The following is a 57,671-nucleotide window of genomic DNA, read 5'->3' as shown; positions in this document are numbered from 1 at the left end:
ATCCATTTCATAAACAAAGCTTTAATATCTATAAAGTGCCTGTTTTTTTGGTGGTAATGTGAATGACAGGTTAAATAAAAATAGAGATAACAAAAGTTATGACAAGTTTAAGTTCGGCCCATGGGCGGTCTCAGGCGGTTCCTTTATCTGTGTTTGAGCAGTCAAAAGATGCGCATATTATTCGTTCTGATGAAGAGGCAATTGAGCTTGCCAAACAACTTGCTCAAGAGTTTGCACAAGAAGCATCTGAGCGAGACAAAGAGCGCCGTTTACCTCTAAACGAAATTCAACAGTTCTCACAAAGTGGCTTATGGGCTATTACGGTTCCCAAGCAATTTGGTGGTGCCCAAGTTAAATATCGAACCTTGGCTGAGGTCATCAAAACAATTGCGAGTGTTGACCCATCTCTTGCACAGCTTCCTCAAAATCACTTGGCTTTTATTGAACATTTACGCCTTGATGCAGGCCCAGAACAACAACAATTTTTCTTTAACTTAGTGTTGAGAGGGATTCGTTTTGGCAATGCCTTTTCAGAAAAACATAGCAAAACGGTGGCTGACCTCACTACCACATTACGAAAGACCGAGCACGGTTATGAAATTAATGGCAAGAAGTTTTTTGCAACAGGTGCATTGCTTGCGCATTGGGTTCCTATTGTCGCTGTAAATGAAGAGGGGCAACCTTATGCGGCGCTAGTTCCTCGGGAAACTTCAGGGGTGAATATTATTAATGACTGGTCTGGTTTCGGGCAAAGAACCACGGCCAGTGGAACCGTTGAACTTAATCAAGTTCCAGTACGTGAAGAATATCTAATTCCGATTTATCAGGCTTTTGAGCGTCCTACCCCAGCAGGTGCAATTTCACAATTTATTCAAGCTGCTGTTGATGCTGGTATTGCACGTGGCGCAATTGAAGAAACAATTCACTATGTCAAAAATCATAGTCGTGCATGGGTCGATTCAGGTTTGGAAAAAGCGAGTGATGATCCCTATACGATTGCAAACATTGGTGATTTAAAAATAAAACTTCGTGCGGCAGAAGCGGTATTAGATTTAGCAGGAGATGCGATTGATCAAGCGATTGCCGACACGACAGAAGAGCATGTAAACCAAGCCACATTACTGGTTGCTGAAGCAAAAGTACTCACTACAGAAGTTGCGATTTTAGCAGCGAATAAGCTTTTTGAGTTGTCTGGAACACGGTCAACCTTGTCTGAGCTTAATCTGGACCGCCATTGGCGTAATGCGCGTACTCATACCTTGCATGATCCAGTGCGTTGGAAATATCACATTGTCGGTAATTACTACCTCAATGGCATCCATCCACCTCGTCATGCATGGAGCTAAAGTGAAGAAAAAATAAGATTAGGAGAATAAAGATGACGATTACCCAAATTGAATTAGAAGAACTATCTGTAGGCGCCGATTATGAAAAGGTCGCAAGTAGATTTCGCCCAGTTTTTGAAAAAATTGCCCAAGGTGCAATTCAGCGAGAAAAAGAACGAATCTTGCCTTTTGAACCGATTCAGTGGTTAAAAGAACTCAAGTTAGGTGCGGTACGTGTTCCGGTTAAATATGGTGGAGATGGGGTGTCATTACCGCAACTTTTCCAGCTTTTAGCAGAGTTAGCACAAGCAGACTCGAATATTGTGCAAGCTTTGCGTGGACACTTCGCTTTTGTTGAAGACCGCTTAGTTGCCCATAAAGAGCACTCACAAGAGGTTTGGTTTCAGCGTTTTGTACAAGGTGATTTAGTTGGGAATGCATGGACCGAAGTTGGAAATGTGCAAATCGGTGATGTCGTTACACGAGTAACCAAAGATGCTTCGGGCAACTTGGTAGTGAATGGTGAAAAGTACTATTCAACGGGAAGTATCTTTGCTGACTGGATCGATTTATTTGCTTACGATGAAGTAAATGACCGCCATGTGATTGCTGCTATTTATCGCCATGAAACAGGCGTGAGTGTGATTGATGATTGGGATGGCTTTGGTCAAAAGACGACGGGTAGCGGTACTTTAAAAGTACATCAGGTTCACTTGCCGGCTTCGCACCTTATTCCATTTGACCAGCGTTTTAAATATCAAACTGCTTTTTATCAAGTCGTCCATCTTGCAACTTTAACGGGTATTGCACATGCGGCAGTAGAAACTTTTAGTCAGGAGATTCGTGAGAGAAAACGTATTTTTAGTCATGGTAATGGAGACATTGTTCGTCATGACCCACAAGTTTTACAGGTGGTGGGTAAAGCCTCTGCTCAAGCTTACGGAAGTCTAGCAATTACGATTAAAACAGCTGAAGCATTGCAGAAGGCTTATGAAAGTCACTTTAGTGAGTTAGAGGTGAAAGAACATCAGTTTAATGTAGATGCAGAGCTTGAGTCGGCGCAAGGACAGGTGGTGATTTCTAATTTGGTACTCGACTTAACCAGCCAATTATTTAATGCTTTGGGCGCGTCAGCAAGTAGTCAGGTCAAACAACTCGACCGTTTCTGGCGTAATGCTCGAACGGTGTCTTCACATAATCCGCTCATCTATAAAGAAAAGGTGATTGGAGATTGGGAAGTAAACCGTACCGATTTGCCCTTTGTCTGGCAAATTGGAGCAAGCCCGCGAGCCAAGTCTGCATAAAATAAAAAAGCCGATGAATAATCGGCTTTTTTATTAGGTTTTGCTTAAACGTTTGGTATTTAAATAAAGCCTTGAAAGTAATAAAACACAAGCAATGCTTAAACCAATAATTAAGCCTAACCATACGCCAGCTACACCCCAATGGGTATAACGTGCTAAATAAAGTCCGATAGGAAAAGCAATCACCCAATATGCCATGAGTGTAATCCACATCGGTGCTTGCGTATCTTGCATCCCTCTTAAACAGCCTGCGGCACTCACTTGCAATGCATCCATCAGCTGATAACCCATTGCAAACCAGAGTAAATACATGGCAACAGGAACTACATCTATATCTTGAGTATAAACCGAGACAATTTGTTCACGACCTAGAGCAATAAAAGACATGGTCAATAAGGCAAAAAATATTGCCGTGCTTAGACCAATCTTTTGGACTTGGTACATCGAAGCCCAGTTCTTTTCACCATAATAGGTTCCCACACGAATGGTCAGGGCAATCGCAAGTGAAAGCGGGATCATAAACAGCACAGAGGTAACTGAAATTGCAACTTGATGCGCTGCAATAAAGACTTCACCTAGTGGGCTAAGTACCAATGCACCTGTACTAAAAATACTGACTTCAAAGAACACGGCTAAACCGATGGGTAGGCCAAGCTGTAAGATTCTTTTTACCCAAGTCAGGTTAATTTTATCGAATCTGCTAAAAATAGACGTGTTACGGTAAGCCGAAGCTTTATAAATATAGCCAGCTAAAGTAATTAGCATGAGCCACTGTAAAATGGAGGTTGCAAAACCACAGCCTGCGCTACCTAATGCAGGTATTGGCCCTAATCCATGCATAAAAATCATGTTTAAAGGGATTAAAACCACTAAGGCCAGTAAACTAATGACCGTTACAGGACGTGGATGGCCTAAAGCCTCAGAATAACCGCGTAGGGCTGCGTACATGGTCACAGCTGGCATGCCTAAACCAATCGCATGTAAAAATAAACTTGCTTTAGGCTGTAAGCTTTTTGGTACGCCAAACACATGTAAGAAAAACGGCATAAGCTGCAAAATGAGCATAGCCATTACGCCTAAAATGATGGCGACCCATAAGGATTGACGAACAATGACAGGAATTTGTTCTGTATTTCTTGCGCCCTTTGCTTCAGCGACCAAAGGTGTAGTTGCAATCATAATGCCACTGAACAGGAGCATGACTGGGATCCATAAGCCCACACCTACCGCAATTGCTGCTAAATCGGTTGCAGATAAATGCCCAGCCATAATAGTGTCAATTAACCCAAATCCCGCTTGAGCAAACTGGGTAATTAAAATCGGTAGCATTAAGTGGAAGAGTTGTTTTAATTCAGACCGAAAAGATGTGACATTCGACACAAAAGGTACTCTTTTTAAATATAAAAATGAAGCTAACGTTGCAAAGTGAGTAACACACCGACAAAGATGATCACGCCACCCAGAAACCGTTGCCATGTAACAGGTGTCTTTTCTGTACCTAACCAACCAAAATGGTCAAGCAACATTGAAATGAGCAATTGCCCAAAAACGACTAGCCCTGTAAAGGTTAAAAAACCAAGTTTAGGTGCAGTATAAATGCTCATGCTAATTGCATAAACCCCAAGGAATCCTCCTGTCCAAAGAAGCCATGGAATATTTGATATTTCACTTAAAGAGGGCTTTTCGGCACTTTGGAAAAAAACCATAACGGCTAAAACAATAGTACCTATGAAAAATGATAATAAAGCTGCTTGCAACGGTGAGTGTAGTTGCTCGCGCAGTTGAGCATTGATTGCAGTCTGAAAAGCCATGGCAACACCGATTCCCATAGCTAGAGGTAAGATCAGGAAAAGTTGACTAGAGAATTTCATCATTTTTATCAATATTTAAGTATGTTTAAAAACAGTCTAAAGCAATTAAGGTATGTTTTCATAAGCCCATTGATGCAGTCATGTTAAAATAGAAATATTGTGTAAATTGGACCTGCTCCTTGGCCGTATTAAATCCTGCTTCTGTTCCTTTATCTTTATATATCCATATGCCTTGGTGCGTGCGTAAATGTCCATATTGTGACTTTAACTCGCATGCCGTACCAGATGGAGCGCTTTCGGCAGAACTCGAGCAAACCTATTTAAAGGCGTTGGTGGCCGACTTTGAAACTCAAGTTGAGATGGCTCAGGGACGTTCAATTCATAGTGTATTTATTGGTGGTGGAACGCCTTCACTTATTTCTGCTAAAGGCTATGCGTGGCTGTTTGAACAGCTTAAGTCATTGCTCAAATTTGAAGATGGCTGTGAAATCACCCTAGAGGCAAATCCCGGAACACTAGAACATGATCCGTTTGCAGGCTATTTAGAAGCAGGTATTAACCGTTTATCGATTGGTGTGCAGACTTTTAATACAGAGCACTTGCAAAAGCTTGGGCGTATTCATTCAGTCAACAATGCTATGGATGCAATTGAGCAGGCACGACAAGCAGGCTTTAAGCGAGTTAATGTCGATTTAATGCATGGCCTACCTGAGCAAACGCTAGAGCAAGCACTTTATGATTTAAAGATGGCTGTAGAGCATGGCGCGACACATATCAGTTGGTATCAACTGACTATTGAGCCAAACACCATATTCTTCCGTACGCAGCCCGTTTTACCTCAAGATGAGGTGTTAGAAGATATTCAAGAGCAGGGTGAAGCTTATCTAAAAGCCAATGGTTTTATAAATTATGAAGTGTCGGCTTGGCGTAAAGAGCAGCCTTCAGCTCATAATTTAAATTATTGGGAATTTGGTGATTACCTTGCGATTGGTGCAGGGGCACATGGCAAAGTAATCCGACCAGATGGTGTATATCGTTTCCAAAAGACTCGTTTGCCAAAAGACTATTTGGCTAAGGTTCCAGCCGAACATTTGCAAATGAAAAAGATTGAGGCAGAAGAGCTACCTTTTGAGTTTATGATGAATGCTTTACGTCTAAATGATGGTGTAAAAGCTGAGTTATATGAGCAGCGTACAGGTTTAAGCCTGGGTCACTTAAATGAAGTACTCACTTCTCTACGAGCTAGAAAACTACTGGTAGATGATGTTTCCCGTTTAGCCTGTACGGAGCAAGGCCATATTTTCTTAAACTCAGTGCTTGAAGAGTTTTTATAATTAAACAAACTAAAAGCCGCGTCATCAGATGCGGCTTTTTTTATTTTAGCGAGTGGTATAGCCGCCGTTTGCAAAAATAGTCTGTCCTGTAATCCACCAACCATCAGTTACCAAAAAGCGAACTAGAGGTTCAATATCTTCAATTTTGGTGAGTCCACCTAAAGCTGAAGCTGATTTATGGTAAGCCACTGCTTCGGCAGATTCCTGACCATAAAAGAAAGGTGTATCCATAGGCCCAGGTGCAACAGCAGTCACAGAAATCTGACGATCACCAAATTCTTTTGATGCAGCACGTGTGTAATGCTCAACAGGTGCTTTTAAACCTTCATAGGTTGAATAGAGTCCAGTGTAGGCTGCAAGAAGAGAAGTCACGATTGAACAAATCTTGCCGCCGTCATTTAAATGACGACCTGCCGATTGAATAAAGAAATAGGCAATTTTTGAGTTGATATCGCTCATGCTATCAAACTCTTGTTCTGTGGTATCTAAAAAAGATTTCTTTAAAACCTTTCCAACTGTATTAATGGCAATATCAATTCCGCCAAAATGCTGCTTAGTGTCTAAGAATAGCTTTTCGATATTATCAATATCCGTTAGGTCTGCCTGAATTAAAACGGCATCTACACCGAATGCTGTTACATCTGCAAGTGTCTGTTCTGCATCTGCTTGAGTTTCAGCGCTATTGTAGTGAATTGCAATTTTTGCGCCTTGTTCTGCAAACCTGCGGCTAATCAGTCCACCTAAGTTTTTTGCACCGCCCGTAATCAGTACAACTTTATCTTTCAGAGTATGAGTTGTCATGATGGTTGTTCCTATGATGACTTGTTTTAATGTGTTTTTAGTCTAGATTGGCGGTAATTTTTGATCAATTATGCTAGTTTGGTTTAACTATTCAAAAAATACGAACAATTAAATGGATCGGTTGCAGCAATTTTTTATTTTTACAGAAGTCGCTAAACGACAAAGCTTTAGTGAAGTGGCAAATCAGCTTGATTTACCTCGCTCGACAGTAACGAGTGCTATTCAACAGTTAGAAACTCACTATGGAGTACGCTTATTTCATCGTACTACGCGTAAAGTAAGTCTCACTCAAGATGGACAACGAATATTACCTGAGTGTCAAAATCTATTATTTGATTATGAACAGCTCGAACAGCTTATACAGGCACAAAAGCAGCATTACCGTGGCACGCTAAAAATTTCAATGCCCAGCCGAATCGTACACCAAGTGATTATTCCTGAACTTCCCGATTTTTATAGTCGCTATCCAGATATCCATTTACAACTTCATAGCTCTGATGACATCACTGACTTAATCGAGAAAGGAATCGATTGTGTTGTTCGGGTGGGGCAGCTAGATAATAGTAGTTTAATTGCGAAGTTCGTTGGTAACTTGATTATGGTGAACTGTGCAAGTGCTGACTATTTAGAACAGTACGGTATTCCTGAACAATTAGAAGATCTATCTCAACACAAACTCATTAACTATGCGGGAGCCGTAGGAGAAAAACAGGGCGTATTTTCATATCAAGATGGAGCTGTGATGATGGATAGTGCTTTAAGCGTGAATAATACGGAAGCCTATATTGCAGCGGCTATTGCAGGTTTGGGAATTATTCAACTTCCATACTACGATGTTCAGGATAAAATCGAGCAGGGAACTTTAGTTGAAGTACTAAGCGCCTATACTGCTCAATCGCTTCCACTTAATATTTTATATCCGAACCGGAGTTATATTCCTAAACGTTTGGAAATCTTTATGGAATGGGCTAGGGATGTTCTATATAAGAAGTGCATCGTCATCTTTTAGTCATAAAACTAAAATACATTAACAATAAAAAAAGCCTCTCGAACTGAGAGGCTTTTTAGAATTTGGTGGGTCGTCCGCGACTCGAACGCGGGACCAACGGATTAAAAGTCCGCTGCTCTACCAACTGAGCTAACGACCCAAATAGGTTCAAAACAGATAAGTGGTGGGTCGTCCGCGACTCGAACGCGGGACCAACGGATTAAAAGTCCGCTGCTCTACCAACTGAGCTAACGACCCAAATAGGTTCAAAACAGATAAGTGGTGGGTCGTCCGCGACTCGAACGCGGGACCAACGGATTAAAAGTCCGCTGCTCTACCAACTGAGCTAACGACCCAAATAGGTTCAAAACAGATAAGTGGTGGGTCGTCCGCGACTCGAACGCGGGACCAACGGATTAAAAGTCCGCTGCTCTACCAACTGAGCTAACGACCCGTATCGTTTTGATGTCGCGTATTTTAGCAAGTTATTCAACTAACACAAGAGGAAATTTAAAAACATTTGCATGATTGCCTATAAAAAGCACGATTTCCTCTTGTTTAGCTAAAAAATGAACTAAAAACGGTATTTATATGCCTGAATGTTGTCAAAAATTTCAGTTGTGATGTCACAGTAACTGCTTTCACCAGGCAATAAAGCGAGTAAACGTTCAGAAGTTTTGCTTGGATTAAATGCATCTTCCTTCAATTTATTCTTTTGGTACTTAAAAGTACCTGTGGTTTCAACTTTAGCCTGTATACGTAAAAACACTGGTACCGCATAAGCAGGTAAGCATTTTTTAAATACAGTCACCATTTCTGTTAAGTCAGTGTCATTTAATTCAGCACCATCAGCAAGTGTGATTGCTGCCATACCTGCACGACCATTGGTATTTGGAATTTCTACGCCATAAACCACAGCTTCAGCGATCTTGTCATATTCACACACCATGTTTTCAACTTCTGTGGTAGATACATTTTCGCCTTTCCAGCGGAAGGTATCACCTAAGCGGTCAACAAACTGAGCGTGACGGAAACCAATATTACGAACAAGATCACCTGTGTTGAAATATGAGTCACCTTTTTTAAAGACATCTTGCAGAATCACAGATTTGTTCTTTTCTGGGTCAGTATAGCCATCAAATGGAGAGCGACTGGTAATTTTACCTACCAATAAACCGACTTCACCTGCTTTAACTTTTTTGCACCAGCCATTTTTATCGCGTACAGGCTCATTCTTTTCTTTATCAAATTGAATGACTGCATACGGCATAGGGGAGAAGCCTACCGTATTATCAAAGTTGAAAATATTACTAAAGCCGACATTGCCTTCACTTGAAGCATAAAGTTCAAGAACTTCTTCAACACCAAAACGCTGTTTGAATTTATCCCAGATGTTCGGACGCATGCCGTTACCAATCATTTTGGTTACACGGTGAGCACGGTCAAGCTCTGTAGTTGGAGCATCCATTAAGTAACGGCAAAGTTCACCTACATAACCGATTGCAGACGCATTAAACTTCTGAACATCTTTCCAGAAAGCACTGGTTGAATATTTACGTCGAATGGCAAGCGTAGAGCTTCCTGCAATCACTCCACACCAGCACACCACCACACCTGTTGCATGGTACAGCGGTAAAGTGACATACATCACATCATTTGGGCCAAGGTTTAAAATGTGGCCATAAGTGCCATATGCGAGTGTCCAGCGACTATGTTTAAAAATAACTGCTTTTGGTAATCCTGTTGTTCCCGAAGTATAAATATAAAACAGACCATCATTACCATGAACAGAGTGTGTGGTCGATGGATTGAATTTCGGGAATTGATCAATTTCTATTGCAAGATTGGCATAACCTTGAGGTGCCGTTCCTGCATCTTGACGAGTAGTCTGATCTGCAAACCAGTGAAAACGGTCTTTAGGAACGTTTAAGTCTTGACGAATTTCATCAATTGCAGCACGAACTTCTTCACCCGCAATGACTGCAATTGGTTTTACAAGATTGATACTATGAGCGAGAACTTTACCGACTTGAGATGTATTTACAAGCGCAATCGTTACCCCAATTTTAGCTAAGCCCACAATAGTGGCAATAAGCTCAGAACGGTTCTCAACCATTACGGCAATCACATCACCTTTACGTGCGCCGAGAGATAAATAATAGTGAGAAATCTGGTTAGCCCATTCATTTAAAGCTTCATATGAGTAACTTTGATCTTCAAATAATAAAGCAATACCTTTCGGATTTCGCTTAACAGCTTTCTCAAAAGCTACACCTAATCCAGTTGGTGTATTTGCTGTTCTTAAATAAGCCTGTTTAAGACCATTCAGGATATGGGGTACTTTGGGAATGAAGCTAGGAAGTCTAGTGGCAACATCCCCAAGCGTAATGATATCGGTCTGTGTTGTCTGGCTCATATCAATCCTATTTATTTTTCGATCAATCCAAAAAAGGTTGCGTTGGCAAAAGTACAGTATTTTTCATGGTTCACCATGCTTTTAAAACTTTTCTTCTAGTGCAATCAACCTAATTGGTTAAAAATAACAAAAAAAACCTAGTCATCGAAATGACTAGGTTTGTTTAAATTAGCTGCAATTGAGCAAATGATTTACTCAGCTACAGGATTTGCTTTCTTTGGTGGACGGCCGCGAGGGCGACGAGGACGACTTGGTTTGTCCTTATCAGCTTTAGAATCTTCTGATTCACTCTCGGCAGGAGCTTCAGTTGGCTCTACAGCTTGTTCTGTAGCTGCTTTGGCTTTTGCAGCTGCTTTTGGCTGTTTTGCAACCGGAGCCTCTACTACAGGTTCAGCTGGTGTCTCTTCTACATTAGCTACTACTTCAACTTGCTGATCAAGCTCAAGCGGTTGTTGTTTTGATTCAACAGGTGCTTGTGTTTCAGCAGTAGGAGCAACAACGGCTTCTTGCACAGTCTCAGCTACAGGGGCAGCTTCTTCTGGTGCAGAATGTTGTTTAACTTGCTCAAAAGCTTGTTCAGCTGCAAGTTTCGCTAAACGACGGCGTTCACGCGGATCATTAGCAACTCGTGGTGTCGCTTCTTTTGGTGGCGTCAATGGAAGTACTGGCGCAGGTTCTGCTTCTTGTGAAGGCTTATTGCTTGGAAGCTCGGCATCACGAGTAACAGGCTTTTTGTCTTCAGCTTCAGTTGCGACTTCAGTCACTAGAGTACTTGCGTATTGCTCTGCAAATTTTTGCAATGCACGATTGAATGTTGGAACTAAACCAAACTGTTCAATCAGTACTGTGCAGTCTTCACCGTAAACATGACGGATCAAGCTACCAATTGTATATTGCGCCAACGTTGGAATTTGCGATGGGGCAATTGATGGTGCAGCAGCTTTAGCACGTTTTGCATTGCGTTGTTCACGGCGACGCATACGAGGATCATTACTTGCACGTTGAATTTGCGGTTGAGTTTTCTCAGCCTTTGGTTGAGGAACTTCTGCTTCAGCAGTTACCGTCTCTTCCACTGCCACAACTGGTGCTGGAGCTGGTTCTTGAGTAGCTTCAACAACAGGTGCTTTTTCAGGGCGTTCAATAGGTTGCTCAGGCGTTAAAGCAATAATTTCGCTTTGTGCTTGATCAACATTGATGACTAAGGCTGTATTCATGACTTCATGCTGTGGAGCATCAATCAAATCAACCTTAATTTGTTTTTCATCAACAACTGCTGGTGCCGGCGTATTTTGATTTTCATTTAATACGCTTGGATCGCGGTGGCGATTCGGACGGTTTGGACGTTGTTGGTTATTACGGTCACGACGTGGTACAGCATGTTCAGCTTGTTGCCCATCATTTTGATGTTGTGCATGCGGCTGGTCTTGCTGTTGACGCTTTTGTTGACGTTTTAATTCACGTTGCTCTTGGCGTGATAACTGTACAACCTCTTCATGAACCTGTTGTTGCTGTGGTTCTTGATTGTGGTGGTGCTGATGTTGTTCACGTTGCTCTTTGTGCTTACGTTTTTTGTTGTTTGGACGCTGCTGTTGTACTTTATCGTCTTTTTCAACATTCTCACGTGCTTCCTGCTTAACAGGAGATTGAGAAATATAAGCATTGTTAGATGGAGCCGAAGTAACTTCAGCAACAGCTGGTGCTACAACTTGTCCAAACTGCCCACGGCTAACAGCGCCTGTATTCACCATTTGTTCAATTGCAGCAGCAGCATTTTGTGCTGAGCGAGATTGATCAACTGTTTGAGCTTGTTTTTGAACAAAAAGGTTTTCTAACCATGCACATGGGCTTGCTGCTTTTTGAGCGCTTGCCTGAGCAGCAGGTTGAGCCGCTTGATTTACTTTCTTTTGATTAGCTGCGTTATTGGCAGCAGGGGCTGCATGAGTATGGCCATGATCAGCTTCTTCTAAATGCCATTCAGAAGATTCATAACCTAACTCTTTTTCACTTGAACGAGTTGCTTCAGTACGTTCGTAGCTAGATGGGGCAAATCCATCTGGATTGTACTGAATTTCGTAGTGAGGTGTTTCTAAGTGCGGGTGAGGCAAAACAGTCACACGAACACTAGAAGTTTGCTCTAAATACACCAAACTATGGCGTTTTTCATTAAGCAAGAAGGCTGCAATTTCAACTGGAACTTCAACCTGAACTTCACCATGACGTTCACGAAGCGCGATCTCTTCTACTTTACGCATAATAGAAAGCGAAAGTGAGCGTAAGTCACGAACCATGCCTGTACCATGACAGCGTGGGCACACATAACCTGTTGCTTCTTCAAGAGATGGACGTAAGCGTTGACGGCTCATTTCCATTAAGCCAAAACGAGAAAGTTGGCCAAACTGAATACGTGCGCGATCGCTTTGAGTTGCTTCACGAAGTTTTGCTTCAACCATACGTTGGTTGCGCTCTTTAGTCATATCAATGAAGTCGATTACAACTAAACCACCAATGTCACGAAGACGAAGTTGGCGAGCAATTTCTTCTGCTGCTTCTAAATTAGTATTAAGCGCAGTTTCTTCAACGTCATGTCCACGAGTCGATTTCGCAGAGTTAATGTCGATTGAAACTAAAGCTTCGGTCTGGTCAATCACGATTGAACCGCCAGAAGGAAGTTTTACTTCACGTTCATAAGCAGTTTGAATTTGACTTTCAATACCAAAATGAGCAAACAATGGCTCGTTTAAAGTATAAGTTTTAAGTTTGTCTAATTGACGAGGCATCACTGCTTTAACAAAGTTATAAGCTTCGTTATAAGCCTGTTCGCTATCAATTAAAATTTCTGCAACATCATCACGTAAATAATCGCGGATAGCGCGAGTAACAACACCAGCTTCTTGATGAACCAGCATTGGAGAAGGACCAGAGCTTGCTGTGCCTTGGATTTGTGCCCAAAGGTCAAGCAAATGCTGTAAGTCTAACTGTAATTCTTCTTGGGTACGGCCAATACCAGCGGTACGTACAATAACGCTCATACCACGTGGTAAATTTAAAGAAGCTAGAATCTCTTTTAGCTCTTCACGTACAGAACCTGAAATTTGACGACTAATACCGCCACCTTTCGGGTTGTTTGGCATAAGAACCAAATAACGTCCTGCAAGTGAAATAAAGGTAGAAAGAGCTGCACCTTTATTGCCACGTTCTTCTTTTTCGACTTGAACAAGTAATTCAGTACCTTCAGTGATAAGTTCACGAATGTTTGAAGTTTGTCGTGGGTCTGCTTGGAAATAACTGTTAGCAATTTCGCGCATAGACAAGAAGCCTTGACGGCCTGCGCCGTATTCAACAAAAACAGCTTCTAAAGATGGTTCTACGCGGGTTACATGGCCTTTATAGATATTGGATTTTTTCTGTTCTCGGGTACGATTCTCTAAATCAAAATCGTAAAGACGATTACCAGTGATAAGTGCAACGCGGACTTCTTCTGCGTGAGTTGCATTAATCAACATACGTTTCATGGGTGTGACACCTAATAGTGACCCACACAAACATATCGCACAAACTTAAAGGTTCTGAACGAACATCGAACATGACGGATCATTTCCCAGATCTCAAAATATTTGTGGTCTGAGTCATCTGTTACCGGCTACATTTAGCCTTAGCTTCGATTCTCGTCTGTGATGTAGGCAATACTGCTTCAACCTTTAAATCGGACTTCCTTAGTGCTTCACTGGCGGGGGAGCGGTGCATTGGTTAATGACTTTCACTGTCATTGGGCGCGAAGTGACTTCTTTTTGGAAGTTTGATACGGAATGCTCATCGTATCGGTGCTTTCGGCAGTTCCAATGCATCAACGCTTTAGCCTGAAGGCAACATTAAGGAGCGATTTGTCTGATGTGTATCAGTTTACGTTCCATAACCAACTAGAGTTGGTAACATATTTTTTTGAACAAACTGAATTAAACGCAACAGTTTGTCATTTTGCCGATATAATAAGCCTTCGGCGTCGGCATAATTCTTTAGGACCAATCCGAGCTGGTGATGAAAGCATCATTTTGATTGAGGTTTCAATCAGGGAAATTCCCTATTAGATGTTCACTTACGGCGGTATCCGTGCGCTGACTATATCAAACCTTGCAGCATCTGCCTATGGGCTAAGCTTAGATTTCTTGTGAAAAAACTAAGCTAATCGGTCATTTATTAATCAAATTTAGCAAAATTTCAGGTTTAAATATTAGTATGAATTCTACACAGCAATGGCAAAGTGTCACTTGGTTTGAGGTGGATGAACATCAAGCAGGACAGCGAATTGATAATTTCCTGTTTTCGCGTTTAAAGGGTGTACCTAAGAGTCGTATTTATCGTTTGATTCGTGAAGGTCAGGTTCGTGTAAACAAAAAACGTATTAAAGCTGAGACCAAATTAGAGATTGGAGATCAGATTCGTGTTGCACCTATTCGCTATGAACAAAAGGATGAAACAGCTGCTCCTGTGAGTGATGGTGTAGCACAGAGCCTACTTAGCCGTGTGGTCTATGAAGATGAAGGACTGTTAGTCATCAATAAACCATCAGGTATTGCTGTACATGGCGGTAGTGGTGTGGCGTATGGTTTGATTGAGGCTTTACGCGCAGCGACAGGTAAAAAATATTTAGAACTAATTCACCGCATTGACCGTGATACCTCTGGTCTGGTCATGATTAGCAAAAAACGTAGTACTTTAAAGCTGCTACAAGATATGTTGCGTGAGCACAAAATTCGTAAGACTTATGCGGCAATTGTAAAAGGTCAGGTGAGTCTCGATAAACAACTCATTGATGCCCCTTTATTTCGTTATGAGTTAGCCAATGGCGAGCGTCGTGTACGTGTGTCTAAAGAAGGTAAACCGAGTAAAACCGAATGGGTTGTTGCAGAGCGTTTTAAAAATGCCACTTTGGTTCATGCATCGCCGTTATCAGGTCGTACCCATCAAATTCGTGTACATGGTTTAAGTATTGGACATCCGTTGTTGGGTGATGATAAATATGGACATACCACTGAGTACACAGGTCCGCAGGCACGACGTTTATGTTTACACGCGATGCGTTTAGATATTCCGGGTTATCCACCGATTGAAGCGCCGTTACCGGAAGACATGACCCAGTTATTAAAGGCTTTGAGAGTAGCAAAATGAGTCTGAAAACCGAATTAGTAATTTTTGACTGGGACGGAACTTTATATAACTCTGTTGGCCAGATTGTTGCGAGCCTACAACATGCAGCAGAGCAACATGAATTGTCTCTAAGCGATGAAGCTGCAAAAAGTATTATTGGGTTAGGCTTGCCTGAGGTGATGCAGACCTTATTTCCAGAAGCGCCAGAATTGCATGACTCGATCTTAAAGGCATATGGCGATCACTATATTGCGAACTCGACTAGTGACGCATGGTTTGAAGGTATTTCTGAACTACTCCATGATTTAAAAGCCCAAGGTTTAAAGCTTGCAGTTGCAACGGGTAAAAACCGCCGTGGGTTAGACCGTGTAATCGCAAAAACACAAAGTACTCATCTTTTTGATGTGACTCGGGCAGCCAACGAAACACGTTCAAAACCAGATCCGCTCATGCTGCAGGAAATATTGACTGTAACTGGTGTGAATGTTGAGCAAGCGGTTATGATTGGTGACAGCAGCTATGATCTTGAGATGGCACAGCGTTTAGGGATGCCGCGTATTGGAGTAGGCTATGGCGTACATTCGGTTGAAGTTCTGCAAAAGTTTCAACCTTTAACGATTGCTAAAGATGTACAAGAGCTTCACAGCTTTTTGAGAGGGTATACTCAGTTACCTACTGTAGATGTCGCTTAAATTGAAATAGTATTAAAGAGGGAATACGTTCCCTCTTTTTTTAAGCTGAATAACAAAACAATAAGAAGAGAAAAATGAGCCGTTCAATTCGTCTATTAAATCTTTTACAACAGCTCCGTGAAGCCCGTTACCCAATCACAGCACAAGTCTTGGCTGAAAGCTTAAACATTAGTGTTCGAAGTGTCTATCGAGATATTGATAGCTTACGTGAGCAAGGTGTAAGAATTGATGCCTCAGCAGGCTTGGGTTTTCAGCTTAAAGAAGACATCTTATTACCACCGGTTACTTTTAATGAGAATGAAGCCGAAGCTCTATTTTTAGCTTTAGAGTGGTTGAAAGACGTTCCAGATCAGGCAATGAAATCGGCAGCCGTTTCAATCTACTCTAAACTTTATGCAGTTCTACCCGAGCACCGGAAATATTTGATCGATGACATGACGCTAGGCGTTACACATTACTGGCATCCGGTTGATGAAGCTTTAGTAGAACAAGTACGTTTAGCGATTCGTAAACAAGTAAAAATAAAAGTCGATTATTGCGATGAACAAAAACGGTTAAGTAAACGTTCACTTTGGCCTTTTGCTTTAGGGTATTTACATGACAAAGTTGTACTTGCTGCTTGGTGTGAATTACGGCAGGCATTTCGCCATTTTCGGATAGATCGTATCCATGACTTGCAAATGAGTGAGGAAATATATCCTGAATTTAAAAAACATCTGTTTCAAAGATGGTGGAAACAAGAAATGCAAAGGACTACTGACAAAAACTGACAAAAGTTATTTGTAAACTAGGAACTACGATAAACAAGGAGCAATAAGAATGAGCCTTAAACTTTATACTAACAAAGAGTCACGTGGTGTAGTTATTGACTGGCTTTTGGTCGAGTTGGGTGTTGAATGTGAACGAATTGAAGTCGCATATAAGACCGAGATGAAATCGCCTGAATATCTAAAACTTAATCCTTTTGGAAAAGTACCGGTATTGGTAGATGGCGATGTCGTGATTTATGAGTTGGGTGCAATCTGTGCTTATTTGGCTGATAAGTTTAGTGATAAAGGTTTGGCACCAGCCTTGAATGATCCGAAACGTGGTTTGTACTATCGTTGGTTATTTGTGATGGCGGGCCCTTGGGAAGCTGCAGGTGTTGATAAAGCTTTAGGCATAGAAGTATCACCTGAGCAAAAAATGTTTGTTGGCTATGGCGATTACAACGATGCTTATCAAGCTTTAGTTCAGGGATTGAGTGAAGCGAATCCGTATGTATGTGGTGAGCAATTTACCGCAGCAGATGTAAGTGTGGGAGCAATGCTTTTATGGCAGTTAAAAATGAATGCGATTGAATCACATCCTGCTATTACCCGTTATGTTGAAACGATCAAACAGCGTGAAGGCTTAAAACAAAGTACTATGGGGCAACTGCTGTAAACCTAATATTCTTAAAAGTCACCCAAAAGGGTGGCTTTTTTATTTTCAAATAAAGATTTTAATTGGTAAGAAAGCCAGCAGCAACGTTAATGCAGATCGCTAAAATGGTGGTATTAAATCCAAAAGACAACACAGCGTGAAATAAGTTTAAAAGACGCATGTGCTTGTTGGTAATCGACACATCCGCAGTTTGAGCAGAAGTACCAATAATATAACTAAAATATAGAAAATCAGGATAAGTTGGCTGTTTTGTACCAGGGAAATCTAACCCTCCATTTTCCTCATTTCTAGATAGAGCCATATAAAAATCATGGGCATAATGTAGAGCAAAAACGGTATGCATAAAAAGCCATGCAGACACAATGGTGAGTAAAGCTAAAGCCACATGACCTAACTTTGCAGAACTGTCGGAAGGGAGTTGTGACAGTTGAATTAAAATAGCAACCAAACACATGATTAATGCTAATAAAACAATCAGCATAATGACCCATTTGCTTTCATCTTGTTTTTTAGCTTGCTGTTGCATTTGTGAATGGTCGGCACTTTTCATGAGTTGCCAAACATGTAGTAAATATATGCTAACGGAAGCATTCCAGCTGACTAATAAAATAGTTGACCACTTCCATGATGTTAACCATGTCAAAATACCGGCTGTGACAATACCTATGAATAAAGCAATAAAGAAATGTGGGCGGTTTTGTACACTACGTCCTAGATGTTGAAATACGCCAACCATTTTCCTAGTCTCCTTTATTATACGGGAAATATATTATTTTTTATTAAATGGTGAAAATAATATATGGTTTTATATAGATTTTATTTCAATTCTTTTCATTTATATTCATGAGATATTTAATTTTACCTATTAGGTAAAATAGGACATTACCGTGGATTAAACTGTTTATAAAAAGTATAAAATAAATAAAAGGAATATTTATTTATACTTTTTTATAAAGATGATCTTATTAATCATGCGCTTAATAATAAAATTATTCGTAATAATTAAGCGTGGTTTAAGTTTTTATCTAAATGAAATACTTTCGTGAGCTGGTCAATGAATTTTTGAACGCCTAAAGACTGTGAGTTTTTACGATAGTTTACGAATAAATCAAGTGTTGGTAAGTCGACATCAAGTGGACGAACTATCGTATTTTTGATGCCTAAAGGCGCAACATAGGCAGGTAAAATTGTACAGCCTAATCCAGAACCAAGAGAGTTAATATTGAATAATATACTGTCTGCTTTTTGAACAATATTCAGTTCGATGTTATGAGTTTTAGCGAAATCTAAAATGGTGTTATGTAAGGTTTGTGATTGTTCGGCTGCCGGAATGATAAAGTCAATACCTTGTAAGGCATGGACTGGGATTCGATCATATTGAGCAAGTGGATGATTTTTAGGAAGTAAGAAAATCAGGGGTTCAGTTAAAACAAATTGGCTTTGTATTTCATCACTATCTGTATTTTCACGGGTAAACGTAATGTCCAGCTCTCCTTTTTTTAAGGCTTTAAGCTGTTCAGTATTGTTTAAATTAGATAGTTCAATAGTAAGGTCTGGGTATTGTAGTCGCAGATTAGGAAGCACATAAGGGAAAATTTTCATTTCTGCGATGGGAACGAAACCGATACGTAACAATTGCTGTTTAGCCTTAGAAACTTGTCGTGCCATAGCGACCGCTTTTTCAGCCTGAGCGAGGGTGAGTCGAGCATGTTCTAAAAATACTTCGCCTTCTTCTGTTAACTCAACTTTGCGTTTTGTGCGGTTTAAAAGTCGTACACCAACGTCTTCTTCTAAATCTTTAATTTGTTGGCTAAGAGAGGGCTGTGCGGTAAAAAGTTTAAGAGCGGCTTTACTAAAATTTAATTCTTCAGCAACGGTAATGAAATATCGGAGATGGCGTAGTTCCATAAGACTAATCCAAAAAATGTCTTACTATGATTTAAGTGAAGTATAAAGCATAAATAGATATAGCGTGAAGGTGATTTAGGTATTTATAAAATAAATGGAATTTTAATTTTCATTAAAGATTTAATATAGGAATATAAGCTCTAATAATTCATAAAATATATTAATAATTAAATAATAAATACATTATTTTTAATTAATCAAAGAATTTTCTAAAGGATTTAAATATTCATTTAAGAAATTCTCATATTATGCAAAAACTAGAATAATAAAATAAATTTATAACCTAGAGGTCGCTAAGATCTACCCAAATGTAATTGTTACCAAATATATTGTTTTTATTGCACAGAAGAATCTTAAGTTAAAAATTACGGGTGACAAAGATGAAATAGACAGGTTCTATGGCGGCTTTTCGTCATCTTCTAATTGTTATGTTATACAAGAAGTCTTAGTAAGAATGGTAATTACTGACGCATAAACTCAACACATCTAAGTGTTTTTTATGGCACTCTAATTTAACTTAGGTTGGCTATGACCACGATAAAATGGATATTTATATGATAAATAAGTGTAAGTGCCATAGCTTAATTTGTTTTAATCGTTAAGATAGAAACCTGATCACATCCATTCTGCTGATGCTAAAACATAGAAAAGCCCATGAAAGACAAGCCGACATTAACATATCAATTGCCGACTCAGTCCTGTTGGACGCATACATGGATAAAACCTCCTTTTTGTCATCCCGAGTCTGGGCATGAAACGGATACACGTTTTTATAATCAACAACCTAAATCACCTGCTCGTGGCTCAAAAGAGTTATTGCGTTGGTTGGTTACGCGTGAGTCTTTTACATGGAAAGTGGATATTCAAAATGAATATGAAACCCGTGTAAATACGGCTGTAGCTTTGCCGCAAAATCGACCTCATGCAGATCTGGATGATTGGCAAGTTTGGTTTGTTGGGCATGCAACGGTATTGGTTCAGATTGGTCCTTATAACTTTATTACCGACCCAGTGTGGTGTGATTATGCAAGTCCTTCACAAGGGCGTGGCCCACGCCGTGTATGCCCAGCAGGTTTTGCACTAGAACAATTACCGACGATTCATGGAGTTTTGCTCAGCCATAATCATTATGACCATATGGACTTGGCGACACTTGAATGGCTACATAAAAAATTCGCAATGCCAATTTACACTGGACTCGGGAATGGTTTTTATCTACCTAAAGAGTTTCATGTCATTGAGATGGATTGGTGGCAAGAAATTCCTTATCACGAATTAAGAATAATCTATACACCTGCACAGCATGGTTCAGGCCGTGGTTTACGCGACCAGAATAAGGCACTTTGGGGCGGCTTTTCGGTTGTGGCTAAAACAGGTCATTGTTTCTTTGCGGGTGATACCGGTTATGCGGGTCATTTTAAGCAAATACATGCCCGTTATGGCGCACCGCGAGTAGCTTTACTTCCAATAGGTGCGTATGAGCCACGTGAATTGATGAGCTATGTTCATATGAACCCGCAAGATGCGCTACATGCGCACTTCGATTTACAGGCTCATCGTTCTATTGCGATTCATTATCGAACTTTCCAGTTGACTGATGAAGACCGAGAAGACCCAGAGCATGCTCTAGCACAGGCAATTAAAGCTTCTTCAAAGCTTGCAAATCCTTTTTATTGCATTCGGGAAGGACACAAACTGACTGTTTAAAAAACGATGCTTGATATTAAAAAAGCCAGTTCAAATTGAACTGGCTTTTTACCATTTTGGCTTAAATTAAGCTAAGTCAAAACGATCAAGATTCATGACTTTAGTCCATGCAGCAACAAAGTCTTGAACAAATTTTTCTTTACCATCTGCCTGAGCATAAACTTCGGCTAATGCACGTAAGATTGAGTTTGAACCGAAGACTAAATCATTACGTGTTGCGGTAAATTTTACTGCGCCTGTTTTACGATCTTTGCCTTCAAAGACTTCGCTTGTTGAGTCAACAGGTGCCCATGCAGTAGACATGTCGAGTAAGTTCGTAAAGAAGTCTGTGCTGAGTACACCAACTTGCTGAGTGAATACACCGTGTTGTGAGCCATCCCAGTTGGTGCCCAGTACACGTAAGCCACCAATCAATGCAGTTAACTCTGGTGCAGTCAAAGTCAGTTGTTGTGCTTTATCAATTAATAATGCCTCAGTTGTTGCGCTGACTCCTTCTTTTTTCCAGTTTCTAAAACCATCAGCAAGGCCGAGCAATAATTGGAAAGATTCGACATCAGTTTGACTTTGTAATGCATCAACACGACCAGGGGCAAATGGAACGCTAATATTGAAACCTGCCGCTTGAGCAGCTTGCTCTACACCAACGTTACCTGCAAGCACGATTAAATCAGCTAATGATAATTGAGTAGAAGCTTTGAGTTCTTCAATTTTAGTTAAAGTCTCAACTGCTTTTTTATTTACGTCCCATTCACGTTGTGGTGATAAAGCAATACGTGCTCCGTTTGCACCGCCACGCTTGTCTCCACCACGGAAAGTTGATGCCGAAGCCCAACCAAGGGAAACTAGCTCACCAGCAGATAGTCCTAATGCAACAATTTTTGCTTTTGCATCATCAATACTGGCAGTAGACGGTATAGCACTAGCAGCAGGTAATGGGTCTTGCCAAATTAAATCTTCAGCCGGAACCTCAGGACCTAAATAACGTGCTTTTGGACCCATATCACGGTGAGTTAACTTGAACCAAGCGCGAGCAAAAGCATTGGCAAAGGCTTGTGGATCGTTAAGGAAACGACGAGAGATCTTTTCAAACTCAGGATCAAAACGTAAGGTCAAATCTGTAGTAAGCATTGTTGGCTTACGTTTAACTGATGGGTCGAATGGATCTGGAATGATTGCCTCAGCATCTGCTGCTACCCATTGAATTGCACCAGCAGGTGAGCGCTCTTGTACCCACTCGTATTTGAATAGGTTTTCAAAGAAGTAGTTGCTCCATTGTGTTGGTGTTTGTGACCAAATCACTTCTAAACCTGAAGTGATCGCATCTTTACCAACACCAGTGCCAAAACTGTTTGACCAGCCAAAGCCCATTTGTTCAATTGATGCTCCCTCAGGATCAGCCTGAACATGGTCAGCAGAGGCAGCACCATGGGTCTTACCTAAAGTATGACCGCCCGCGATTAAGGCAACAATTTCTTCATCATCCATTGCCATATTGCCGAAAGTCGCGCGAATAAATGGTGCAGCTGATTTAGGGTCACCGCTGGCTTGTGGGCCTTCAGGGTTTACATAAATTAGACCCATTTCGGTTGCAGCTAGATTGCTGCCTTCCAATGCTTCAGAGTTGCGATGAGCTAACCATTCTTTTTCATCGCCCCAGTTTACGTCGTTGTCTGGTTCCCAAACATCTTCACGACCTGCACCAAAACCGAAGGTGCGGAAACCCGAAGATTCAAGTGCGATGTTTCCAGCAAGAATAAATAAATCTGCCCATGATATTTTTTGACCGTATTTTTGTTTAACTGGCCATAGCAAGCGGCGTGCTTTATCTAAGCTTGCATTGTCAGGCCAACTATTTAATGGCGCAAAACGTTGCTGACCACGACCAGCACCACCACGGCCATCGCCCATACGATATGTACCGGCAGCATGCCACGCTAAACGAATAAATAAGCCTGTATAATTTCCCCAGTCGGCTGGCCACCAATCTTGAGAATCGTTTAATACATTTTTGATATCAGCTTTGAGGGTGTAGTAGTCGAGTTTTTTAAATTCTTGACGGTAATTAAATTCTTTACCGAGTGGGTTAGAGCGTTCTGAATGTTGATTGAGTAGGTCGACGCGTAGTTGTTTTGGCCACCAGTGTAAACTAGGCGTGCCACCACCGACCGTTACTTCTGGTTTTGATTTATGGCCTGAAAAAGGGCATTTTGATTCATCTGACATGGTTATATTCTCTCTGGGTAATAATTATTGAGCTCTTCGTAAAAATGTTAGGTCTCATTTTCCTGGACTTCTGGTTTAAAAACTCATGTTTACTAAATAAAGAAATGGGAGAACAAATGGTGAGAGAAACCGTTTAAAAGTCTTTTCACTGAGATGTCGGCCATTATATTTTATTTAATAATGCATCAGATTCCTTTACTTGTTATTCCTCCAATTTACTGCATGAAGGTTAAAAAACAAGAGGAAAAATAAGATGAAACTTGTAAATAACGATGCATAGAATTACCTCTTCAATTGTTGGAACAACGTAAGATCTTTTAATAACGCTCTGTAAATATACTAGGAGTAGGAGTCTTATTTTTCAAATGGATTAAACTGTCAATATTGATTTAAAAAACCGATTGTACGTTTATTTAAAAGATTAAGATGGGGGAGCAATGGTGAGATGAAATTTTTATATTTAATTGTAGTAGAAGCGAGCTCAAAGGAATAAAGGAGAGCATTGCTCTCCTTTATTGTTTATATATTAAACATTTACGATTCGATTCGATTTAACCATATCAGCTAAACCGTGAGTTTTAAAATAGTACTCAAGCCAACTTTTCACGATGAGTGGATTATTCATTTTCATGACATCATCCAGCAATTTTTGTGCATCTGTCATTGGTACATGACAAATTGCTTTTCGTACACGCAAAATATTACTCGAGCTCATTGAAAGGGTATTAAAGCCCATTGCCATGAGCAGGATTGCTGATAATGGATCACCTGCCATTTCACCACAAATACTGATAGGTTTTTTATATTCATGGCATTCTTTAACTAAGCGAGTTAGCGCACGTAGAATGGATGGATGGAAGTGTGAGTAAACGTTAGCCACATGTGGATTATTACGGTCAACTGCAAGTAAATACTGTGTTAAGTCATTTGAACCGACCGAGAAGAAATCGACGAGTTCAGCAAACTCATCAATTTGTAGCAGTACGCTCGGCACCTCAACCATAATTCCAATTTTTGGTTTGGTAATTTTAACTTGCTCTTCTTCTTGCACAGCAATCCAGTCACGCTCAAGTAAATAAAGTACTTCTTCGACTTCACTGACTGTAGTGACCATTGGCAATAAAATATGCAAATTATTTAAACCAATACTGGCTTTGAGCATGGCGCGAATTTGCGAAGAAAAAATCTCGGGATGATCAAGCGTGAAACGAATACCACGCCAGCCTAATGCCGAGTTTTCTTCTTCAATACTGAAATAAGGCAAGTCTTTATCGGCACCAATATCCAGTGTTCGCATCACCACAGGTTTGTTGGCAAAGTGACTCAACTGTTGACGGTAGATTGCGCGTTGTTCTTCTTCACCTGGGAAACGTTCCCGTAACATGAATGGAATTTCACTTCGGTATAGACCGACACCTTGAGCACCACGTTGTACTCCGCGTACTACGTCAATCATGAGGCCTGTATTTACATAGAGCTGAACAGACACACCATCTGGAGTAATCGCTTCTTTGGTCTCGTATTGTTTGAGATCTTTTGCGATTTGCTCATCTTCTTTTTGGATTTCTTTATAGCGTTGGCGTAAACGACGTGGAGGGTTTACAAAAACACGGCCCTGATAGGCATCCACAATCATTTCTGCATCATCAAGTGTGTTCACTGGTAGTTCAGTTACACCAACTACAGTTGGAATACCTAATGCACGAGCAACAATCACCATATGTGAGTTGGCTGCACCTTCGGATGTCACAATCGCTGCAATATTGTCTACTGGCAACTCTACAAGTGCCGCAGTACTAATCTCTTCACCAATTAAAATACTGTCTGGACTCAGGTCACGATGGCTAGAGTCTTCTTCTTGCAAAGAGGCTAAAATACGTCGCCCTAAATCTTTAAGGTCGGAAACTCGTTCACGAAGATAGTCATCTTCCATCTGTGCAAATAGGGCAGTGTGTTTTTCAATGACACGACGTACTGCACCTTGTGCCCAATGTCCATCACGGATAAGTTCTTTAATTTCTGCTGGTAATGCATTTTCATCTAGCATTCTTAAGAAAACACTAAATAAAGCGCGTTCCTCAGCCATTAAAGAATCATGCATTTTTTCATCCAGAGAACGAATCTCTGAACGTACTGATGAAATGGCTTGATCTAAAATTCGAAGTTCATCGCTAATATCTTCTGCTTCACGATCAGGCACAGAACCCAAATCGGCAGGTGGATATAAAATAATAGCGCGACCTAAAGCAACACCGCCTGCACCTGAAGCGCCTTGAAAGGTTTTGTAGGCAGGTCCATTACTCGGCTTACGAAATACGTCAATATTACCCACTGCATGAGCATGAGCAATAACGCCAGAAAGCTGAGCACACAGTGTAACTAAAAAGGACTCGGCAGCTTCACTAAAATCTTGAGGAAGTTTATTTTGGACAACCAAAACGCCCATAACCTTACGACGATACATGACTGGTACGCCGAGGAAAGAGTTATAAATTTCTTCGCCTGTTTCAGGTAAATACAAGAACCGCTCATGTTTTGGCGCATTGTCAAGGTTAACGATTTCTTCGCGTTGCCCGACCAGACCGACCAAGCCTTCACCGAGTTGTAAAGAAACATGGCCTACAGATTCTGGATTTAAGCCTTTAGAGGCCATTAATACATAACGCTGATTGCGTTCATCGAGTAAATAAATAGAGCAAACATCCACTTTCATGGCCTCAGCAACCTGATTAACCATGATGTCTAATGATTCATGCAAACTGACGGACGCATTAACCTCTTGGACAATGCGCCGTAGAGTGTCGAGTTGCATGTTTGACATGGATGTATACTCCAGTATTTTTTTAGACTATGAATGTATTTATAACAGCACTTTTAATAAAAATCATTTGCTAGATAAATGATTTTTAGGGTAATTGTTGCATCGGCAACTGTGTACACAACTCCACCATGGCTTTACGATAAACATCACGCTTGAAGTTCACCACTTGTCCAAGAGGATACCAATAGCTAACCCACTGCCATTCATCGAATTCGGGCGGGTCGGAGAGGTTTAACTGAATATTTTTTGCAGGTGCAGTTAACTTCAGTAAAAACCATTTTTGTTTCTGTCCGATACATACGGGGTCAGAGTCTGACCGAATGTACCGATGTGGCAAACGATAACGCAGCCATCCTTTGGTTTGCGCAATAATCTGGACATGTTCGGGCAATAAGCCGATTTCTTCTCTCAGTTCTCGAAAAAGTGCCTGTTCAGGGGTTTCTCCAAACTGGATGCCTCCTTGTGGAAATTGCCAAGCATTGTGACCAATGCGCTTTGCCCATAAAACCTGTCCATCATCGTTTGCCAAAATGATCCCGACATTCGGTCGGAAACCTTCTGAATCGATCATTTGGCTACCTAAATATTGTCTATATCGTTGACTTTAATCGCGGGGACAAACACTTTTTTATGTCCAGCTCGAAAAGATCAAAGTAAAATGTTTAAATTGCTACGATCTTAACGAATTTCTATCGACTAGCGGAGATAGATTTACATTTTTTTTCTTAAATTTCAGTTTAAACGAGAATTTTCATGAAACTGGCGTTGTTTGATTTAGACCATACCTTGTTAAATACCGATTCAGACCATTCTTGGGGTGAATTTTTAGTCAATGAAGGTTTGGTTGATCCGGTTCATCATCGTCAGATGAATGATAAATTTTATGAAGATTACAAAGCAGGGCAACTTGACCCATATGCTTATAATGAATTTGTTTTCGGATTTTTAACGCAGCATGACAATGACTACTTAACTGAGCTCCACCAATTGTTCATGCAAAAAGTCATTCGTCCGCAAATGCGTCCAAAAGGTTTTGATGCAATCAAAAAACATCAAGATTTAGGCCATACTATTGTGGGTATTACGGCAACGAGTGATTTTATTACTGCGCCGATTTTCCGTGAATTTGGGATTACCGAAATTTTAGCAACCAATGCTGAAGTGGCTGACGGAAAATATACGGGTAAAGTTGCTGGTTTAGCGTGTTATCAAAAAGGCAAACTTGCACGTCTAGATGCATGGTTGGAAGGCCGTAACGTGTCTGAGTCTTGGGCGTATTCCGATTCAATTAATGACCGTTTTTTACTTGAATATGCAACTCATGCGATTGCAGTAAACCCTGATGATCGCCTTGAAAAGCTGGCCCAAGAACACAATTGGGACATTCAGGACTGGTCGATTTAAAATTGTGGAGTTGGAAGAACAGTTTAAAAAGTTTTGAGGTCTTCCAACTCTTAATTATATTTAAAATCATTTTTTAATATCTCTTATAAATCTTAGCTAAAAACAGATATTGCTATGATTAATAAAATAAATTCTATCTTGGCAAAGATTTCAGAATATAAAAAAATTTAATTTAAAAATGAGGAAATAATGTCAAAAACAGCACAAATTAAATTACCAAAACAACTTTGGAATGATGAAAGTATTGATTTAACACGTCATAGCTATCAGGGGAAATTACTTAATAAAAGCGAAGGTTTCAAATTAGGTAAGGCTCAACGTAAAAAAGTTCCACGTGAACAGCTATCAAAGCTTTCTGAACGACCAAAAGGTACAACTGCTTTAACGGTCTATGATTGGAGTAACCAAGGACGTTTAGAAAAGCTCAAGCCGATTCGTGCAAAACGGATGAGTGTTTCTCCATTTACATTTTATCGTGGCATGCCTTCTTTGATGCTATTTGACCAAGCGTGGGAGCAGACAAATTCAGGCTTATTTCAACAGATTTGTGGTGATTGTCATTTAAGTAATTTTGGTGGTTTTGCAAGTCCAGAACGTAATTTGTTATTTGGAATTAATGATTTTGACGAAACTTTAGTTGCCTCGTTTGAATGGGATGTAAAGCGCTTAGCAACCAGTTTTGTGATCGCGGCGCGTGATATTCATCTTGCAGAGAAAGTCGGATTAAAAGCAATTAAAATAATGCTGAATAGTTATCGTCAGCACTTATTAGAAATTACAGAACTTTCACCACTCCAAGTTTGGTATGAAAAAGTTGATGCCAGTACATTATTAGAAAATACTGAGTGTCGAAAACTAAGAAAGAAACGCGAGAAGCATCTCGATTCAGCACAGAAAAGAACTGCGTACTCTGTTTTGCCAAAGCTTACCCAGCAAGATCAAGATACAGGGTTTCGTCATTTTGTGGATGATGCGCCGTTATTATGGCATCCAAGTATGGATGAGCCATTTGGTAAAGATGTTGATGTATTTTTTCAAAAATACCGTGATTCTTTGAAATATGATCGCCAAGTGCTTTTTGATCGTTATCAACGTACAGATGTAGCTTTGAAAGTAGTGGGTGTTGGAAGTGTTGGTACACGATCAGCGATTGCATTATTTCAAGATGCAGATCGGGAACCGTTAATTTTACAAATGAAAGAAGCGAATCCATCAATTCTCAGCCCGCTATTTGTAGACAAGGTAAATCACGAAGGTGAGCGTGTAGTGCATGGTCAGCAGCTCATGCAGGCCGCAAGTGATATATTTCTTGGATTCTCTTCCATATCAAATCAACATTTTCATGTACGTCAGTTACGTGATATGAAAATTTCGGTTGATCTTAGTGACATGGATGATGAGTATTTCTATGAGTATGCCGAAAGTTGTGGTTTAGCCTTAGCTCATGCCCACGCTAAATCTGGAAATGCAGATGTACTTATGGGATATCTTGGCGAAGGTAATACGATAGTAGAAGTATTACAAACGTATGCAGAAGAATATGCAGAACGTAATCTAAATGACTATGACCAATTTATGAATGAAGTTGCAGATGGTAAGATTCAGCTCGCTGGAGATGATGCACTTTAATAATAAATATGCTGCTACAGATGACAGGAAATAATTCGAAAGGTTAGAGAAAAAATGTTTAGTAAAATTATGTCTGGTTTGGGTCTTCAAGGTGTGACGGTAGAAACTGTTTTACAGAACCCAAGCTTGCAAGCAGGCAGCACATTGCATGGAGAAATTAGCTTTAAAGGTGGAGCATCTGATAAAGAGATTAATGGTCTTTATTTGCAATTAGTGACGATGGCAGAAGTCGAATCCGGTGATCATGAGTTTAACCAACCTTTAGTTTTACAAGAGTGGTTAGTGAACTCTCGATTCCTCTTGCCAGCACATCAAGCGCATTCTTTCCCTTTTAGTATTCAACTACCATTTGAGACACCGATTACTGAGGTTGCTTGTCGAAGAAATGGTGCACGTGTTTGGATTCAAACCCATATGGATGTTGATTGGGGATTAGATGCAACTGATCGTGATTATCTAAAGGTTCTGCCAACTCCAGCCATGCAAATGTTTCTACAGGCTATGCAGCGATGTGGCTTTGTTTTATCGACAGTAGATGTAGAAAAAGGGCAGCTGACTGCGCGAAATTTTAGATCAACGATTGGTTGTTACCAAGAGCTTGAATTTGTCTCTTCACATATGTTTAGCGGATTTAATGAGGTTGAAGTTTCTTTCGTTGCTGAACCTAATCAAACTCACGTTATGCTTGAAGTAGACCGCCATTTTCGATCAGATCAGCTATTAACGATGACGATTCCCCATCATATGCTTGATGAAAACCAAATGGTGCAACAAATTAGAAGCCTCTTAAAGCTTGGATAAATTAAATTCGAGTAGATGCTTAGATGAGAGTCTTTTATGCATCCTGCATCATTTTAATCAACTCCTGCATGGCTCTAGATTGAGTGCGTGCAGGATGCCAAACCATACCTAATTGACGATTCATCTCAACATTCAAATCAAGCTGCTGCATATCCTGATTCAACAGAGTTTTTGGTAAAACTGACCAACCCAAACCAATTGACACCAACATGCGAATAGACTCAAGAGGGTTATTGCTCATGGTAATTTTGGGTTTAAGTCCTTGTTTTTCAAACTCAGCTAAAGTGATTTGAGCAGTATAAGTTTGTGCAGCGGGTAATAAGCTTGGATATTCAATTAAATCTTGTAAGGTGAGATTCTTTTTTTGTGCCAACGGATGAAAAGGGGCCGCAACAAAAACTAAAGGATCATTCCAAATTGTAATATAGTTAAGACGCTCATCTCCTGAAGGAGGAAGCGTTAAAAATGCGAGTTCTAGATCACCAGCCAGTACTTGTTCATGAGCTTGCTCTGAATCAACAAAATGCACATCTAAAGTAACCTGAGGAAATTGCTGAACAAAATGCTTAAGTGGTGCAGGTAAATGATGCAAACCAATATGATGACTCGTACCGACTTTTAAGCGGCCTTGTACCTGAGTTTGTTCATGGCTCAGCGTATGGTGAATATCACCCAGCTCATTTAACCAGTTTTTAACTTTAGGAAGTAATGAATGTGCAGCATGAGTTGCCTGAACACCTCGGCCTGCAGATTCAAATAGTTTTACGCCAAAATATTCTTCTAAACTGTGAATTCGTTTGGTAACGGCAGGTTGAGTAATAAATAACTGATCTGCTGCCACAGAGATAGACCCTGTTTCCATAACTTTTACAAAAGCTTCAAAGGCTGCAAGATTCATAATACAACTCAACTTGGAATAGAAAAATCGAGGGGCTAAAGTTGCCGAGCCAAAATCGTATCATGCTTGCAGCAAAACGAGTGAGAAAGTTATGAATTACCGCACTAATCTTAGCCTAAGCTGTTGTTTCTTTTTCAGCTAAGGCTGATATGCGGCGATCTTTAGCAGCCCAAACTTTTTCATGGAAGAAAAAAGCAAAAGCTTGTACGGTTGGTTCAAGCATACTTAATGTTAAAGCCATCCAGATATTACCTGTTACAAAGTATGCGACTAGCATTGCGACAGTAATATGCATAATGTAATAGCTTAAGGTTTTCTTTAAGGTACGTTGATTATTTATAACGAATTTTTGGATATTAGCCATGATCATTCTCTTTAGCCACTTTAGATATTTTTAGTATAGGCATTAGAGTATAAGATTAAAAATTGATTATGCAAATGATAATCATTAACAAAAACGATTTATTAAATTTGATGCACCTTATGGAAGTTATAATTTATTCCAAAAAGTTTTCTAATTTATAAAAATGATAAATTAGATTTATGTGAAACTCTGGCTATAATCGAATAAAGATCAGAATTACCCAGTCCAATGGAGCAAGACGACATGGCAGGCAAAACTTTATATGACAAATTGTGGGATGACCACGTTGTTTCACAGCGTGATGATGGCTCATGTTTACTATACATTGACCGTCATTTATTGCATGAAGTGACAAGTCCACAAGCATTTGAAGGTTTGCAACTTGCGGATCGTCAACCATGGCGTTTAAGTGCAAACGTTGCTACACCAGACCACAACGTTCCAACATCTAAAAAGGAACGTGACCAAGGCATCGCTGGTATTGAAGATGATACATCTCGTATTCAAGTTCAAACTTTAGATGACAACTGTAAGGCCTTTAATATTGTTGAATTTAGTATTAATGATATTCGTCAGGGGATTGTGCATGTAGTTGGGCCTGAACAGGGCTTAACTTTACCGGGCATGACGGTGGTATGTGGCGATTCACATACAGCCACTCACGGTGCTTTTGGTTGCTTGGCGCATGGTATTGGAACATCTGAAGTTGAACATGTCTTAGCAACACAATGCTTGATTCAGAAAAAATCTAAAAATATGTTGGTTCGCGTAGATGGCGTATTGGGTAAAGGCGTAACACCAAAAGATGTGGTGTTGGCGATTATCGGTAAAATTGGTACCGCTGGCGGTACGGGCTATGCAATCGAGTTCGGTGGTCAAGTTTTCCGTGATATGTCGATTGAGGGACGTATGACGGTATGTAACATGGCGATTGAAGCAGGTGCGCGTGTCGGTATGGTGGCTGTTGATGACAAAACTATTGAATACGTGAAAGGTCGTAGCTATGCACCAAAAGGTGAGCAATGGGAACAAGCAGTTGCTTACTGGAACACATTGCATTCAGATGAAGATGCTGTGTTTGATGCTGTAGTTGAGTTAAATGGCGCAGAAATTGAACCACAAGTATCTTGGGGAACTTCACCAGAAATGGTTATTCCAGTTACTGAAGCTGTGCCAACTTTAGAACAAGCGAAAGATGACGTACAACGTAATGATTGGACACGTGCTTATCAATATATGGGTTTAAATGCAGGTCAGGCATTAGCTGATATTCAGCTTGATCGTGTGTTTATTGGTTCTTGTACGAACTCTCGTATTGAAGACATCCGTGCTGCGGCTGAGGTGGTTAAGGGACGTAAAGTGGCATCTACCATTAAACAAGCCATGATTGTTCCGGGTTCTGGTTTAGTTAAGCAACAGGCTGAAAAAGAAGGCTTGGATAAAATCTTCTTGGAAGCTGGCTTTGAATGGCGTGAGCCGGGTTGTTCAATGTGTTTAGCAATGAATGCAGACAAGTTACAACCAGGTGAACATTGTGCATCGACGTCTAACCGTAACTTTGAAGGCCGTCAAGGCAATGGTGGTCGTACTCACTTGGTGAGCCCAGCAATGGCGGCAGCGGCTGCAATCGCTGGTCACTTCGTTGATGTTCGTTCATTTTAATTCGATCTGGAGCAAACCATGAAAGCTTATACAGTTGAACAAGGTATCGTTGCACCATTAGATCGTGCCAATGTTGATACAGATTTAATTATTCCAAAACAGTTTTTAAAGTCGATTAAACGCACTGGTTTTGGCGATAATTTATTTGATGAACTTCGTTATTTAGATGAAGGTTATCCAGGACAAGACAATTCAGTACGTCCAAAAAATCCGGATTTCGTTTTAAACCAGCCTCGTTATCAAGGAGCAACAGTTTTAATTGCTCGTACTAACTTTGGTTGTGGTTCAAGCCGTGAGCATGCGCCTTGGGCATTAAATGAATATGGATTCCGTACGGTTATTGCACCAAGCTTTGCTGATATTTTCTTTAATAACTGTTTCAAAAATGGCATGTTACCTGTCATTTTGCCAGAAGAAACAGTTGAGCAGTTATTTAAAGAATGTGCTGCTAATGAGGGATATCAATTAACAATTGATTTAGCCGCTCAAGAAGTACGTACTCCAACAGGTGAAGCGTTTAAATTTGAAGTTGATCCATTTCGTAAGCACTGCTTGTTAAATGGATTGGATGATATTGGTTTAACTCTTCAAAATGCGGACGCAATTCGCGCTTATGAAGAAAAAACTAAACAAGTTCGTCCTTGGGTATTCCAAGAGTTGAATTAACCTTTCGGTACATTTTAAACATAGCCATGGCGTAGCGTTCAAACTCTTGCTAACATGCTAAAGCATAAAAACACCTTAGAATTATGCACTAGATGAGGATTGGGCTTGAACAATGAAGAGGAACGTTACTCATAGCTTTTTGTTGAGCCTGTGCGCAATAACACTCAGTGCTTGTCAAAGCACTTACAATGTAGTGGATACTGTCCGCATTAAGCAGGCTGAACAAGAAAATTTGGGGCAGAATGCAGCAATATATTGTTCGGGCGCGAAGAGTTGTGAATTTGAACGACTAAATGATATTACTGTAGTGGATGCGCAAACACGAAGAATTAGTAATCAGGCAATTCATCAAGGGATTGTGAGATTACAAGGTTCAGTGCTTAGCCAAACTAACAGCTTATATTTATCAGTGCCTGCTAAACAATATGAAGTGGTGATTCGTTTCTATCCGATCTCTCCGGATCGTGCAGAAACATTTCATGTGATTCACCAGTTTAATGCTAACCATCGCTATACATTTAAAATGTACCGAGACAAATCTAACCGTTCGGGTAGTTTGCTGAATGTTTCTGTACCAGATCCATTATGTGTCGATTTAGAACAAGATGGGCATGTCATTCGCCGTTTTTGTCGACCATTTGATGTTACAACAGGACTAGGTGAATTCCTTGAGCAGAAAAAACTAACACCGCGGTAGTTGTAGCACTGCTTGTCTTTGGAAAATGGAAAAAGTTCATGTCTAAACAGATTTTAATTTTAGCTGGTGATGGTATTGGTCCTGAAATTGTTGGGGCGGCAGAAAAAGTATTAAATACAGTAAATGAAAAATTTAATTTATCGTTAACTTGGGAACATGGCTTATTAGGCGGCGCGGCAATTGATGCGCATGGTGAACCGTACCCAGCAGTAACAAGTGAACAAGCAAAAAAAGCTGATGCAATTTTATTAGGTGCGGTAGGCGGACCAAAATGGGACACCATTGAGCGTTCTATTCGCCCTGAACGTGGTCTTTTAAAAATTCGTAGTGAACTTAACTTGTTTGCTAACTTGCGCCCAGCGATTTTATATCCGCAATTAGCAGATGCTTCGAGCTTAAAGCCTGAAATTGTTGCTGGCTTAGATATTTTAATTGTTCGTGAATTGACTGGCGGTATCTATTTCGGTCAGCCACGTGGTATCCGTGAACTCGAAAACGGTGAAAAGCAAGGTTATAACACCGACGTTTATTCTGAAAGCGAAATTAAGCGTATTGCAAAAGTAGCTTTTGAACTTGCAGGCTTACGTGGTGGAAAGGTTTGTTCTGTAGATAAAGCTAACGTTTTGGAAGTTACAGAGCTTTGGAAGCAAACAGTTACTGATTTACAGCAAGCAAATTATTCAAATATTCAGCTTTCACATATGTATGTTGATAACGCTGCAATGCAACTTGTACGTGCACCGAAACAGTTTGACGTGATCGTAACGGGTAACTTGTTTGGCGACATCTTATCTGATGAAGCAGCAATGCTTACAGGTTCAATCGGCATGTTGCCATCGGCTTCGTTAGATGAAAATGGCAAAGGTATGTATGAGCCTTGCCATGGTTCTGCACCTGATATCGCGGGTCAAAATGTGGCAAACCCATTAGCAACTATTCTTTCAGTTGCAATGATGCTTCGCTACACATTCCGTGAAGAAGCTGCTGCAAAAGCAATTGAAGATGCAGTAGGTCAAGTGCTTGATCAAGGTTTGCGTACAGCAGATATTATGTCTGAAGGTATGACAAAAGTAGGTACGGCTGAAATGGGTGAGGCTGTTGTAGCTGCTCTTGCTTAAAAGCTTATTATAAAAAAACGCAGCGTTGAGCTGCGTTTTTTTATGCCTATGTTTTAACAGGCTTTACCTTCATATTGAATTGACTCGGCAATGTCATTTTTAAGCTGGAAAATCACTTTGCAATTGAAATTAATATCATAAGAATTGCCGCTCAGATTTCCTGATTGGACAGGAATAGAGCTTCCTCTCATATCAACATTACTCACCATCGGAATAGGAATGCTTAAAGGACGCAAAATCGTATAGATGAGCTGATTGGGTGTTTTTTGCGGTGTATTGGCGACTTGAAAACCAAGACTACGTAGATTGATATCTTGTTGAATGGTCGCCGATGATTTTCCTAAAAAGCCTTTTAAATATTCCTGTAAATCTACGGATTGACGTGGGTGGCTAGCACAACCGTTAAGACAAATAATGATGAAAGATAATAAGCCAATTTGGCAGCGGGTATATATGTTCATTTTTCTCACTATATGAAATTATATTTATTATTAAAGAACAATAGGTTGTATTTACAAGCTTGTAAAGTAAAAAAGGAGGATTATGATAAATGGAAGGTAAATTTGTCTTTCGATTTATCAATTACTTCCGAACTACTTTAATAATAATTTTATAGAAAACTTAAGGACGAATAGTATGAGAAAAATAGTTTTTGCTTTTTTATGCAGCTTTGGCATGACTTCAGTCTATGCAGATAACTGTGATAGTGCCCGCAATACTTACGATGATATTTACTGTACAAATAAAATTTATGCGAGTGCTGATGCAGATTTGAATAAGAATTATCAAGCACTGCGAGTAAAGTTAAACACCGCGCAGAAAAATATTCTTAAGAAGTCTCAGCTTGCATGGATACGTCAACGTGACGCCGAGTGTACAGATTCAAATAGGAATAGTGTAGACGTGCAATGTCGTTTACAGACAACGCAAGAAAGAAACCATTGGCTGCAAGAAAGATTGCGTGAATGCCAAACGGTGGGATGTAAAACCAGTCGCTTAAGTGAATAAATAACGCAATAAAAAAGCCACATCATAAAGTGGCTTTTTTGCATTCACTAATTAGCGAGCACGGTACGTAATACGACCTTTAGTTAAGTCATATGGAGTCATTTCGACTTTTACACTGTCGCCAGTAAGAATACGAATATAGTGTTTACGCATTTTACCAGAAATGTGTGCAATAACTTCGTGACCGTTTTCAAGACGTACACGGAACATCGTATTAGGAAGCGTTTCGGTGACAACGCCTTCGAACTCAATGAGTTCCTCTTTATTGGCCATAGCCTACCTGATGATCAAATTGGAAAGGCGCAAATTATAGTCAATTTTTTTAAAAAAAACAAGATAGACACACTTCTGCTAAAGCATCTGGTTAAAGTATGACTAATAAAAAAAGATGTAATTTTTTTCACAAAAGAAGTGTAATTCTGTTGTCAGTTTGGTCAATCAACGCTAATCTAAAATCATAGTTATTAGGGACTGTTAATTGCATAAAGGTCAACAGCCCTAAATATCAATGAAGTATCTACATGGAAGGGCACTGCGTGGGTCAGCTAACAGATGCATCAGTTGTATTACGCTTTGGCTACCAAGCGATTCGTCGTGCGGGTTTGCCAACAGAAGAAATATTAACCAAAGCGGGAGTTGCTTTAAATCAGGTCGATACCAATGCACGTACACCGTTAAGTGCACAGTACGCCTTTTGGACTGCCGCTCAGGAAGTCAGTAAAGATCCAGACATCGGTCTGCATTTAGGTGAGCATTTGCCTTTGTATCGAGGGCAGGTGATTGAACATCTATTTATTAGTAGTGAAACCTTTGGTGAAGGCTTAAAACGGGCCTTAGCTTATCAGCGACTGATTAGTGATGCATTTGATGCAAAACTAGTAGTTGAAGAAGGACGTTGTTATTTAACCAATGGTGAACAGATTGGTGCTGACAATCTCGTCAATCGTCATTTCTCTGAATGTGCAATTTCGGGCGTGCTTAGATTTTTTAAGTTCATTACTGAAGGACAATTTCATCCTATCTTCATCGATTTTAATTTTAGCGAAGGAGCTTCTGAGGATGAATATTTCCGTGTATTTGGTTGCCCAGTTAGCTTAGGTCAGAAAGAGACACGTTTATATTTTGATCCAGCTATTCTAGATTTTCAGCTTTGGCAAGCAGAGCCTGAGTTATTGCAGTTGCATGAGCAGCTCGCGATTGAAAAACTACAGGAATTGGCTCGCTATGATTTAGTGGGCGAAGTTCGCCGTGCGATTGGTTCAACACTTGAAAGTGGAGAAACGACGCTAGAAACGGTTGCTGCTCAGTTGAATATTACTCCACGTCGCTTACGTACTCAGCTCAGTGAGGCAAATACCAGTTTTCAACAAATACTTTCTGACTATCGTTGTCGTTTGGCTAAAAAGCTTCTGGCAAATACCAATGAGAGTGTTGAACGTATTGTGTATTTAACAGGTTTCTCTGAACCAAGTACGTTCTATCGTGCATTTAAGCGTTGGACGAATGAAACACCTGTGGAATACCGTAAGCGTAAGCAGCATCGCTAGATAAGTATATGTAAAGTTGGCTAAGCTTACTCCGGTAAGTTTAGCCAATGTGGCCCAAGTGGTGGCTGCGGCAAATCAAACTGTTCAGGATAATTACACTGAATAAAATAAAGACCGTCGGGTGGGGCTGTTACCCCAGCCGCCTTACGATCCTGCGCCGCAAACATTGCATCGATATGATCAATCTCATACATACCTTGACCAATTTCGAGTAAGCAACCGACAATATTACGCACCATATGGTGTAAAAAACCATCTGCTTGAATATCTAAAACTAAATAGCGTCCATGTTCAAATAAACGGCAATGTTTTACATGTCGAACAGGCTGGTTTGATTGACATGCTGCTGCACGGAAAGTTTCAAAGTTATGCGTTCCTTCAAATTTACTAGCAGCTTTAATCATCTTTTGCACGTCTAGCTTTTGGTAAATGTGCGTAACTTGCTTGTGTAATAGTGCTGGGCGATGCGGTGCGTTATAGATGATATAGCGGTAACGTCGAGCAGTCGCTTTAAAGCGGGCATGAAAATTTTCATCCATCAGTTTAATCCACTGAATGGAAATATCTTTAGGTAGTTGACTATTTGCCCCTCTTAACCACCCCGTTTCTGGACGAATAGCGTTCGTGTCAAAGTGCGCCACCATATTTGTTGCATGTACTCCCGCATCAGTACGACCCGCACCGTGAAGTGCAATGGGCTCATCTGCAATTTTACTCAGTACACGCTCGATCGTTTCCTGAACGCTGGCAACGCCTGGCTGTTGTGTTTGCCAACCTCGGTATTGAACTCCGCTAAATTCAATACCGACTGCATAACGTTGCATGGCTTTACCTCTGTTTAATGCAAATTTTCGTTCCAATGGCTTAGCCATTGTTCTGGGGTTGGGTATTTTAAATAGATTTGAAGTGCTTTTGCATAGAGATCTGCATGGCTATGTGCATCACTGATGACAATTTTTGCAGTTTTGGTCCATGCACTAATCGCATAACGTTGATCAATACCACCGAATGTCACCTGAGTGGTAAGAATCGGAACACAGCCACGTGTGTAAAGCTCATCTAATGTTGCAAGTAATTCTTGGTTTACTGCAATATTGCCAGTACCAAAACCTTGTAACACTAAAAAGTGTGGTGGGGCTGAAAGTAAATGACGTAATTGCTGTACTAAGTGCTGTGTTGCAATGGGTTGCATCATCCAGTTTAAAATCTGGAAGGAAGCAGCTCGTTCAATTTGGGCATCTTGTACGATCAATTCATTTTGCTGAGGCGTAAACTCAGCTTCACTACTTAACCCTGAAAATGCATCGAGTTCAGTCGTATGCGTTTTTAATGCAGTCTGCGCGTGGAATACTTGATGGTGGAATGCGAGATAAGCACCCACAGGTAAAGCAATCACTTGTTCTAGTGCAAGATATAAGTTTTCAATTGCATCAGTAAATTCACGGGTGTTATCGCCTTGAATATTGAGTAACGGGTATTGGCTACCGGTGATCACAATATGACAGCTTTGGCCCAAAAAGCGGGCTAGGGTCGCAGCCGCATAACTGAGCGTGTCTGTACCATGAATAACAACGAAATGCTGATAACCTTCAAGTTGTAGTTGTTGTATACGTTGAATCAGGCGTAACCAATCAGGTGCCGTGCATGCACTGCTATCAACAATATTGGGTGCAGCAAAGCAGTCAACTGTTAAGTGTGGGGGAATCACTTTTTCAAGTTGAGGTAAGAATTGCTCATAAGGCATAGGAGCTAGAGGTTCACCAATGCAACCAAAAGTACCACCCATATAAAATAAGGCTATTTTTTTCATATTTTTGCAGGCATAAAAAAGCAGTCATCTCTGACTGCTTATGGTAAATCGAACAGTTCTAAGAAGCTATGCGATTAAGTAAGTTTTTCGCGCGTTGTTGTTGTTCTGTGTTGAATTTTTGCTCATTGCTTGCCAATAAGGCTTGAGCTGCTGGGTAGGCTCCTAACTTGATGTATTGCTCAGCTAGTTTTAGATCAAGTTCATTTTCATCTAACTGTTTTAATTCTGGAAAAGCTTCTACAAGGGGATCTTTGGTTTGATCTGGGGTAGTTTCTTCACGTACTAAGTCTACAAGGTTTTGAGTTTCAATCTCTGGTGCTGTAACTAATGCAGGCTCGTCTAGCGAAAACTCAAGAGGTGCGATTGAATTCGAGTCTAATGGCGCTTGTTCTACCAATTTAAGCTCATCTAATGATGAGATCTGTTCATTAGGTTTTACTTCTGGATCTTCATGGGTTAATTCAAGATTAAAATCCAAAGCATTGGTGTTCTCTTGAGCTGCTGGTGCTGCTATTGTCTGGTTTTTTTCCTCAGATTCATGCAGAGGTGCCAAGTCAAAAGAAAACTCTAGGTCAGCTAGCTCATTTGTTTCTTGAGATGGCGATAACTCTGATTTGTGTGTTGGTTGGCTGGTACTTTCGGTAGTCGTGGTTTGCTCAAATGAAAAGTTAAACTCTAAAGGTTCAACTTCAACAGCAGGTTCTTGCTTTACAGGGGTATAGTCTTGCTGCAATTCATCAAAAAAAGAAGTTTCAGAAGAACTTGTTGTTAATTGATCAAACTGAGCTGTTGCATCAGATGTATTTTTTGGCTCTTGGTATGTTTGAGCTTGAGGAAAATCGATCGCATCTGGTTGTCTTGATGACTCATATTCTTTTTGTCTGGCTTCTGCTTGAATGGCTATTTCATTGAGCGCTAAGCTACGAATATGGCTAATCAGTTGAGTTATTGCAAACTCATCTTTTTGTGCAATATGAATCTCAAGTAGCAATAAATAAAGTTCATGTTGCGTATTATCTTTTTTGAGCGCCTGATTGACTTGAGCTTCAGCGGCTGAGAATTGTTTTTCTTGAATAAGTAGCTGAATCTTCTGACGAACAGCGTCTGGAACAGGACTGCTTTGTGGAGTAGAGGGAATAGATTCTTCAACTACATTTACTTTAGTTTTTTCACGCGAGTTTTTACTTGATTTAGAGTTCGCTTTTTTATTGGTTTTTCTATTTATTGTTTTAGGGGAATTCGACTCTTGCTTTTGGCTATTTTCGCGTTTTTTTAAAATGACAGCGACCACGAGCAATATGATGAATGGAATCACATATAACATTACTTTCCCCTTAAAAAATAAATATTTGCAATATAAAGCGAGCTGACTCTGGTTTTAACTTAATGCTTTTGCTTATGAGTCTGTTGCTGTGCTTGTAACTGCTGTTGTAACTCTGCCAAACGTGCATTCAGAAGTTGAATACGTTGGTCTTTTAAACGTAAAGTTTGATTTAGTTTGGTTACATTCCTTTGTAATGTAACGGTTTTTTCTCTTGTTGTCATAACTTTTACTGCTAACTCAGTATTGTTTTGACTTTGTTGTGTGCTCTTTTTAGCACTTCCATGTGTAGAATTTTGACTGTTTTCAGCCACAATACTCATTTCGGCTTGTTGTAAACGGTATTTTGCTTTGCCAGAAGTTGATTTTGCAGTATGTGCGATATCTGTTTTTGACTTGTTTTGATGAGGTTTAGCTGCAGGAGAGTGAGCTAGGTTAAGTGCGATTCCCTGACGCAAACGATTTACATCACCTTGAATAAAAGCATGTCGGTTTTGTGTTTGAATATCATGCATGACTTTCGCAACAGGTTGTTTTGTTTTCGCGGCAATACGATTAGCAATGCTCCATAAAGACTCATTTCGCTGTACCACATATTTACCTGATGATGCTGGTCCTTTGTAGGAACTTAACGATTGTTTCTTCGCAGGATTTTGGTTAAGCGCTTTTTGAGATACAGATTTCTTTTGCGCTGTTAGATTTTTGACCGGAGTTTTTGGTGAATTATTTGTAGCTGTCTTAGCGCTGGTTGGTTTAATTTCTGTCTGATCTGGAGTAGTAGCTGTTGTAACTTGTTGAGCAACCTGAGTAGAAGGATTTGCACTAAGTGTATTGGATGAATTTGTGTTTATTGCTGGAGCAGTTCCAACGTTAATACTAAGACTGTGTTCATCATTTGAATTATTTGTAGTTGAGGCCGAAGTTGGTGATGCATATCTAGTACTTTCTGGCAGATTTAGAGCAATGTCTTTTTCATTGACAATAAACTGAGGTGACAAAGTACTTTCGTTATTTTCAGTCTTTTTTATAGAAGAAGGCTTAATTACGGTTTTGATATGCTGCAAACGTGTGGCAGAACCTTCACTAATTTTTACTACAATATTTAGTTCAGGATCAATCACAGGGCGAGATGAGGTAATTACAATAACCCCTGAGCCTTGACCGTTTTGGCGTGTATAAAAATTAAGATTTCCGGGCGGCTGATGAGTTACGCCTAACGCGCTTAAATCTTCAGGAGTCGCTAGACTGACTTGTAGATTAGCGTTGGGGTCAGCTTGTTGAAAATTCATTTCGGCATATAACAAATCGCCAGGTGCGGACTGAATTTGTATAGGGTCTAATGTAATCGCATAAATAGAAGGCGAAGACATAATGGTGAAAATGGCAATTTTTAATTTGTTATAAACAGTCATCTCAATCCATGACCTAATAAGTCGTAAAGTCATTCAAAATTATACAATAATGAAATGTAAATAAATTGTAAAATTTTCACAAACCAGTTACGAAAAAGCCGATCTAATGTGATCGGCTTTTTATTTTGACTGAATAATTCAAATCAAATTATGAGCTTTTGTATTCAACTAAAATACGTAACATACGACGTAAAGGCTCAGCAGCACCCCAGAGTAACTGGTCACCCACTGTAAATGCACCTAGATATTCTTTACCCATGTTGAGTTTACGTAGACGACCTACAGGCACAGTTAAGGTACCAGTTACAGCAACAGGTGTAAGGTCAGTCATAGACGCTTCACGAGTGTTTGGTACAACTTTCGCCCATTGGCTTGAAGTACAAATCATATCTTCGATTTCATCAAGCGGCACATCTTTTTTCAACTTGATAGTAAGCGCTTGAGAGTGGCAACGCATCGCACCAATACGGACACAGTGGCCGTCGATAGGAACAATTTGTGAGTTACCCAAGATCTTGTTGGTTTCAACCTGACCTTTCCACTCTTCTTTTGATTGACCGTTTTCAAGTTGCTTATCAATGTAAGGAATTAATGAACCCGCTAATGGCACACCAAAGTTAGCAGATGGGAAACCTTCACCACGTTGTAACTCAGCAACTTGACGATCAATATCCAAAATTGCAGATTTAGGATCATCTAACAATGTTTTAGTATTGTTATATAAGTAGCCCATACCAGTAATTAGCTCACGCATGTTTTGTGCGCCAGCACCTGATGCTGCTTGATAAGTCATAGCAGTCATCCACTCCACCAAATTATTTTGGAAAAGTGAACCTACACCCATCAACATAAGCGATACTGTACAGTTACCACCTACGAAAGTTTTGGTGCCGTTAACCAAGCCGTCTTTAATAACGTTAAGGTTTACTGGGTCAAGAACGATGATCGCATCATCTGACATACGTAAAGTTGAAGCTGCGTCAATCCAGTAGCCATCCCAACCAGTCGCTTTTAACTGTGGGAAAACTTCAGACGTATAGTCACCACCTTGACAGGTAATAATGACATCCATTTGCTTCAGACTATTAATGTCTGTAGCTTCCATAAGTGCTGGGGCAGTCTTACCACCAAATGAAGGAGCTTCACCACCTGCATTACTGGTAGAGAAATAAAATGGCTCAATATGAGCAAAATCATTCTCTTCAACCATACGTTGCATAAGGACGGAACCGACCATCCCGCGCCAACCGACCAGACCTACTTTCATGTCATTTTGCCTCGGTGCGTTAAAATTGTTAGGGGGAGTTGAGTGTATCAAAAGTGTCCACAACTGCAAGCGTTACAGAAACAAAACACCATCTTTATTGAGTAGAATATCTTGTTTATGTTACATACAAAATTGATAAAGATGACAAAAACTTTAAAAAACAAATCATCTTAAAAGAGAAAATTCAATGATTTATATCGAAGTTCTAGCTGGTCTGGTGATTTGGTTAAGTTTCTGGTCACTTATTCCTCGTGATGAGTGGTGGTTTCGTGGTGCCGATTTTCCTAGGTTGCAGATTCTATTTGTTGGTCTTTTAGCTTTTATAGGAATGCTGTTTTGGCCAACCGAATGGAATCTCTGGCGTGAAGTCGTGCTGGCTGCGCTCATTGCTGCCATTGCCTATCAGCTTAAAATGATTTTGCCCTATACCTTGTTTTGGAAAAAACAGGTTAAACAGGTGAAGACGTCTCAATTAGATCCACAAAAGCAGATTTCATTAATCGTATCGAATGTCCTTACTCCTAATGATAAGTATCATTTATTGCTTGAACAGATCAGGACATTAAAACCAGATTTACTACTTACATTGGAAAGCGATACGACATGGGAAAATGCTTTAAGAGAGATTGAAAGTGACTATCCTTATCGCGTTCCTGTACCCTTAGATAACCTCTACGGCATGCATTTATATAGCCGTCTACCTTTATCAAATACTGAAGTTAAATTTATTCTCAGTGATGAAATTCCCTCTATTCATACAACTGTGACTTTACGATCTGGTATGCCAGTTCAACTCTATTGTTTGCATCCTAAGCCACCTAGTCCAACTGAGGCGAAGGATTCAACTCTACGCGATGCTGAACTTTTAATTGTGGGCGACCAAATTAAAGATCTAGATGAAAGCTGTATTGTGATGGGAGATTTAAACGATGTAGCTTGGTCACGTACTACACGGTTATTTCAACGGATTAGTGGATTGCTTGACCCGCGTGTTGGGCGACATTTTATTAATACTTTTCATGCGGACTATCCTTTATTGCGCTGGTCTTTAGACCATATTTTCCATAGTACAGACTTCGGTTTAGTGAAGATGCAGCGTTTACCTCATATTGGATCTGATCATTTTCCTGTCTATGTGGTTTTGCAGACTGGTCGAATATTTGAGCATATTCAAGAGGAACTGGAACAAACTCAAGATGATGAAGAAGAGGCGCAAAGAGCCATCCAAGAAGGAATTGCAAAGGCTGAAGCTGAAGAAAAAGTAGTAACTGATAAAATTGCACAGCCTTATAAATAAAAAGAATATAAAAAGTGATGTAAGCAATATCGTACAAAGATTTGAGTCTAGGGCGAATAGGCAGAGGGTTATAAAAACCTTATTCTACATTCATCGGCACACGGAACCGGGAATGGATAATCCCACGTAAGGATACATAACGCTGATATGGAATAGCATCACGGATCAGATGTTGGAACGGAAACGATAAAAATAATTATTAACCTGAAAGCACAACCTCATTTACCCGAGTTTTGCAGGACGCAGAACTCGGGTTGATATTTTTATATACCGTATTAAATTTATTGCAAATCACATAAATATTTCCAAGTTTATCTTATTTTTAAAATCTATTTAATTCGCGTTAAGCCTCCATATGTTTTCATATACATCTGCGCAATTTTTAGTGAAAAAAGATATAAAATTTTTTTTATCTAAGTTTTTGTTTTTATAGTTTATTAAGGAATAAATATAGGCTTTGATTTATTTAAAGATAAATTGGGGTTGTTTAATTAATAAATCTCAATAGAATGTGCCGATCGTTGACATGTTGGATCGTCAACAGGCATTGTTTTTTACTTCGCCGGATCGGCGGGGTGTGGTTTGTTTGTACATTTAAATTTCTGTTTGGGAATTAGTGTGCATGTTGAGGTTTCACTCTTAGTTAGTGGTCTTCTCCCTCTCATATTTGATACTTTGCGGTGCATAAGGATTGTCTTATGAAGAATTTTAAATTTAGCCTTGCTTGGCAAATTTTAATTGCTTTAATCCTAGGGATAGTTGTCGGGGCTGTTTTACATAACCAGCCTGAAATCAGAGACAGTATTGTGAATAATGTTCTTGCCCCACTCGGTAAGATCTTTATTAGCCTGATTAAAATGATTGTTATTCCAATTGTTTTCTCTACCTTGATTTTAGGTATTGCAGGTGTTGGCAGTACGAAAAGTTTAGGGCGACTTGGTTTTAAAACCATTCTCTATTTTGAAATTATTACGACTATCGCTATTTTAGTTGGTTTGGTTGCGGCAAATATTTTCCAACCAGGTGCTGGTGTAGATAAAGCGATGTTAGTGACGACTGATATTTCGCAATATCAGCATACAGCTCAAGAAGTTGGTTCTCAGTCACATGGATTGGTACAGACAATTTTGTCCATGATTCCAACCAATATTGTTAACTCTATGGCACACGGTGAAATGTTGCCTGTGATTTTCTTTGCTGTGTTGTTTGGTATTGGTCTGTCTTCATTGCCAGCAACTACTAAAGACCCATTGTTAAATGTGTTTCATGCAGTTTCAGAAACGATGTTCCGGGTAACGCACATCATCATGAAATATGCACCTGTGGGTGTGTTTGGTTTAATCGCAGTAACTGTTGCTAACTTCGGTTTTACTTCACTCATTCCATTAGCTAAATTGGTAGTGTTGGTTTATGCTGCTATCTTTTTCTTTGCTTTTGTGGTTTTGGGTATTACCGCAAAAATGTTTGGAATCAACATCTTTATCTTGTTTAAGATTTTAAAAGATGAATTGATTTTAGCATTCTCAACAGCAAGCTCGGAAACAGTTTTACCACGTATTATGCAAAAAATGGAAGCTTACGGTGCGCCAAAAGCAATTTCCAGTTTTGTGATCCCAACAGGTTATTCATTTAACCTCGACGGTTCTACACTTTACCAAAGTATCGCAGCAATCTTTATTGCACAGCTTTATGGTATAGATATGTCAATCGGTCAACAGGTAATCTTGGTTATTACTTTGATGATTACTTCTAAAGGTATTGCTGGTGTTCCTGGCGTATCATTTGTTGTCCTATTAGCAACTTTACATACTGTTGGTATCCCGCTTGAAGGCTTAGCATTTATTGCTGGTGTTGACCGTATTATGGATATGGCTCCTACTGCTTTGAACGTTGTTGGTAAAGCACTTGCTGTACTTGTAATCAGTAAATGGGAAAAACAATACGACTCTGAAAAAGCTGCCGCTTATGAAGCAACATTTAAATAAGATAGCTTTCTTTTAGTTGTAAAAAAACCCGCGAATATCGCGGGTTTTTTATTGGGTTATTTCAAAACGCGTTGATAAAGTTCTAGTGTTTGATCACACATATCTTTTAAGCTAAACATAGTGACAGGAGCAACGATTTGAGGTTGTTCAATATGCTTTTTCACAGTCTCGATTAATGCTTTTTCATTTTCTGCTTCAACAAGACCTTGGGGGTATACATTCGATAAAATCTCGGCAACACCGCCACGGTTCCAGCCAACCACTGGCGAACCCACTGAAAGTGCTTCTAAGGCTGTTCTACCGAATGTTTCGGCTTGATTGGATAGAGAGAGCACAATATCGCTAAAAGCGAGCCATTCCCGAATATCTGAGCGATGACCTACGAAGGTAATTTTATCTGCGAGCCCTTTACTTTGAATAGTACTTTGCAATTCACTTAAGTAAGCTTGCTTTTTGGCATCAGCACCACCGACAACAACCGCATGTAGCTGAGGATATTGCGACTGAAGTTGTTGCATCAGTTCAATTAAACTTTCATGCCCCTTTAAGCGTGTAATACGACCAGGTAAGCAAAGTAAAAACTTATTTTCAAGCTCAGGAAAGTCATTAAAAACTTGGTTAAACCACTGTGCTGAGGGCTGGTAATTATGTGGAAAAGCGGCAGGGTCAATGCCTCGATAAATCCGCACAATATCTTGCGGTGGACAGTTTTTATAATGGTCAGTGATGTATTTAACCACGCTGTCAGAAACAGCAATCACTTTTTCAGCTTGAGTCATAATGGCACTATAACGATTAACCGAATAGAAACCATGTACAGTGCTAATGAGGTGAGGGCGTTTGTTTGCAGGTATTTTTCTTAAGGCAAAGTGAGTAAGCCAAGCTGGTACACGAGAGCGCACATGAACAATATCAGGTTGATGCTGTTCAATCAGCCGACGTAAAGAACGAATTTGCCACAAGCTTGAAAGTGATTTTTTATGAATTGGTAGCGTTAAGTGAATAGAACCTTCAGCTTCAAGTTGAGACACTAATCGTCCGCCATTAGACACAACCAGAGATTGATGGCCTTGTGCAACCAGTGCACGTGCAATTTCTAGTGTGCCGCGTTCTACGCCACCGCTATTGAGTTCTGGGAGAAGTTGCATCACTTTCATTGTTTTTTGCCTTATACATTTATAAAAGATGTACCATCTATAGATACATCATTTCAAACTAAATCATTATCCGGAATTTACTATCGTGCTAGCGACATGGATGTCGCTGTTTCGCTGTGTTACAAGGAGGTAACATCAGCGGAACAAAGGATTTTTGCTTACTTTTTATCCTTAAAAAGTAAGGTCTGCCTATTGGATAGTATTTGAATTTCACTTTAAATTAAGGCTGTGTCTGTCATCAATTTAAAATCATTACAGCGTTATCTTAATAAATCTCTTCATATCCCTCAGGACGTGTCTTAAAACGACGATGGAACCACATATATTGAGTCGGTGCGATGCGAAGCTGATTTTCAATAATTTTATTAACTCGAGTTGCATCATCGACTTCATCTTCAGTTGGCATATTGTCTACCGCAGGTTCAATCAAAATATGATATTTAGGGTCCTGTACATCACCGTGACGATAAAAATATAAAGGAACGGCAACTGCCTTAGAGATTTTTAGTAAACGACGATGAGCAGTTACTGTGGCCGCTGGTACGCCAAAGAATGGTGCCATCACCCCTTGCTTGAGTCCAAAGTCTTGATCGGGGCTATACCAAATGGCATCGCCATCTTTAAGGTGACGAATTAAACCACGCATATCATCATGGTCGATTTGTGCTTTATAAATGGTGCCACGGCAACGATAAATCAGCATATCGAGCAATGGGTTATTTTGAGGTCGATAGACAACATCTGGTTCAAAATACTGAGCACAAACATAGCCGCCAGCATCAAGAAGCGTGCTGTGAGTACCCAATAATAAAACACCTTTGCCCTGAGCTTGAGCATTGGTAATGTGTTCTAAGCCTTCAATGGTGACACGGTTTTTAAACCAGTAAGGCTTATACCATGCGTTTAATGTCTCAAACACACCAAGCATCATATCTACAAAAACTTGCTTAGCTTGTTGCTGTACTTTTTCGGCTGACCATTCGGGAAAGCAGACTTCTAAATTACGAATAGTTGTTTTTCGGCGAGATTTTAAATATCTCCAAGCAAGATTTGCTAAGCCATGAGCCAGACGCCACTGAATTGCCCATGGTAAAATAGCCAAAAGCATTAAAAAAACAATGGCAATCCAAATACCCCAATATTTAGGTAATAAAAAGGACCATTGAAATTCACCGGGCGTATAAGTCTGCTTTTGGCTCATAACGATATAAAGAATTCAAAATTAAAACTGGCAAAAGTGTATCACGAACTGAATTTATCGTCGTAATACACTGTTGAATTGAGTGGTTAAGATGAGGAAGTAAAACGCGGTTATCGACGATTTTCTAAAAGAATGCGAACAGCAAGACCAGCTAACACCGTTCCCATAAGCCAGCGTTGTATATTTGCCCAAAGAGGCTTTTGTTGAAGAAAAAGGGCAATGCTACCCGCGGAAAGTACAATTACCGCATTTACCGAGACGCTAACAAAAATTTGAATAGTACCGAGTTGAATGGATTGCCATAAAATACTGCCTTGTTGTGGGTGAATAAATTGTGGCAATAACGATAAATACATAATCGCAATTTTAGGATTAAGTAGATTTGTAGCAAAACCCATTAAAAATAGTTTAGCTGGAGAGTCTACTGATAATTGTTTTACATCAAAAATTGGGGATGCATTGGGACGTAGCGCTTTCCATGCTAGCCAGAGTAAATAAATTGCTCCTGCAATACGTATGGTGTCGTAAGCATAAGGAACTGCAACAATAAGCGCTGTAATCCCGAAAGAAGCGCAAAGCATATAAAATACGAAGCCAACGCCAACGCCAGCGAGTGAAATAAATCCCGCCATTTTTCCTTGGCAAATTGAACGAGAAATAAGATAAATCATGTTTGGGCCAGGGGTGAGCACCATTGCCAAACAGATTAATCCGAATGCTAAAATTTGAGAAAGATCTAGCATGAAAAATACTCGAATATTATTATATTGGTAGATATAACATAATTATTTTTATAAGTCTTATATTCAATCAGAGTGTTATTTAAAACTATTAAGTCTAACTAAACTTAATCACTTATCATGTACTTTTTATAGCTTTTTTGCTTTAAAAATTTATAGATATTCTGAAAAAAGCCCCCTTAATTTAAGGAGGCTTTTTTACTTACTTTAAAGGAAATAAAAGTGAATTAATTTCCTTTGCTCATTTGTTCAAGTTCATCCCAGCGTTCTAATTTTTCAAGTAATACCTCTTCAATTTCTGCGAGACGCTGACTTGCTTTGGTTGCTTCATCGGCATTACTGACAAACCATGAACCATCTGCCAGCTTGTCAGAAAGTTCTGCTTGTTCAACTTCCAGTTTCTCGATTTCGGCAGGAAGTTGCTCAAGTTCACGTTGGTCTTTATAACTCAGTTTGACCTTTTTAACATTACTTTGTGCTGCGGCTTTTTCAGCTTCGGCTTTTGCCTGAGCTTTTTTTACGTCAGACTTTTGGTCTACGACTTTATCATCTGGACGCTGCTGCAAATAGTCTTGGTAGCCACCAATGTACTCTGCAATATTACCTTTACCATCAAAGACCCAAGTTGATGTTACGACATTGTCCATAAATGCACGGTCATGCGAAATGAGTAATAGAGTACCTTTATATTCAGAAAGCATCTCTTCAAGTAGTTCAAGAGTCACCATGTCCAAGTCGTTGGTTGGTTCGTCCATCACAATCAGGTTCGATGGTTTAAGCAGTAATTTAGCAAGTAAAATACGGTTACGCTCACCACCAGAAAGGGCTTTTACTGGTGTACGTGCACGTTCAGGTGAAAACAAGAAGTCTTGTAGATAGCTATAGATATGTCGACGATTACCGTTTACATCAACAAAGTCAGAGCCTTCTGAAACGTTTGCCATCACTGTCTTTTCAAGGTCTAAGGCATTACGTAATTGATCAAAATAGGCTACTTCTAATTGTGTACCTGTCTTAACAGAACCACCGTGCTCGATTTCACCTAAAATGGCTTTAATTAACGTCGTTTTACCGACACCATTATCACCTACTAGGCCAATACGGTCACCACGCATGACTAGTGTAGAGAAATCTTTAATCAGTGGCTTATCATCATAAGATACACTTAGGTGCTCAATATCAAATACTAATTTACCAGAGCGATTTGCTTCTTGAGTCGCCATGCTCACTTTGCCTTGTTGTGAACGGCGAGCTTTCGATTCTTCACGTAAAGCTTTTAAGGCGCGCACACGGCCTTCGTTACGCGTACGACGAGCTTTAATCCCTTGGCGAATCCAAGCTTCTTCTTCAGCTAACTTTTTATCAAATAAAGCATTTTGTTTCTCTTCTGCTTCCATTTGCTGAGCTTTAAGCTCTAAATAACGTGAATAGTTGCCTTCGTAGCCACGTAGGATGCCACGGTCAAGTTCAACAATTCGAGTCGCAATGCTATCTACAAAAGAGCGGTCATGCGAGATAAATAAAAGTGTTAAATTATTTTGATCGAGTAGGAATTTTTCTAGCCACTCAATACTTTCAACATCTAAATGGTTGGTTGGTTCGTCTAGAAGTAATACGTCTGGCTGCGTTAAAAGAGCACGAGCAAGTAAAACACGGCGTTTACGTCCACCTGAAAGATCTGCCAAATCTGCATTTGGATCGAGTCCCATTTTACTTAACAGGGCATTGACCTTGTTTTCGAGTGCCCAGCCGTCGAGTTGGTCGAGCTTATGCTGTAGGTTGCCCATACGGTCACAAGCTTCCATATCTCCCAGCATACAAGCATCAGTTGCTTCATGATAAGCTCTGAGTACTTCGGCAGCTTCTCCTGCACCATCTGCGACAATGTCAGCAACCTTACCTGAATCCATTGGAACGTCTTGGGCTAACATTGAAACTGTTAAACCATTTTGAATGGAAACTTCACCAGAATCTGGTAATAGGCTTCCCTCGATCAGTTTAAGTAAAGTAGACTTACCTTCACCATTACGCCCAATTAAACAGACTCGTTCGCCACGTTCTAGATTAAAGTTCGCGCCATCGAGCAGGGCAGGTCCGCCAAAAGCAAGTTGGACATCCCTTAGGGTAATATAGGCCATAATGTTTTCCAGAATCTCAAATGAGGATTTAAATGACTAAACCACCATATCATGATGATCAAGCGTCATTTTCCGCACCCATTGAAGATTTGCAAGTGCGAATTACATTTTTGGATGATTTAGTTGAACAATTAAATCAACAACTCGCTATTCAAACTCAAGAAATAGCTGATTTGAAAAAACAAATGCAATTTCTTTATCAACGTGTGGAATCGTCGGATTTGTCAGAAGGTATTGCCCCTTTTGATCCATTAACGAATAAACCTCCTCACTATTAATAAAAAGGCAAGTTCGATACTTGCCTTTTTATTTGGGAATATTTTCAATTTTGTTTAAAAACCTTGTAAGACGATCTTACCTTTTGTTGTGCCACTTTCAATTTGCTGATGAACTCGTTTTAAATTTTCAGCATTAATTGGACTTATAACTTCTGTCACAGTTGTTTTGATTTTCCCTTCATCAACCAGCTTGCTGACTTCATTTAATAGTTCACTTTGTTTTACCATATCTTCGGTCTGAAACATTGAACGTGTAAACATAAATTCCCAATGCACAGATACAGACTTTGACTTAAACGGTTTGATATCTAACTGTTCAGGATCATCAATAAGCCCAAAACGGCCTTGCGGTGCAATCAACTCGACAATATCTGCTAAATGCTGATCTGTTTGAGTGGTTGAGAACACATATAAAGGTGCAGTTAAACCTAATTGCTTGATTTGGGCTGCTAAGGGGTGACGGTGATCTAACACATAATCTGCTCCAAGTTGCTTAACCCAGTCTTGAGTTTCTGCTCGTGAAGCTGTTGCAATAATTGTTAGGTTTGTCAGCTGCTTAAGAAGTTGAATGGTGATTGAGCCAACACCGCCAGCTCCACCAATCACTAATATTGTTGTGCTTTCTGGCGCTTTCTTTGGAACTTGCAGGCGATCAAATAACATCTCCCAAGCCGTGATTGCAGTTAAAGGGAGAGCTGCCGCCTCGGTTAATTCTAAAGTTTTTGGTTTATGGCCAACAATGCGTTCATCAACGAGTTGTAATTCGCTATTACTACCTTGACGATTAAGAGCACCTGCATACCAAACAATATCGCCAATCTTAAATTGAGTAACTTTGTCTCCAATCGCTTCAACTACCCCTACTGCGTCCCAGCCAAGCGTTTTCCACTGATTATTTTTAGGGCTTACATTCTTTCGAATTTTAGTATCTACCGGATTTACTGAGACAGCTTGTACACGAACAAGTAAATCATGTCCTTCAGCAATAGGAGCATTGAGTTCAATATCAACGAGTGCTTCTGGCGATGTAATGGGACCAGCTTTTTGATATGCCACAGCTTTCATAATTATCCTTCCTCTTGTTGAGAGTTTGATCATAACGTAAGCTTAAAATAAGTGACTACAGACAAATAACGCTCATAGTGTCAAAAAGGATACTGTAAAATGGCAAAAGTACGACATTCAAGTTTTGATTGCTCTCCGGGTTGTTCAGTGGAGGCGGCGATTAGTTTGATTGATGGAAAATGGAAATGCGTCATTCTTTGGCATTTATTTAATGAAGGCACCTTGAGGTTTAACGAAATTCGAAAGCGTGTTCCGAGCATTACCCAAAGAATGCTGACAAATCAGCTACGTGAATTGGAACAAGATGGAATTATTCATCGGGAAGTCTATCCTCAGGTACCACCTAAAGTAGAATACTGCCTGACTGATTTGGGACAAAGTCTTGAGAAAATTCTGTTTGCTTTAAAACAGTGGGGGGATGCTCATATTGACCAGTTTGGAAAGTTGACACTTGTTGATGGCCATCCGAATCCTTAATGATATTTGTGTCAGCTCATCGCAATTTGCACTGTGAAATCTGACTATTTTGAAGCTTGCCCCTGTATCGGGCATTATTTTTATGATGAAACTTGCGTTTTCTGGTCAGCTTATGCAACTCTAATAAAAGAGATTAATAGGTTTTGCTATGGACAATATGGGAATTTGGGTTACCGTTATCATTGTTCTTTTCGTACTAGGCTCCATTTTTGGTTTAAGAGTGAGCCCACGTGAAAAGGCACTTGGTATTATGCGTGATAAAGCTCGTAAAATGGGTTTACACCCGCGTGTAATCGTTGCACCTGAATGGACACATGTCCCAATGGCGACTGAAAAGCGTGCCAGCATGGTTGCTTATTATAGTGTATTGATTCCCGATGCCCGTTTATCTTTAATGCGCGCTCGCGTTGTAGACGGCAAATTAAAAGTGGTTCAGGGTGATGAGAAATTTAATGATTCTCCCATTGCATTAAAAGGGATTTATGCTATTGATATGCAGGCAAACTGTGTAGGGCTTTATTGGGATGAGGAATCAGACCTGAGAGCAACACAATTAGATGAGATGAAGGCTTATCTGTTGAACTTGGCTAAAGCCTGATTTTTAAATTTATTGGTATAGGAATAACATTTTATATGGCGAATACCTCGCGCTCTGCATCTCAAAGCACAGCATCTACTGCACCTGCTGCACATAAACGTGCCTTAGTGATTGTGGAGTCGCCTGCCAAAGCGAAAACCATCAATAAATATCTGGGTTCGCAATACATTGTAAAGTCTTCTGTAGGTCACGTGCGTGATTTGCCAACAGGTGGCAGTAAATCAACTGAGAAAAAGCCGGCTGCACGGACTAAACTCACTGAAGCAGAAAAAGAACAAAAAGCCAGTCAGGCTTTAGTTAATCGTATGGGGGTTGATCCTGAACATGGTTGGGAAGCTCATTACGAAGTTCTGCCAGGTAAGGAAAATGTTGTTGCTGAACTAAAAAAACTCGCCAAAGATGCCGATGCAATCTATCTCGCAACGGACTTGGATAGAGAAGGGGAAGCCATTGCTTGGCACCTAAGAGAAGTTATTGGTGGTGATGACAGTCGTTATCATCGCGTGGTATTTAACGAAATTACTAAAAATGCCATTCAAGAAGCATTTAAACAACCTACACGCCTAGATTTAAACCGAGTTAATGCTCAGCAAGCACGCCGTTTCTTAGACCGTGTTGTTGGCTTTATGGTTTCACCATTGCTGTGGGAAAAGATTGCCCGTGGTTTATCGGCAGGTCGTGTACAGTCTGTAGCAGTGAAACTGGTTGTAGAGCGTGAAAGAGAAATTCGTGCTTTTATACCAGAAGAATACTGGCAAGTTTTTGCAGATACTCAAGCCAAGAAAGATGACATTCGTCTTGAAGCAGTTAAGCAAGCTGGTAAAACCCTTAAACTGAAAAATAAAGCTGAAACTGATGCTTTATTGGATGTTTTAAAAGGTGCTGAATATAAAGTTGCACAGCGTGAAGATAAACCGACTAAGGTCAATCCAAGTGCACCGTATATCACTTCAACGCTGCAACAGGCTGCAAGTACACGTCTAGGTTTTTCTGTAAAGAAAACAATGATGCTAGCGCAGCGTCTATATGAAGCAGGTTTTATTACCTATATGCGTACTGACTCAACGTTCTTGAGTGATGATGCAGTAAGCATGGTACGTGCTCATATTGAAAGCCAATTTGGTGAGAAGTATTTACCTGCAAAACCAAACCGCTATGGTAACAAAGCTGGTGCTCAAGAAGCCCATGAAGCAATTCGTCCTTCTAATGTTGCGCTTACAGGTGACCAACTTGCAGGTGTAGAGCGTGATGCTCAGCGTTTATATGATTTGATCTGGCGTCAGTTTGTTGCTTGTCAAATGACTCCAGCAGAATATTTATCTTCAACTTTAACGGTTGAAGCTGCTGATGTTGAATTGAAGGCAAAAGGCCGTACGCTTGTATTTGATGGTTTTACACGAGTGCGTGGTGCCAACAAGTCTGATGACGATATTATTTTGCCTGCAATTAAAGTAGGCGAAATTTTAAAATTAGAGAAGTTAGACCCAAGTCAGCACTTTACTAAACCACCTGCACGTTTTACTGAAGCTTCTTTGGTTAAAGAACTCGAAAAACGTAGTATTGGTCGTCCTTCGACTTATGCAGCTATTATTTCTACGATTCAAGAACGTGGCTACGTTAAGTTAGAAAACCGTCGTCTTTTCGCCGAAAAAATGGGTGAAATTGTCACGGATCGTCTTGATGAAAGTTTCAATAACTTGATGAACTATGCATTTACAGCAGACCTTGAGGGGCAGCTCGATAAAGTTGCAACAGGCGAGCGTAACTGGAAAGAGTTACTTGATACTTTCTACGGTGACTTCAAAAAACGTCTTACTAATGCTCAGGGCGAGCACGGAATGCGCCGTAACCAACCGGTTGAAGTGCCAGCAGTACATTGTCCTGAATGTTCACGTCCAATGCAGATTCGTACAGGTACAACAGGCGTATTCTTAGGTTGTTCTGGATATAACTTGCCGCCTAAAGAGCGTTGTAAAGGTACTTTGAACTTAACACCTGTTGAGTCCTTAGCTGCTCTTTCTGATGATGATGGTGCTGAAACCGCAGACTTGATGTCAAAACATCGTTGTGCAAAATGTGGCACAGCCATGGACAGCTATGTAATTGATGGTGGTCGTAAACTACATGTATGTGGTAACAACCCTGATTGTGACGGTTTTGAGCTTGAAGAAGGCGAGTTCAAGATTAAAGGCTACGATGGACCAACCATTCCGTGTGATAAATGTGATGGTGAAATGCAGCTTAAGACTGGCCGTTTTGGTCCGTATTTCGCTTGTACAAGCTGTGACAATACTCGTAAGGTCTTGAAAAGCGGTCAGCCTGCACCTCCACGTGTAGAACCGATCAAGATGGAACATTTGCGCTCAACAAAGCATGATGACTATTTCGTGTTGCGTGATGGTGCTGCTGGTCTGTTTTTGGCCGCAAGTAAATTCCCGAAAATTCGTGAAACACGTGCGCCAAAAGTTGCGGAATTGCGTAGTGTTGCTGCTCAGCTTGATCCTAAATATCAATTTATTTTACAAGCACCAGACGTGGACCCTGAAGGTAATCCGACAGTTGTGAAATTCAGTCGTAAGAATCAATCACAATATGTAGGTTCGGAAACTCCAGAAGGCAAACAAACCAAATGGAGCCTAATTTATCAAAATGGTAAATGGGTTGAGGGCTAATTAAGTCCACAATAAAAAATGCTAGCTCAGCTAGCATTTTTTATATCTAAAACAATAAAAGAAAATTTTAAATGCATGGGGAAAAAGAATGTGGAAAAACATTCGAGTTTTATGTTTGTTAATTATTTTATTGATTGTTGCTGTTCAGGCATGGCGAGATCAAAACCAAGACTGGAATCAACCTATTGTTGTCGTTTTACATCCTATTAATGCAGATGGTTTGCAGACAACAGAGAGCTATATTCATCAGTTGCAATACACTGATTTTGATAAAATAAAAAATTATTTAGGAGAATGGTCGCAGCATTATCGTGGTCAATCAGGAAACTTTGTAATTCGTTTAGGCCAGCCATTACAGCAACGACCTCCTGAGGTTCCTCAAAATGCCAATATCTTTCATGTGATGTGGTGGAGTTTAAAGTTCCGTTTTTATGCATGGCGACATCAACAATCTGAAGATAATGGGGCATCACTTAAACTCTATTTAAATTATTACGATCCCCATTATCAAAAAGTTTTGATCCATTCGACTGCTTTGGAAAAAGGTCGTATTGGTAGT

At 40.1% G+C, this 57,671-nt stretch carries 49 protein-coding genes and 4 tRNA genes (1 of these 53 cut by a window edge); 25 read left to right on the top strand and 28 right to left on the bottom strand.

Annotated features, from left to right (window positions below):
- Window positions 1–98: 98 nt before the first annotated feature.
- Window positions 99–1,346, top strand: coding sequence for an SfnB family sulfur acquisition oxidoreductase (locus J655_RS12610; protein ID WP_002114788.1), 1,248 nt, complete (start codon window positions 99–101; stop codon window positions 1,344–1,346).
- A 32-nt stretch (window positions 1,347–1,378) separates the two neighbouring features.
- Window positions 1,379–2,629 (top strand): acyl-CoA dehydrogenase family protein, encoded by a 1,251-nt coding sequence (locus J655_RS12605; RefSeq protein ID WP_002115020.1) that lies wholly within the window; start codon window positions 1,379–1,381, stop codon window positions 2,627–2,629.
- Between the two features lie 33 nt (window positions 2,630–2,662).
- On the opposite strand, the gene abeM is transcribed toward J655_RS12605, so the two are convergent.
- Both abeM and J655_RS12595 read right to left on the bottom strand, forming a co-directional pair.
- A complete protein-coding gene (gene abeM, locus J655_RS12600; RefSeq protein ID WP_005079254.1) occupies window positions 2,663–4,009 on the bottom strand; it encodes a multidrug efflux MATE transporter AbeM in 1,347 nt (448 codons plus the stop codon).
- Window positions 4,010–4,041: 32 nt separating this feature from the next.
- On the bottom strand, window positions 4,042–4,503 hold the full coding sequence (locus J655_RS12595) for a DMT family transporter (protein WP_005065993.1): 462 nt from the start codon (window positions 4,501–4,503) through the stop codon (window positions 4,042–4,044).
- A 116-nt stretch (window positions 4,504–4,619) separates the two neighbouring features.
- Between J655_RS12595 and hemW the strand changes: the two genes are divergently transcribed.
- Window positions 4,620–5,774 carry a radical SAM family heme chaperone HemW gene (gene hemW, locus J655_RS12590; protein ID WP_005079251.1) on the top strand — a complete coding sequence of 385 codons (1,155 nt, stop codon included), beginning with the start codon at window positions 4,620–4,622 and terminating at the stop codon, window positions 5,772–5,774.
- Window positions 5,775–5,819: 45 nt separating this feature from the next.
- Here hemW and J655_RS12585 read toward each other — a convergent pair whose 3' ends face one another.
- Window positions 5,820–6,575, bottom strand: coding sequence for an SDR family oxidoreductase (locus tag J655_RS12585; RefSeq protein WP_005079248.1), 756 nt, complete (start codon window positions 6,573–6,575; stop codon window positions 5,820–5,822).
- A 112-nt stretch (window positions 6,576–6,687) separates the two neighbouring features.
- Here J655_RS12585 and J655_RS12580 point away from each other — a divergent pair, with 112 nt between their 5' ends.
- Window positions 6,688–7,584, top strand: a complete 897-nt coding sequence (locus J655_RS12580; RefSeq protein WP_005079244.1) for a LysR family transcriptional regulator — start codon at window positions 6,688–6,690, stop codon at window positions 7,582–7,584.
- Between the two features lie 63 nt (window positions 7,585–7,647).
- Here the strand turns inward: J655_RS12580 and J655_RS12575 are convergent.
- From J655_RS12575 to J655_RS12550, 6 genes are all read right to left on the bottom strand, one after another.
- A tRNA-Lys gene (locus J655_RS12575) sits at window positions 7,648–7,723 on the bottom strand.
- A 22-nt stretch (window positions 7,724–7,745) separates the two neighbouring features.
- Window positions 7,746–7,821, bottom strand: a tRNA-Lys gene (locus tag J655_RS12570).
- Between the two features lie 22 nt (window positions 7,822–7,843).
- Window positions 7,844–7,919: transfer RNA gene (locus J655_RS12565), tRNA-Lys, on the bottom strand.
- A 22-nt stretch (window positions 7,920–7,941) separates the two neighbouring features.
- Window positions 7,942–8,017: transfer RNA gene (locus J655_RS12560), tRNA-Lys, on the bottom strand.
- A 120-nt stretch (window positions 8,018–8,137) separates the two neighbouring features.
- On the bottom strand, window positions 8,138–9,979 hold the full coding sequence (locus J655_RS12555) for a long-chain-acyl-CoA synthetase (protein WP_005079242.1): 1,842 nt from the start codon (window positions 9,977–9,979) through the stop codon (window positions 8,138–8,140).
- A 191-nt stretch (window positions 9,980–10,170) separates the two neighbouring features.
- Window positions 10,171–13,491 carry an Rne/Rng family ribonuclease gene (locus J655_RS12550; protein ID WP_005079240.1) on the bottom strand — a complete coding sequence of 1,107 codons (3,321 nt, stop codon included), beginning with the start codon at window positions 13,489–13,491 and terminating at the stop codon, window positions 10,171–10,173.
- A 721-nt stretch (window positions 13,492–14,212) separates the two neighbouring features.
- Here J655_RS12550 and J655_RS12545 point away from each other — a divergent pair.
- The 4 genes from J655_RS12545 (at window position 14,213) to J655_RS12530 (ending at window position 17,241) form a co-directional block, all read left to right on the top strand.
- A complete protein-coding gene (locus J655_RS12545) occupies window positions 14,213–15,145 on the top strand; it encodes an RluA family pseudouridine synthase (protein WP_005079237.1) in 933 nt (310 codons plus the stop codon).
- A complete protein-coding gene (locus J655_RS12540) occupies window positions 15,142–15,816 on the top strand; it encodes an HAD-IA family hydrolase (RefSeq protein WP_005079234.1) in 675 nt (224 codons plus the stop codon). The genes J655_RS12545 and J655_RS12540 overlap by 4 nt, the downstream gene beginning before the upstream one ends.
- Before the next feature lie 74 nt (window positions 15,817–15,890).
- Complete coding sequence (locus J655_RS12535; protein ID WP_005079232.1) at window positions 15,891–16,586, top strand: helix-turn-helix transcriptional regulator; 696 nt, start codon at window positions 15,891–15,893, stop codon at window positions 16,584–16,586.
- A 49-nt stretch (window positions 16,587–16,635) separates the two neighbouring features.
- A complete protein-coding gene (locus tag J655_RS12530) occupies window positions 16,636–17,241 on the top strand; it encodes a glutathione S-transferase family protein (RefSeq protein ID WP_005079230.1) in 606 nt (201 codons plus the stop codon).
- 58 nt (window positions 17,242–17,299) lie between these two features.
- Here the strand turns inward: J655_RS12530 and J655_RS12525 are convergent, their stop codons facing one another.
- Complete coding sequence (locus J655_RS12525) at window positions 17,300–17,977, bottom strand: DUF1345 domain-containing protein (protein WP_005079228.1); 678 nt, start codon at window positions 17,975–17,977, stop codon at window positions 17,300–17,302.
- A 266-nt stretch (window positions 17,978–18,243) separates the two neighbouring features.
- Entirely contained in the window at window positions 18,244–19,149 is a 906-nt protein-coding gene (gene hcaR, locus J655_RS12520; RefSeq protein ID WP_005079222.1) for a DNA-binding transcriptional regulator HcaR, read from the bottom strand.
- A gap of 654 nt (window positions 19,150–19,803) precedes the next feature.
- Here hcaR and J655_RS12515 point away from each other — a divergent pair.
- Window positions 19,804–20,856, top strand: a complete 1,053-nt coding sequence (locus tag J655_RS12515; RefSeq protein WP_005079220.1) for an MBL fold metallo-hydrolase — start codon at window positions 19,804–19,806, stop codon at window positions 20,854–20,856.
- A 66-nt stretch (window positions 20,857–20,922) separates the two neighbouring features.
- Here the strand turns inward: J655_RS12515 and katG are convergent, their stop codons facing one another.
- The 3 genes from katG to J655_RS12500 form a co-directional block, all read right to left on the bottom strand.
- Complete coding sequence (gene katG, locus J655_RS12510) at window positions 20,923–23,079, bottom strand: catalase/peroxidase HPI (protein WP_005079218.1); 2,157 nt, start codon at window positions 23,077–23,079, stop codon at window positions 20,923–20,925.
- 526 nt (window positions 23,080–23,605) lie between these two features.
- Window positions 23,606–25,900 carry a phosphoenolpyruvate--protein phosphotransferase gene (gene ptsP / locus J655_RS12505; RefSeq protein ID WP_005066019.1) on the bottom strand — a complete coding sequence of 765 codons (2,295 nt, stop codon included), beginning with the start codon at window positions 25,898–25,900 and terminating at the stop codon, window positions 23,606–23,608.
- 85 nt (window positions 25,901–25,985) lie between these two features.
- On the bottom strand, window positions 25,986–26,471 hold the full coding sequence (locus tag J655_RS12500) for an RNA pyrophosphohydrolase (protein ID WP_000567255.1): 486 nt from the start codon (window positions 26,469–26,471) through the stop codon (window positions 25,986–25,988).
- A 182-nt stretch (window positions 26,472–26,653) separates the two neighbouring features.
- On the opposite strand from J655_RS12500, the gene J655_RS12495 reads away from it, so the two are divergent.
- From J655_RS12495 to J655_RS12485, 3 genes are all read left to right on the top strand, one after another.
- Complete coding sequence (locus J655_RS12495) at window positions 26,654–27,304, top strand: HAD family hydrolase (RefSeq protein ID WP_002115098.1); 651 nt, start codon at window positions 26,654–26,656, stop codon at window positions 27,302–27,304.
- A 189-nt stretch (window positions 27,305–27,493) separates the two neighbouring features.
- Window positions 27,494–28,933 carry a DUF2252 domain-containing protein gene (locus J655_RS12490; RefSeq protein WP_005079215.1) on the top strand — a complete coding sequence of 480 codons (1,440 nt, stop codon included), beginning with the start codon at window positions 27,494–27,496 and terminating at the stop codon, window positions 28,931–28,933.
- Window positions 28,934–28,987: 54 nt separating this feature from the next.
- Entirely contained in the window at window positions 28,988–29,734 is a 747-nt protein-coding gene (locus J655_RS12485; RefSeq protein ID WP_005079213.1) for a sporulation protein, read from the top strand.
- A 34-nt stretch (window positions 29,735–29,768) separates the two neighbouring features.
- Here the strand turns inward: J655_RS12485 and J655_RS12480 are convergent, their stop codons facing one another.
- Together J655_RS12480 and J655_RS12475 are read right to left on the bottom strand one after the other, a co-directional pair.
- Window positions 29,769–30,632, bottom strand: coding sequence for a LysR family transcriptional regulator (locus J655_RS12480; RefSeq protein WP_005066023.1), 864 nt, complete (start codon window positions 30,630–30,632; stop codon window positions 29,769–29,771).
- A 115-nt stretch (window positions 30,633–30,747) separates the two neighbouring features.
- Window positions 30,748–31,002 carry a DUF2061 domain-containing protein gene (locus J655_RS12475; RefSeq protein WP_005804193.1) on the bottom strand — a complete coding sequence of 85 codons (255 nt, stop codon included), beginning with the start codon at window positions 31,000–31,002 and terminating at the stop codon, window positions 30,748–30,750.
- A 237-nt stretch (window positions 31,003–31,239) separates the two neighbouring features.
- Here J655_RS12475 and leuC point away from each other — a divergent pair, with 237 nt between their 5' ends.
- The 4 genes from leuC to leuB all read left to right on the top strand — a co-directional run bounded on the left by leuC (window position 31,240) and on the right by leuB (window position 35,139).
- The gene (leuC, locus tag J655_RS12470; protein WP_002115007.1) at window positions 31,240–32,658 is read left to right on the top strand and encodes a 3-isopropylmalate dehydratase large subunit; all 1,419 of its coding nucleotides are present in this window, start codon (window positions 31,240–31,242) and stop codon (window positions 32,656–32,658) included.
- A gap of 18 nt (window positions 32,659–32,676) precedes the next feature.
- Window positions 32,677–33,324: a 3-isopropylmalate dehydratase small subunit gene (gene leuD, locus J655_RS12465; RefSeq protein WP_002114814.1), complete on the top strand. Its 648-nt coding sequence runs from the start codon at window positions 32,677–32,679 to the stop codon at window positions 33,322–33,324.
- 112 nt (window positions 33,325–33,436) lie between these two features.
- The gene (locus J655_RS12460; RefSeq protein ID WP_005066026.1) at window positions 33,437–34,021 is read left to right on the top strand and encodes a hypothetical protein; all 585 of its coding nucleotides are present in this window, start codon (window positions 33,437–33,439) and stop codon (window positions 34,019–34,021) included.
- A 38-nt stretch (window positions 34,022–34,059) separates the two neighbouring features.
- Complete coding sequence (leuB, locus tag J655_RS12455) at window positions 34,060–35,139, top strand: 3-isopropylmalate dehydrogenase (protein ID WP_002114882.1); 1,080 nt, start codon at window positions 34,060–34,062, stop codon at window positions 35,137–35,139.
- A 53-nt stretch (window positions 35,140–35,192) separates the two neighbouring features.
- Here the strand turns inward: leuB and J655_RS12450 are convergent, their stop codons facing one another.
- Window positions 35,193–35,600 (bottom strand): hypothetical protein, encoded by a 408-nt coding sequence (locus tag J655_RS12450; RefSeq protein ID WP_005079209.1) that lies wholly within the window; start codon window positions 35,598–35,600, stop codon window positions 35,193–35,195.
- A gap of 175 nt (window positions 35,601–35,775) precedes the next feature.
- Between J655_RS12450 and J655_RS12445 the strand changes: the two genes are divergently transcribed.
- Complete coding sequence (locus J655_RS12445; protein ID WP_005079207.1) at window positions 35,776–36,147, top strand: lysozyme inhibitor LprI family protein; 372 nt, start codon at window positions 35,776–35,778, stop codon at window positions 36,145–36,147.
- 51 nt (window positions 36,148–36,198) lie between these two features.
- Here J655_RS12445 and infA read toward each other — a convergent pair whose 3' ends face one another.
- Window positions 36,199–36,420, bottom strand: a complete 222-nt coding sequence (infA, locus tag J655_RS12440) for a translation initiation factor IF-1 (RefSeq protein ID WP_001284370.1) — start codon at window positions 36,418–36,420, stop codon at window positions 36,199–36,201.
- A 263-nt stretch (window positions 36,421–36,683) separates the two neighbouring features.
- On the opposite strand from infA, the gene J655_RS12435 reads away from it, so the two are divergent.
- Entirely contained in the window at window positions 36,684–37,694 is a 1,011-nt protein-coding gene (locus J655_RS12435; protein WP_005066032.1) for an AraC family transcriptional regulator, read from the top strand.
- A gap of 26 nt (window positions 37,695–37,720) precedes the next feature.
- On the opposite strand, the gene truA is transcribed toward J655_RS12435, so the two are convergent.
- The 5 genes from truA to asd form a co-directional block, all read right to left on the bottom strand.
- On the bottom strand, window positions 37,721–38,518 hold the full coding sequence (truA, locus tag J655_RS12430) for a tRNA pseudouridine(38-40) synthase TruA (protein ID WP_005079200.1): 798 nt from the start codon (window positions 38,516–38,518) through the stop codon (window positions 37,721–37,723).
- A gap of 14 nt (window positions 38,519–38,532) precedes the next feature.
- Window positions 38,533–39,504, bottom strand: a complete 972-nt coding sequence (locus J655_RS12425) for an asparaginase (RefSeq protein ID WP_016805986.1) — start codon at window positions 39,502–39,504, stop codon at window positions 38,533–38,535.
- Between the two features lie 58 nt (window positions 39,505–39,562).
- Window positions 39,563–40,828 carry a hypothetical protein gene (locus J655_RS12420; RefSeq protein ID WP_005079197.1) on the bottom strand — a complete coding sequence of 422 codons (1,266 nt, stop codon included), beginning with the start codon at window positions 40,826–40,828 and terminating at the stop codon, window positions 39,563–39,565.
- Between the two features lie 59 nt (window positions 40,829–40,887).
- Window positions 40,888–42,237: a FimV family protein gene (locus J655_RS12415; RefSeq protein ID WP_005079196.1), complete on the bottom strand. Its 1,350-nt coding sequence runs from the start codon at window positions 42,235–42,237 to the stop codon at window positions 40,888–40,890.
- Between the two features lie 148 nt (window positions 42,238–42,385).
- A complete protein-coding gene (asd, locus tag J655_RS12410; protein WP_005079195.1) occupies window positions 42,386–43,504 on the bottom strand; it encodes an aspartate-semialdehyde dehydrogenase in 1,119 nt (372 codons plus the stop codon).
- A 187-nt stretch (window positions 43,505–43,691) separates the two neighbouring features.
- On the opposite strand from asd, the gene J655_RS12405 reads away from it, so the two are divergent.
- Entirely contained in the window at window positions 43,692–44,801 is a 1,110-nt protein-coding gene (locus J655_RS12405; RefSeq protein ID WP_005079194.1) for an endonuclease/exonuclease/phosphatase family protein, read from the top strand.
- 698 nt (window positions 44,802–45,499) lie between these two features.
- Window positions 45,500–46,786 (top strand): glutamate/aspartate:proton symporter GltP, encoded by a 1,287-nt coding sequence (gene gltP / locus J655_RS12400; protein ID WP_032052426.1) that lies wholly within the window; start codon window positions 45,500–45,502, stop codon window positions 46,784–46,786.
- A gap of 56 nt (window positions 46,787–46,842) precedes the next feature.
- Here gltP and J655_RS12395 read toward each other — a convergent pair whose 3' ends face one another.
- The 4 genes from J655_RS12395 to J655_RS12380 form a co-directional block, all read right to left on the bottom strand.
- A complete protein-coding gene (locus tag J655_RS12395; protein WP_005079192.1) occupies window positions 46,843–47,943 on the bottom strand; it encodes a glycosyltransferase family 4 protein in 1,101 nt (366 codons plus the stop codon).
- A gap of 265 nt (window positions 47,944–48,208) precedes the next feature.
- The gene (gene lpxL, locus J655_RS12390; RefSeq protein WP_005066053.1) at window positions 48,209–49,144 is read right to left on the bottom strand and encodes an LpxL/LpxP family Kdo(2)-lipid IV(A) lauroyl/palmitoleoyl acyltransferase; all 936 of its coding nucleotides are present in this window, start codon (window positions 49,142–49,144) and stop codon (window positions 48,209–48,211) included.
- Window positions 49,145–49,254: 110 nt separating this feature from the next.
- Window positions 49,255–49,887: a LysE family translocator gene (locus J655_RS12385; protein ID WP_032052425.1), complete on the bottom strand. Its 633-nt coding sequence runs from the start codon at window positions 49,885–49,887 to the stop codon at window positions 49,255–49,257.
- Window positions 49,888–50,111: 224 nt separating this feature from the next.
- Complete coding sequence (locus J655_RS12380) at window positions 50,112–52,022, bottom strand: ATP-binding cassette domain-containing protein (protein WP_002114959.1); 1,911 nt, start codon at window positions 52,020–52,022, stop codon at window positions 50,112–50,114.
- Between the two features lie 32 nt (window positions 52,023–52,054).
- On the opposite strand from J655_RS12380, the gene J655_RS12375 reads away from it, so the two are divergent.
- Window positions 52,055–52,300, top strand: a complete 246-nt coding sequence (locus J655_RS12375) for a SlyX family protein (RefSeq protein WP_002115104.1) — start codon at window positions 52,055–52,057, stop codon at window positions 52,298–52,300.
- A 54-nt stretch (window positions 52,301–52,354) separates the two neighbouring features.
- Here the strand turns inward: J655_RS12375 and J655_RS12370 are convergent, their stop codons facing one another.
- Window positions 52,355–53,365, bottom strand: a complete 1,011-nt coding sequence (locus J655_RS12370; RefSeq protein WP_005079189.1) for a zinc-binding alcohol dehydrogenase family protein — start codon at window positions 53,363–53,365, stop codon at window positions 52,355–52,357.
- Between the two features lie 99 nt (window positions 53,366–53,464).
- Between J655_RS12370 and J655_RS12365 the strand changes: the two genes are divergently transcribed.
- From J655_RS12365 to J655_RS12350, 4 genes are all read left to right on the top strand, one after another.
- Complete coding sequence (locus tag J655_RS12365; RefSeq protein WP_005079187.1) at window positions 53,465–53,842, top strand: winged helix-turn-helix transcriptional regulator; 378 nt, start codon at window positions 53,465–53,467, stop codon at window positions 53,840–53,842.
- Window positions 53,843–53,990: 148 nt separating this feature from the next.
- Window positions 53,991–54,440, top strand: coding sequence for a hypothetical protein (locus J655_RS12360; RefSeq protein WP_002114763.1), 450 nt, complete (start codon window positions 53,991–53,993; stop codon window positions 54,438–54,440).
- Window positions 54,441–54,475: 35 nt separating this feature from the next.
- The gene (gene topA / locus J655_RS12355; protein WP_005079182.1) at window positions 54,476–57,112 is read left to right on the top strand and encodes a type I DNA topoisomerase; all 2,637 of its coding nucleotides are present in this window, start codon (window positions 54,476–54,478) and stop codon (window positions 57,110–57,112) included.
- 88 nt (window positions 57,113–57,200) lie between these two features.
- Window positions 57,201–57,671 carry the 5' portion of a hypothetical protein gene (locus tag J655_RS12350; RefSeq protein ID WP_005079175.1) on the top strand. It continues 288 nt past the right edge of the window, so the window shows 471 of its 759 coding nt (coding positions 1–471); it begins with the start codon at window positions 57,201–57,203; its stop codon lies off the right edge, out of view.

This window comes from Acinetobacter sp. 1294243 (assembly GCF_000588015.1).
Lineage (GTDB): Bacteria > Pseudomonadota > Gammaproteobacteria > Pseudomonadales > Moraxellaceae > Acinetobacter > Acinetobacter pittii.
The sequence above is the reverse complement of the archived record's forward strand: the minus strand, read 5'-3'. Positions and strand labels throughout refer to the sequence as shown.

What these genes read in the sequence shown, in the direction of transcription:
- J655_RS12460 (WP_005066026.1), top strand. Translation starts at nt 33,437, where the DNA reads ATGAAGAGGAACGTTACTCATAGCTTTTTGTTGAGCCTGTGCGCAATA.
- J655_RS12375 (WP_002115104.1), top strand. Translation starts at nt 52,055, where the DNA reads ATGACTAAACCACCATATCATGATGATCAAGCGTCATTTTCCGCACCC.
- J655_RS12380 (WP_002114959.1), bottom strand. Translation starts at nt 52,022, where the DNA reads ATGGCCTATATTACCCTAAGGGATGTCCAACTTGCTTTTGGCGGACCT.
- J655_RS12385 (WP_032052425.1), bottom strand. Translation starts at nt 49,887, where the DNA reads ATGCTAGATCTTTCTCAAATTTTAGCATTCGGATTAATCTGTTTGGCA.
- J655_RS12425 (WP_016805986.1), bottom strand. Translation starts at nt 39,504, where the DNA reads ATGAAAAAAATAGCCTTATTTTATATGGGTGGTACTTTTGGTTGCATT.
- leuB (WP_002114882.1), top strand. Translation starts at nt 34,060, where the DNA reads ATGTCTAAACAGATTTTAATTTTAGCTGGTGATGGTATTGGTCCTGAA.
- J655_RS12515 (WP_005079220.1), top strand. Translation starts at nt 19,804, where the DNA reads ATGAAAGACAAGCCGACATTAACATATCAATTGCCGACTCAGTCCTGT.
- leuD (WP_002114814.1), top strand. Translation starts at nt 32,677, where the DNA reads ATGAAAGCTTATACAGTTGAACAAGGTATCGTTGCACCATTAGATCGT.
- infA (WP_001284370.1), bottom strand. Translation starts at nt 36,420, where the DNA reads ATGGCCAATAAAGAGGAACTCATTGAGTTCGAAGGCGTTGTCACCGAA.
- topA (WP_005079182.1), top strand. Translation starts at nt 54,476, where the DNA reads ATGGCGAATACCTCGCGCTCTGCATCTCAAAGCACAGCATCTACTGCA.
- J655_RS12490 (WP_005079215.1), top strand. Translation starts at nt 27,494, where the DNA reads ATGTCAAAAACAGCACAAATTAAATTACCAAAACAACTTTGGAATGAT.
- J655_RS12530 (WP_005079230.1), top strand. Translation starts at nt 16,636, where the DNA reads ATGAGCCTTAAACTTTATACTAACAAAGAGTCACGTGGTGTAGTTATT.
- truA (WP_005079200.1), bottom strand. Translation starts at nt 38,518, where the DNA reads ATGCAACGTTATGCAGTCGGTATTGAATTTAGCGGAGTTCAATACCGA.
- J655_RS12545 (WP_005079237.1), top strand. Translation starts at nt 14,213, where the DNA reads ATGAATTCTACACAGCAATGGCAAAGTGTCACTTGGTTTGAGGTGGAT.
- J655_RS12365 (WP_005079187.1), top strand. Translation starts at nt 53,465, where the DNA reads ATGGCAAAAGTACGACATTCAAGTTTTGATTGCTCTCCGGGTTGTTCA.
- J655_RS12610 (WP_002114788.1), top strand. Translation starts at nt 99, where the DNA reads ATGACAAGTTTAAGTTCGGCCCATGGGCGGTCTCAGGCGGTTCCTTTA.
- asd (WP_005079195.1), bottom strand. Translation starts at nt 43,504, where the DNA reads ATGAAAGTAGGTCTGGTCGGTTGGCGCGGGATGGTCGGTTCCGTCCTT.
- lpxL (WP_005066053.1), bottom strand. Translation starts at nt 49,144, where the DNA reads ATGAGCCAAAAGCAGACTTATACGCCCGGTGAATTTCAATGGTCCTTT.
- ptsP (WP_005066019.1), bottom strand. Translation starts at nt 25,900, where the DNA reads ATGTCAAACATGCAACTCGACACTCTACGGCGCATTGTCCAAGAGGTT.
- gltP (WP_032052426.1), top strand. Translation starts at nt 45,500, where the DNA reads ATGAAGAATTTTAAATTTAGCCTTGCTTGGCAAATTTTAATTGCTTTA.
- J655_RS12420 (WP_005079197.1), bottom strand. Translation starts at nt 40,828, where the DNA reads ATGTTATATGTGATTCCATTCATCATATTGCTCGTGGTCGCTGTCATT.
- J655_RS12550 (WP_005079240.1), bottom strand. Translation starts at nt 13,491, where the DNA reads ATGAAACGTATGTTGATTAATGCAACTCACGCAGAAGAAGTCCGCGTT.
- J655_RS12395 (WP_005079192.1), bottom strand. Translation starts at nt 47,943, where the DNA reads ATGAAAGTGATGCAACTTCTCCCAGAACTCAATAGCGGTGGCGTAGAA.
- J655_RS12475 (WP_005804193.1), bottom strand. Translation starts at nt 31,002, where the DNA reads ATGATCATGGCTAATATCCAAAAATTCGTTATAAATAATCAACGTACC.
- J655_RS12415 (WP_005079196.1), bottom strand. Translation starts at nt 42,237, where the DNA reads ATGACTGTTTATAACAAATTAAAAATTGCCATTTTCACCATTATGTCT.
- J655_RS12540 (WP_005079234.1), top strand. Translation starts at nt 15,142, where the DNA reads ATGAGTCTGAAAACCGAATTAGTAATTTTTGACTGGGACGGAACTTTA.
- J655_RS12450 (WP_005079209.1), bottom strand. Translation starts at nt 35,600, where the DNA reads ATGAACATATATACCCGCTGCCAAATTGGCTTATTATCTTTCATCATT.
- J655_RS12580 (WP_005079244.1), top strand. Translation starts at nt 6,688, where the DNA reads ATGGATCGGTTGCAGCAATTTTTTATTTTTACAGAAGTCGCTAAACGA.
- J655_RS12445 (WP_005079207.1), top strand. Translation starts at nt 35,776, where the DNA reads ATGAGAAAAATAGTTTTTGCTTTTTTATGCAGCTTTGGCATGACTTCA.
- J655_RS12555 (WP_005079242.1), bottom strand. Translation starts at nt 9,979, where the DNA reads ATGAGCCAGACAACACAGACCGATATCATTACGCTTGGGGATGTTGCC.
- katG (WP_005079218.1), bottom strand. Translation starts at nt 23,079, where the DNA reads ATGTCAGATGAATCAAAATGCCCTTTTTCAGGCCATAAATCAAAACCA.
- J655_RS12480 (WP_005066023.1), bottom strand. Translation starts at nt 30,632, where the DNA reads ATGAATCTTGCAGCCTTTGAAGCTTTTGTAAAAGTTATGGAAACAGGG.
- leuC (WP_002115007.1), top strand. Translation starts at nt 31,240, where the DNA reads ATGGCAGGCAAAACTTTATATGACAAATTGTGGGATGACCACGTTGTT.
- J655_RS12595 (WP_005065993.1), bottom strand. Translation starts at nt 4,503, where the DNA reads ATGATGAAATTCTCTAGTCAACTTTTCCTGATCTTACCTCTAGCTATG.
- J655_RS12485 (WP_005079213.1), top strand. Translation starts at nt 28,988, where the DNA reads ATGTTTAGTAAAATTATGTCTGGTTTGGGTCTTCAAGGTGTGACGGTA.
- J655_RS12360 (WP_002114763.1), top strand. Translation starts at nt 53,991, where the DNA reads ATGGACAATATGGGAATTTGGGTTACCGTTATCATTGTTCTTTTCGTA.
- hcaR (WP_005079222.1), bottom strand. Translation starts at nt 19,149, where the DNA reads ATGGAACTACGCCATCTCCGATATTTCATTACCGTTGCTGAAGAATTA.
- J655_RS12370 (WP_005079189.1), bottom strand. Translation starts at nt 53,365, where the DNA reads ATGAAAGCTGTGGCATATCAAAAAGCTGGTCCCATTACATCGCCAGAA.
- J655_RS12500 (WP_000567255.1), bottom strand. Translation starts at nt 26,471, where the DNA reads ATGATCGATTCAGAAGGTTTCCGACCGAATGTCGGGATCATTTTGGCA.
- J655_RS12525 (WP_005079228.1), bottom strand. Translation starts at nt 17,977, where the DNA reads ATGGTTGGCGTATTTCAACATCTAGGACGTAGTGTACAAAACCGCCCA.
- J655_RS12605 (WP_002115020.1), top strand. Translation starts at nt 1,379, where the DNA reads ATGACGATTACCCAAATTGAATTAGAAGAACTATCTGTAGGCGCCGAT.
- J655_RS12535 (WP_005079232.1), top strand. Translation starts at nt 15,891, where the DNA reads ATGAGCCGTTCAATTCGTCTATTAAATCTTTTACAACAGCTCCGTGAA.
- J655_RS12585 (WP_005079248.1), bottom strand. Translation starts at nt 6,575, where the DNA reads ATGACAACTCATACTCTGAAAGATAAAGTTGTACTGATTACGGGCGGT.
- J655_RS12405 (WP_005079194.1), top strand. Translation starts at nt 43,692, where the DNA reads ATGATTTATATCGAAGTTCTAGCTGGTCTGGTGATTTGGTTAAGTTTC.
- J655_RS12495 (WP_002115098.1), top strand. Translation starts at nt 26,654, where the DNA reads ATGAAACTGGCGTTGTTTGATTTAGACCATACCTTGTTAAATACCGAT.